Annotated in this window: 64 protein-coding genes (2 of these 64 running past the window's edge); 26 read left to right on the forward strand and 38 right to left on the reverse strand. The window is 70.8% G+C overall.

The annotated features are described in order from the left end of the window. Both BLV96_RS23270 and hypF read left to right on the forward strand, forming a co-directional pair. Window positions 1-720, forward strand: partial view of a LysR family transcriptional regulator gene (locus tag BLV96_RS23270; RefSeq protein WP_086684763.1) — the 3' portion only. Its footprint begins 198 nt before the window's first position; 720 of the gene's 918 nt are visible here — the last part of the coding sequence; its start codon lies off the left edge, out of view; the stop codon is at window positions 718-720. 4 nt (window positions 721-724) lie between these two features. Beyond that, complete coding sequence (hypF, locus tag BLV96_RS23275; protein ID WP_086684760.1) at window positions 725-2866, forward strand: carbamoyltransferase HypF; 2142 nt, start codon at window positions 725-727, stop codon at window positions 2864-2866. Here the strand turns inward: hypF and hypB are convergent. The 17 genes from hypB to BLV96_RS51265 all read right to left on the reverse strand — a co-directional run bounded on the left by hypB (window position 2823) and on the right by BLV96_RS51265 (window position 15310). Further along, window positions 2823-3518, reverse strand: coding sequence for a hydrogenase nickel incorporation protein HypB (gene hypB, locus BLV96_RS23280; RefSeq protein ID WP_086684756.1), 696 nt, complete (start codon window positions 3516-3518; stop codon window positions 2823-2825). The genes hypF and hypB overlap by 44 nt on opposite strands. Continuing rightward, complete coding sequence (locus BLV96_RS23285) at window positions 3511-3846, reverse strand: hydrogenase maturation nickel metallochaperone HypA/HybF (RefSeq protein ID WP_086684753.1); 336 nt, start codon at window positions 3844-3846, stop codon at window positions 3511-3513. Before BLV96_RS23285 ends, hypB begins: the two co-directional genes overlap by 8 nt. Further along, window positions 3846-4922, reverse strand: coding sequence for a hydrogenase expression/formation protein HypE (hypE, locus tag BLV96_RS23290; RefSeq protein ID WP_086684750.1), 1077 nt, complete (start codon window positions 4920-4922; stop codon window positions 3846-3848). Before hypE ends, BLV96_RS23285 begins: the two co-directional genes overlap by 1 nt. Beyond that, entirely contained in the window at window positions 4919-6046 is a 1128-nt protein-coding gene (hypD, locus tag BLV96_RS23295; protein WP_086684747.1) for a hydrogenase formation protein HypD, read from the reverse strand. The genes hypE and hypD overlap by 4 nt, the downstream gene beginning before the upstream one ends. Before the next feature lie 8 nt (window positions 6047-6054). Beyond that, complete coding sequence (locus BLV96_RS23300) at window positions 6055-6327, reverse strand: HypC/HybG/HupF family hydrogenase formation chaperone (protein WP_086684780.1); 273 nt, start codon at window positions 6325-6327, stop codon at window positions 6055-6057. Window positions 6328-6332: 5 nt separating this feature from the next. Beyond that, window positions 6333-6437, reverse strand: coding sequence for a DUF6893 family small protein (locus tag BLV96_RS51555; protein WP_425266193.1), 105 nt, complete (start codon window positions 6435-6437; stop codon window positions 6333-6335). A gap of 1 nt (window position 6438) precedes the next feature. Further along, a complete protein-coding gene (locus BLV96_RS23305) occupies window positions 6439-6936 on the reverse strand; it encodes a hydrogenase maturation protease (protein WP_086684744.1) in 498 nt (165 codons plus the stop codon). Beyond that, window positions 6933-8066, reverse strand: coding sequence for a hypothetical protein (locus BLV96_RS23310; RefSeq protein ID WP_086684742.1), 1134 nt, complete (start codon window positions 8064-8066; stop codon window positions 6933-6935). The genes BLV96_RS23305 and BLV96_RS23310 overlap by 4 nt, the downstream gene beginning before the upstream one ends. Next, the gene (locus BLV96_RS23315) at window positions 8063-8692 is read right to left on the reverse strand and encodes a DUF6084 family protein (protein ID WP_086684739.1); all 630 of its coding nucleotides are present in this window, start codon (window positions 8690-8692) and stop codon (window positions 8063-8065) included. The genes BLV96_RS23310 and BLV96_RS23315 overlap by 4 nt, the downstream gene beginning before the upstream one ends. Then, complete coding sequence (locus BLV96_RS23320; protein ID WP_167379705.1) at window positions 8685-9290, reverse strand: DUF5947 family protein; 606 nt, start codon at window positions 9288-9290, stop codon at window positions 8685-8687. The genes BLV96_RS23315 and BLV96_RS23320 overlap by 8 nt, the downstream gene beginning before the upstream one ends. Further along, window positions 9287-9802 carry a NifU family protein gene (locus BLV96_RS23325; RefSeq protein WP_086684736.1) on the reverse strand — a complete coding sequence of 172 codons (516 nt, stop codon included), beginning with the start codon at window positions 9800-9802 and terminating at the stop codon, window positions 9287-9289. The genes BLV96_RS23320 and BLV96_RS23325 overlap by 4 nt, the downstream gene beginning before the upstream one ends. Beyond that, window positions 9802-11574, reverse strand: coding sequence for a nickel-dependent hydrogenase large subunit (locus BLV96_RS23330; RefSeq protein ID WP_091389477.1), 1773 nt, complete (start codon window positions 11572-11574; stop codon window positions 9802-9804). Before BLV96_RS23330 ends, BLV96_RS23325 begins: the two co-directional genes overlap by 1 nt. Beyond that, on the reverse strand, window positions 11571-12626 hold the full coding sequence (locus BLV96_RS23335) for an NADH-quinone oxidoreductase subunit B family protein (RefSeq protein WP_086673530.1): 1056 nt from the start codon (window positions 12624-12626) through the stop codon (window positions 11571-11573). Before BLV96_RS23335 ends, BLV96_RS23330 begins: the two co-directional genes overlap by 4 nt. Beyond that, window positions 12623-13309 (reverse strand): D-sedoheptulose-7-phosphate isomerase, encoded by a 687-nt coding sequence (locus tag BLV96_RS23340; protein WP_086673532.1) that lies wholly within the window; start codon window positions 13307-13309, stop codon window positions 12623-12625. The genes BLV96_RS23335 and BLV96_RS23340 overlap by 4 nt, the downstream gene beginning before the upstream one ends. Window positions 13310-13325: 16 nt before the next feature. Beyond that, complete coding sequence (locus BLV96_RS23345) at window positions 13326-13511, reverse strand: HypC/HybG/HupF family hydrogenase formation chaperone (protein ID WP_086673634.1); 186 nt, start codon at window positions 13509-13511, stop codon at window positions 13326-13328. Between the two features lie 47 nt (window positions 13512-13558). Next, the gene (locus tag BLV96_RS23350; protein ID WP_086673533.1) at window positions 13559-14179 is read right to left on the reverse strand and encodes a D-sedoheptulose-7-phosphate isomerase; all 621 of its coding nucleotides are present in this window, start codon (window positions 14177-14179) and stop codon (window positions 13559-13561) included. Window positions 14180-14266: 87 nt separating this feature from the next. Continuing rightward, a complete protein-coding gene (locus BLV96_RS51265) occupies window positions 14267-15310 on the reverse strand; it encodes an SEL1-like repeat protein (protein ID WP_086673534.1) in 1044 nt (347 codons plus the stop codon). 178 nt (window positions 15311-15488) lie between these two features. On the opposite strand from BLV96_RS51265, the gene BLV96_RS23360 reads away from it, so the two are divergent. The 4 genes from BLV96_RS23360 (at window position 15489) to BLV96_RS23375 (ending at window position 19041) form a co-directional block, all read left to right on the forward strand. After that, complete coding sequence (locus BLV96_RS23360) at window positions 15489-16169, forward strand: HNH endonuclease family protein (RefSeq protein WP_086673637.1); 681 nt, start codon at window positions 15489-15491, stop codon at window positions 16167-16169. Window positions 16170-16179: 10 nt separating this feature from the next. Continuing rightward, window positions 16180-16821: an alpha/beta fold hydrolase gene (locus BLV96_RS23365; RefSeq protein ID WP_086673536.1), complete on the forward strand. Its 642-nt coding sequence runs from the start codon at window positions 16180-16182 to the stop codon at window positions 16819-16821. 143 nt (window positions 16822-16964) lie between these two features. Beyond that, a complete protein-coding gene (locus tag BLV96_RS23370; RefSeq protein WP_086673538.1) occupies window positions 16965-17708 on the forward strand; it encodes a 3D domain-containing protein in 744 nt (247 codons plus the stop codon). 10 nt (window positions 17709-17718) lie between these two features. Next, window positions 17719-19041: a cellulose binding domain-containing protein gene (locus tag BLV96_RS23375; protein ID WP_086673540.1), complete on the forward strand. Its 1323-nt coding sequence runs from the start codon at window positions 17719-17721 to the stop codon at window positions 19039-19041. Between the two features lie 79 nt (window positions 19042-19120). Here BLV96_RS23375 and BLV96_RS23380 read toward each other — a convergent pair whose 3' ends face one another. Together BLV96_RS23380 and BLV96_RS23385 are read right to left on the reverse strand one after the other, a co-directional pair. Further along, entirely contained in the window at window positions 19121-19759 is a 639-nt protein-coding gene (locus tag BLV96_RS23380; RefSeq protein WP_086673542.1) for a nitroreductase family protein, read from the reverse strand. Between the two features lie 18 nt (window positions 19760-19777). Next, the gene (locus BLV96_RS23385; protein ID WP_086673544.1) at window positions 19778-20755 is read right to left on the reverse strand and encodes an aldo/keto reductase; all 978 of its coding nucleotides are present in this window, start codon (window positions 20753-20755) and stop codon (window positions 19778-19780) included. A gap of 33 nt (window positions 20756-20788) precedes the next feature. On the opposite strand from BLV96_RS23385, the gene BLV96_RS23390 reads away from it, so the two are divergent. Further along, window positions 20789-21280 (forward strand): MarR family winged helix-turn-helix transcriptional regulator, encoded by a 492-nt coding sequence (locus BLV96_RS23390; protein ID WP_086673546.1) that lies wholly within the window; start codon window positions 20789-20791, stop codon window positions 21278-21280. On the opposite strand, the gene BLV96_RS23395 is transcribed toward BLV96_RS23390, so the two are convergent. The 3 genes from BLV96_RS23395 to BLV96_RS23405 form a co-directional block, all read right to left on the reverse strand. Further along, the gene (locus BLV96_RS23395) at window positions 21281-21700 is read right to left on the reverse strand and encodes an ATP-binding protein (protein ID WP_086673548.1); all 420 of its coding nucleotides are present in this window, start codon (window positions 21698-21700) and stop codon (window positions 21281-21283) included. Window positions 21701-21762: 62 nt separating this feature from the next. Beyond that, on the reverse strand, window positions 21763-22536 hold the full coding sequence (locus BLV96_RS23400) for a SigB/SigF/SigG family RNA polymerase sigma factor (protein WP_086673550.1): 774 nt from the start codon (window positions 22534-22536) through the stop codon (window positions 21763-21765). After that, window positions 22533-22949: an ATP-binding protein gene (locus BLV96_RS23405; RefSeq protein WP_086673552.1), complete on the reverse strand. Its 417-nt coding sequence runs from the start codon at window positions 22947-22949 to the stop codon at window positions 22533-22535. Before BLV96_RS23405 ends, BLV96_RS23400 begins: the two co-directional genes overlap by 4 nt. Window positions 22950-23112: 163 nt before the next feature. Here BLV96_RS23405 and BLV96_RS23410 point away from each other — a divergent pair, with 163 nt between their 5' ends. The 3 genes from BLV96_RS23410 to BLV96_RS23420 all read left to right on the forward strand — a co-directional run bounded on the left by BLV96_RS23410 (window position 23113) and on the right by BLV96_RS23420 (window position 24829). Further along, complete coding sequence (locus BLV96_RS23410; RefSeq protein ID WP_086673553.1) at window positions 23113-23421, forward strand: WhiB family transcriptional regulator; 309 nt, start codon at window positions 23113-23115, stop codon at window positions 23419-23421. A 206-nt stretch (window positions 23422-23627) separates the two neighbouring features. Then, a complete protein-coding gene (locus BLV96_RS23415) occupies window positions 23628-23981 on the forward strand; it encodes an STAS domain-containing protein (protein WP_086673555.1) in 354 nt (117 codons plus the stop codon). 59 nt (window positions 23982-24040) lie between these two features. Further along, window positions 24041-24829: a metal-dependent hydrolase gene (locus BLV96_RS23420; protein WP_086673639.1), complete on the forward strand. Its 789-nt coding sequence runs from the start codon at window positions 24041-24043 to the stop codon at window positions 24827-24829. On the opposite strand, the gene BLV96_RS23425 is transcribed toward BLV96_RS23420, so the two are convergent. Continuing rightward, window positions 24792-25562 carry a nuclear transport factor 2 family protein gene (locus tag BLV96_RS23425; protein ID WP_086673557.1) on the reverse strand — a complete coding sequence of 257 codons (771 nt, stop codon included), beginning with the start codon at window positions 25560-25562 and terminating at the stop codon, window positions 24792-24794. The two genes, BLV96_RS23420 and BLV96_RS23425, sit on opposite strands and share 38 nt — an antisense overlap. Before the next feature lie 96 nt (window positions 25563-25658). Between BLV96_RS23425 and BLV96_RS23430 the strand changes: the two genes are divergently transcribed. Next, window positions 25659-26213, forward strand: a complete 555-nt coding sequence (locus BLV96_RS23430) for a TetR/AcrR family transcriptional regulator (RefSeq protein WP_086673560.1) — start codon at window positions 25659-25661, stop codon at window positions 26211-26213. On the opposite strand, the gene BLV96_RS23435 is transcribed toward BLV96_RS23430, so the two are convergent. Further along, window positions 26184-27407, reverse strand: a complete 1224-nt coding sequence (locus BLV96_RS23435; RefSeq protein WP_086673562.1) for an MFS transporter — start codon at window positions 27405-27407, stop codon at window positions 26184-26186. The genes BLV96_RS23430 and BLV96_RS23435 overlap by 30 nt on opposite strands. Before the next feature lie 121 nt (window positions 27408-27528). Between BLV96_RS23435 and BLV96_RS50330 the strand changes: the two genes are divergently transcribed. Both BLV96_RS50330 and BLV96_RS23445 read left to right on the forward strand, forming a co-directional pair. Continuing rightward, window positions 27529-27855 carry a hypothetical protein gene (locus tag BLV96_RS50330; RefSeq protein WP_208608303.1) on the forward strand — a complete coding sequence of 109 codons (327 nt, stop codon included), beginning with the start codon at window positions 27529-27531 and terminating at the stop codon, window positions 27853-27855. Between the two features lie 39 nt (window positions 27856-27894). Beyond that, window positions 27895-28368 (forward strand): hypothetical protein, encoded by a 474-nt coding sequence (locus BLV96_RS23445; RefSeq protein ID WP_086673566.1) that lies wholly within the window; start codon window positions 27895-27897, stop codon window positions 28366-28368. Here the strand turns inward: BLV96_RS23445 and BLV96_RS23450 are convergent. Both BLV96_RS23450 and BLV96_RS23455 read right to left on the reverse strand, forming a co-directional pair. Next, complete coding sequence (locus BLV96_RS23450; protein ID WP_086673568.1) at window positions 28365-30002, reverse strand: ABC transporter permease; 1638 nt, start codon at window positions 30000-30002, stop codon at window positions 28365-28367. The genes BLV96_RS23445 and BLV96_RS23450 overlap by 4 nt on opposite strands. Further along, window positions 29999-30895, reverse strand: a complete 897-nt coding sequence (locus BLV96_RS23455) for an ABC transporter ATP-binding protein (RefSeq protein WP_086673570.1) — start codon at window positions 30893-30895, stop codon at window positions 29999-30001. Before BLV96_RS23455 ends, BLV96_RS23450 begins: the two co-directional genes overlap by 4 nt. Window positions 30896-30988: 93 nt before the next feature. Here BLV96_RS23455 and BLV96_RS23460 point away from each other — a divergent pair, with 93 nt between their 5' ends. Further along, on the forward strand, window positions 30989-31477 hold the full coding sequence (locus tag BLV96_RS23460; protein ID WP_086673571.1) for a GbsR/MarR family transcriptional regulator: 489 nt from the start codon (window positions 30989-30991) through the stop codon (window positions 31475-31477). Here BLV96_RS23460 and BLV96_RS23465 read toward each other — a convergent pair. Beyond that, window positions 31474-32037 carry a TetR/AcrR family transcriptional regulator gene (locus tag BLV96_RS23465; protein ID WP_086673573.1) on the reverse strand — a complete coding sequence of 188 codons (564 nt, stop codon included), beginning with the start codon at window positions 32035-32037 and terminating at the stop codon, window positions 31474-31476. The genes BLV96_RS23460 and BLV96_RS23465 overlap by 4 nt on opposite strands. Before the next feature lie 83 nt (window positions 32038-32120). On the opposite strand from BLV96_RS23465, the gene BLV96_RS23470 reads away from it, so the two are divergent. The 4 genes from BLV96_RS23470 (at window position 32121) to BLV96_RS23485 (ending at window position 34968) form a co-directional block, all read left to right on the forward strand. Continuing rightward, window positions 32121-32729 carry an NAD(P)-dependent oxidoreductase gene (locus BLV96_RS23470; protein WP_086673575.1) on the forward strand — a complete coding sequence of 203 codons (609 nt, stop codon included), beginning with the start codon at window positions 32121-32123 and terminating at the stop codon, window positions 32727-32729. A 10-nt stretch (window positions 32730-32739) separates the two neighbouring features. After that, window positions 32740-33423 carry an SGNH/GDSL hydrolase family protein gene (locus BLV96_RS23475; RefSeq protein WP_086673577.1) on the forward strand — a complete coding sequence of 228 codons (684 nt, stop codon included), beginning with the start codon at window positions 32740-32742 and terminating at the stop codon, window positions 33421-33423. Between the two features lie 469 nt (window positions 33424-33892). Beyond that, a complete protein-coding gene (locus tag BLV96_RS23480; RefSeq protein WP_086673579.1) occupies window positions 33893-34498 on the forward strand; it encodes an RNA polymerase sigma factor in 606 nt (201 codons plus the stop codon). After that, a complete protein-coding gene (locus BLV96_RS23485; RefSeq protein WP_086673580.1) occupies window positions 34495-34968 on the forward strand; it encodes a hypothetical protein in 474 nt (157 codons plus the stop codon). Before BLV96_RS23480 ends, BLV96_RS23485 begins: the two co-directional genes overlap by 4 nt. Here BLV96_RS23485 and BLV96_RS23490 read toward each other — a convergent pair. Both BLV96_RS23490 and BLV96_RS23495 read right to left on the reverse strand, forming a co-directional pair. Continuing rightward, entirely contained in the window at window positions 34965-35729 is a 765-nt protein-coding gene (locus tag BLV96_RS23490) for a polysaccharide deacetylase family protein (protein WP_244180417.1), read from the reverse strand. The genes BLV96_RS23485 and BLV96_RS23490 overlap by 4 nt on opposite strands. A 105-nt stretch (window positions 35730-35834) precedes the next feature. Then, the gene (locus BLV96_RS23495; protein ID WP_086673582.1) at window positions 35835-36272 is read right to left on the reverse strand and encodes an SRPBCC family protein; all 438 of its coding nucleotides are present in this window, start codon (window positions 36270-36272) and stop codon (window positions 35835-35837) included. Between the two features lie 68 nt (window positions 36273-36340). Here BLV96_RS23495 and BLV96_RS23500 point away from each other — a divergent pair, with 68 nt between their 5' ends. Together BLV96_RS23500 and BLV96_RS23505 are read left to right on the forward strand one after the other, a co-directional pair. Next, window positions 36341-38308 (forward strand): FUSC family protein, encoded by a 1968-nt coding sequence (locus tag BLV96_RS23500; protein ID WP_086673584.1) that lies wholly within the window; start codon window positions 36341-36343, stop codon window positions 38306-38308. Between the two features lie 24 nt (window positions 38309-38332). Continuing rightward, a complete protein-coding gene (locus tag BLV96_RS23505) occupies window positions 38333-38542 on the forward strand; it encodes an antitoxin (protein WP_086673586.1) in 210 nt (69 codons plus the stop codon). On the opposite strand, the gene BLV96_RS23510 is transcribed toward BLV96_RS23505, so the two are convergent. Genes BLV96_RS23510 through BLV96_RS23520 form a run of 3 tightly spaced genes read right to left on the reverse strand, consistent with a single transcriptional unit; the run spans window position 38543 to window position 42098 of the window. After that, window positions 38543-39496, reverse strand: coding sequence for a prephenate dehydrogenase (locus BLV96_RS23510; RefSeq protein ID WP_086673588.1), 954 nt, complete (start codon window positions 39494-39496; stop codon window positions 38543-38545). 50 nt (window positions 39497-39546) lie between these two features. Then, window positions 39547-41556, reverse strand: a complete 2010-nt coding sequence (locus BLV96_RS23515) for an NADPH-dependent 2,4-dienoyl-CoA reductase (RefSeq protein ID WP_086673590.1) — start codon at window positions 41554-41556, stop codon at window positions 39547-39549. Then, window positions 41556-42098: a PadR family transcriptional regulator gene (locus BLV96_RS23520; RefSeq protein ID WP_086673592.1), complete on the reverse strand. Its 543-nt coding sequence runs from the start codon at window positions 42096-42098 to the stop codon at window positions 41556-41558. The genes BLV96_RS23515 and BLV96_RS23520 overlap by 1 nt, the downstream gene beginning before the upstream one ends. Before the next feature lie 104 nt (window positions 42099-42202). On the opposite strand from BLV96_RS23520, the gene BLV96_RS23525 reads away from it, so the two are divergent. Then, window positions 42203-43141: a patatin-like phospholipase family protein gene (locus tag BLV96_RS23525; RefSeq protein ID WP_244180419.1), complete on the forward strand. Its 939-nt coding sequence runs from the start codon at window positions 42203-42205 to the stop codon at window positions 43139-43141. Here BLV96_RS23525 and BLV96_RS23530 read toward each other — a convergent pair. Both BLV96_RS23530 and BLV96_RS23535 read right to left on the reverse strand, forming a co-directional pair. Next, complete coding sequence (locus BLV96_RS23530; RefSeq protein WP_086673596.1) at window positions 43138-43980, reverse strand: SAM-dependent methyltransferase; 843 nt, start codon at window positions 43978-43980, stop codon at window positions 43138-43140. The two genes, BLV96_RS23525 and BLV96_RS23530, sit on opposite strands and share 4 nt — an antisense overlap. Further along, entirely contained in the window at window positions 43977-44426 is a 450-nt protein-coding gene (locus BLV96_RS23535; RefSeq protein ID WP_086673598.1) for a MarR family winged helix-turn-helix transcriptional regulator, read from the reverse strand. Before BLV96_RS23535 ends, BLV96_RS23530 begins: the two co-directional genes overlap by 4 nt. A 150-nt stretch (window positions 44427-44576) precedes the next feature. Between BLV96_RS23535 and BLV96_RS23540 the strand changes: the two genes are divergently transcribed. Continuing rightward, window positions 44577-45539, forward strand: a complete 963-nt coding sequence (locus BLV96_RS23540) for an alpha/beta hydrolase (RefSeq protein WP_086673600.1) — start codon at window positions 44577-44579, stop codon at window positions 45537-45539. A gap of 146 nt (window positions 45540-45685) precedes the next feature. Continuing rightward, on the forward strand, window positions 45686-46894 hold the full coding sequence (locus BLV96_RS23545) for an alpha/beta hydrolase (RefSeq protein ID WP_086673602.1): 1209 nt from the start codon (window positions 45686-45688) through the stop codon (window positions 46892-46894). A 43-nt stretch (window positions 46895-46937) separates the two neighbouring features. On the opposite strand, the gene BLV96_RS23550 is transcribed toward BLV96_RS23545, so the two are convergent. Continuing rightward, the gene (locus tag BLV96_RS23550; protein WP_086673604.1) at window positions 46938-47828 is read right to left on the reverse strand and encodes a serine hydrolase; all 891 of its coding nucleotides are present in this window, start codon (window positions 47826-47828) and stop codon (window positions 46938-46940) included. Window positions 47829-48018: 190 nt separating this feature from the next. Between BLV96_RS23550 and BLV96_RS23555 the strand changes: the two genes are divergently transcribed. Then, window positions 48019-48687, forward strand: coding sequence for a DUF4383 domain-containing protein (locus tag BLV96_RS23555; RefSeq protein ID WP_086673606.1), 669 nt, complete (start codon window positions 48019-48021; stop codon window positions 48685-48687). An 11-nt stretch (window positions 48688-48698) separates the two neighbouring features. On the opposite strand, the gene BLV96_RS23560 is transcribed toward BLV96_RS23555, so the two are convergent. Both BLV96_RS23560 and BLV96_RS23565 read right to left on the reverse strand, forming a co-directional pair. Next, window positions 48699-49691: an SCO0930 family lipoprotein gene (locus tag BLV96_RS23560; RefSeq protein ID WP_086673609.1), complete on the reverse strand. Its 993-nt coding sequence runs from the start codon at window positions 49689-49691 to the stop codon at window positions 48699-48701. Window positions 49692-49809: 118 nt separating this feature from the next. Further along, a complete protein-coding gene (locus BLV96_RS23565) occupies window positions 49810-51228 on the reverse strand; it encodes a nitrosuccinate lyase (protein WP_167379706.1) in 1419 nt (472 codons plus the stop codon). Window positions 51229-51296: 68 nt separating this feature from the next. On the opposite strand from BLV96_RS23565, the gene BLV96_RS23570 reads away from it, so the two are divergent. Beyond that, the gene (locus BLV96_RS23570; protein ID WP_086673613.1) at window positions 51297-51947 is read left to right on the forward strand and encodes a TMEM175 family protein; all 651 of its coding nucleotides are present in this window, start codon (window positions 51297-51299) and stop codon (window positions 51945-51947) included. Between the two features lie 4 nt (window positions 51948-51951). Here BLV96_RS23570 and BLV96_RS23575 read toward each other — a convergent pair whose 3' ends face one another. Beyond that, window positions 51952-52494 (reverse strand): DinB family protein, encoded by a 543-nt coding sequence (locus BLV96_RS23575; protein ID WP_086673615.1) that lies wholly within the window; start codon window positions 52492-52494, stop codon window positions 51952-51954. A gap of 214 nt (window positions 52495-52708) precedes the next feature. On the opposite strand from BLV96_RS23575, the gene BLV96_RS23580 reads away from it, so the two are divergent. Next, window positions 52709-53468, forward strand: partial view of a COG1361 family protein gene (locus BLV96_RS23580; RefSeq protein WP_208608304.1) — the 5' portion only. It continues 86 nt past the right edge of the window; 760 of the gene's 846 nt are visible here — the first part of the coding sequence; the start codon lies at window positions 52709-52711; the stop codon falls past the right edge of the window.

Genomic DNA, 53468 nt, shown 5'->3' on the forward strand with positions numbered 1-53468 from the left:
CGGCGCGCGCGGGCGATCCTCGACCACATGGACACGGTCGAGGCGGAGCTGCGCGGCCTCGGCGAAGAGCCGGTCGGCCTGGTCAGGTTGGGTGCGTTCCAGAGCGCGATCCACACGATGGCGGTCCCGGCGGTGACGCGGCTGGCCGGCGCGTACCCGCACCTGGAGGTCGAGCTGCTGGAGCTGGAGCCGCACGAGAGCATCCCGGCCCTGCGCGGCGGCGACGCGGACGTGATCATCACGACGACCGACTTCGTCCAGCTGCCCTTGGGCCCGGACCTGGACATCGTCCCGCTGGCGACGGACCCGATCGTGCTGGTGACGTCTTCGGAAGGTGCCCGCGGCCCAGCGGACCTGTCGGCGTACGCGGACTCGCCGTGGGCGCTGGACGTGCCGCAGTCGTACATGGCGGAGCTGACGCTGCGGCTGTGCCGCGAGTCGGGCTTCGAGCCGCGGGTGGCGTGCCGGTTCAGCAACTACTTGATGACGTTGCAGCACGTGGAGGCGGGGTTGTCGATCGCGTTGCTGCCCCTGCTGGCGGTGGACCGCCGCTACCGGGTGACGACACGCGAGCTGGCGACACCGGTGACGCGCACGATCGCGGCGGTGGTGCGGAGAGGATCGCCGTTGCGCGCGGCGGTGAACGTGGTCCTCGAAGCGCTGCGGCAGCAGCCTGACCTGCCGGCACTGGCCGAATGGACCGACGGCGGCGCAGACTGATCCCGTGCGGGTGGCGATCAGGGTCGCCGGGGTGGTGCAGGGCGTCGGGTTCCGGCCCTTCGTCCATCGGCTCGCGCGGGGGCTCGGGGGGTTCGTCGGGAACGACTCGCACGGCGTGTTCATCGAGGTCGAGGGCACGCGCGCCCAGGTCGCCGCCTTCGTCGACGCGCTGCGGAAACCTCCGCCGCTGGCGGTGCTCGACGAGGTCCGCGTGCGCGAGATTCCCGAGCGGGGGGAGACCGGGTTCCGGATCGTCGAAAGCCCGCGGGACGGCGCCGCCGACACGCTCGTCTCCGCCGACTCGGCCACCTGTGACGACTGCCTTCGCGAACTGCGCGACCCCCGGGACCGGCGGTTCCGGTACCCCTTCGTCAACTGCACCGACTGCGGGCCGCGGTTCACGATCGTCACCGGCGTCCCGTACGACCGGCCGTTCACCACCATGGCCGGCTTCGCGATGTGCGCCGAGTGCGAGCAGGAGTACGAAGACCCGGCCGACCGGCGGTTCCACGCCCAGCCCGTCTGCTGCCCGGCCTGCGGGCCCACTCTGCGGTTCGAACCCGGCGGCGGGCCGGCGATCGAGAACGCCGCCGAAGCGCTGCGAAACGGTGCCGTGGTGGCCGTCAAAGGCCTCGGTGGCTATCACCTCGCCGTCGGCGCGCGGCACGAGGAAGCCGCACGGAAGCTGCGGGCGCGGAAACACCGGGAGGACAAGCCTTTCGCCGTGATGGTGGCCGATTTGAGCCAGGCGAGGGAGCTGGCCGAGGTCGACGCGGAGGCCGCAGACGTGCTCAGCGGCCGACGGCGGCCCATCGTGTTGCTGCCTTCCCGGAAGAACCTCGCCGACGCCGTCGCGCCCGGGAACCGGCGGATCGGGCTCATGCTGCCCTACACCCCGCTGCACCATCTGCTGCTCGAACAGACCGGCCCCATCGTGCTGACCAGTGCGAACGTCTCCGACGAGCCCATCGTCCACCGCGACGAAGACCTGCACAGGCTCGAGAACATCGCCGACGCCTTCCTCACCCACGACCGGCCGATCCACGTCCGGACCGACGACTCCGTCGTGCGGATCACCCGCGGAAAGCCCCAGCTGCAGCGACGTTCCAGGGGTTACGCACCCGAGCCCGTCCGGCTCGAAACGCACAGGCACCTCCTCGGCTGCGGTGCCGAACTCAAGAACACCTTCTGCCTCGCCAAAGGCCACCACGCCTTCGTCTCGCACCACATCGGCGACCTCGAAAACTACGAGACCTTCAAGGCCTTCACCGAGGGCATCGAGCACTTCAAACGCCTCTTCGACGTCGACCCCGTGCTGATCGCACACGACCTGCACCCCGAGTACCTCTCCACGAAATACGCCCTCGACCAGGACGTCGAGCTGCTGGGGGTGCAGCACCACCACGCCCACATCGCCGCCTGCCTGGCCGACAACGACCACCGCGAACCGGTGCTCGGCGTCGCCTTCGACGGCGCCGGTTTCGGCCCCGACGGCACCATCTGGGGCGGCGAGCTCCTCCTCGCCGACCTGACGGGCTACCGGCGCCTCAGCCACCTGCGCACCATCGCCATGCCCGGTGGCGCACAGGCCATCCGGCAGCCGTGGCGGATGGCCGCGTCCTATGTGGACGAACTCGGTGGTCCGGCGCGCGAAGACGTCGTCAAGCTCAAGCGCAGCGGCCTCAACTCGCCGTTGACGTCCAGTGCCGGCCGGCTCTTCGACGCGGCTGCCGCGCTCCTCGGCGTCCGGGACACCATCACCTACGAGGGCCAGGCCGCCATCGAGCTGGAACAGCTGGCCGATCCGGCCGAAACGACCGCCTACCCCGCGCGGATCGACGACGTGATCCACGGCGAGGACCTCATCGCCGCGCTGCTGGACGACCGGAGCGCGAAGCCGATCAGGGCCGCGAGGTTCCACAACGGCGTGGCCGACGCGATCGTGCGGGCCTGCGACCGCTGGCGGGACCACAGCGACACCGTCGCGCTCTCCGGCGGCGTGTTCCAGAACGTCCTGCTGCTCGACCGGACCGTCGAAGGCCTCGAAAGCGAAGGGTTCCGCGTCCTGACCCACCGGATGGTGCCGACGAACGACGGCGGGATCAGCTTCGGCCAGGTCGCCGTAGCCAGTCGTACCACTCGCTGAGCCCGTCCCCGCGAGTGGCGCTGATCCGGAGGACGGCAGCCGTGGGGTTCACGCGCCGGACGTCCCGCTCGAACTCGGCGACGTCGAAGTCCACGTACGGCAGCAGGTCGACCTTGTTCAGCAGCACCAGGTCCGTCGCGGCGAACATGTGCGGGTACTTCACCGGCTTCCCGGGCCCCTCGGTCACCGAGAGGATCACCACGCGCGCCGCCTCGCCGAGGTCGAACAACGCCGGGCACACCAGGTTTCCGACGTTCTCGATGAACAACGTCGAACCCCGGGCCGGCGCGAGTGAATGCAGGGCCCGGTGCAGCATCGACGCGTCCAGGTGACAACCCGCGCCGGTGTTGATCTGGACCACCGGCGCGCCCGTCGCCTTGATGCGCTCGGCGTCGAGCAGCGTTTCCTGGTCACCCTCGACCACCGCGCACGGCGTCTCGAGGACGCGGATCGTGCGCTCCAGCAACGTCGTCTTGCCCGCGCCCGGCGAACTCATCAGGTTGATCGCGAAGACGTCGGAAGACCGCAGGTGCGACCGGTTGTGCGACGCCAGTTCGTCGTTCTTCGCCAGGATGTCCTGCTCCAGGACCACCGTGTGCGTGTGGTCGGTGATCCGGACTTCCGCGTCCGAGCAGCCGCAGGTGTCACACATGACTGACCTCCACCGAGGCGATCCGCAGTTCCCGCCCCGCCAGCACCGCCGCGTTGGCGCTGCCGCAGGGGCACAGCACGATGAAGTCGTCGAGGCCGAACTCCGCGCCGCAGTCGTGGCAGCGGGCCCGGCCCGCCGGCTCGGCGATGTCCAGCCGCGCGCCTTCCAGGGACGTCCCCGTGCACAGGACGTCGAAGCAGAACCGGACGCTGTCCGGCACCACCCCCGACAACCGCCCGATCTCGAGCCGGACGCACGACACCGCCGCGTCGCCGAGGCGCGCGACGATCGCGTCGACGACCGACTGCGTGATCGCCATTTCGTGCACTAGCAGATCCTCGGCAGCGGGTCCCCGACCAGCAGGTCGACGATCCGGGTGCCGCCGAACGCGGTGTTCAGCAGCACGATCCCCGGCGGGTCGTCGGCGACGCGGCCGATCACCGCGGCGTCCGCGCCGAGCGGGTGCGCGCGCAACGCGGCCAGCGCGTCGGAGGCCTGAGCACCGTCCACGACGACCACGATCCGGCCTTCGCAGGCCACGTACAGCGGGTCGATGCCCAGCAGCTCGGACGCGCCGCGGACCTCGTCGCGGACCGGGACGGCGTTTTCGTCGACGACCACCGCGACCTCAGCGGCCTTCGCGATTTCGTTGAGGATCGTCGCGACGCCGCCGCGGGTCGCGTCCCGCATCGCGCGCACGCCGGGCACCGCGGCCAGCAGCCCGGCCACGAGGTCGTGCACCGGCGCGGTGTCGGACGCGAGGTCGGCGTCGATGTCCAGCTCGCCGCGGGCCAGCATGATCGTGACGCCGTGGTCACCGATCGGCCCGGAAACGAGGACGGCGTCTCCGGGCTTCACGGTGGCCACGCCGAGGCCCGTGCGGATGAGCACCCCGACCCCGGCCGTGTTGACGTACACGCCGTCGGCTTTGCCGCGCTGGACGACTTTCGTGTCCCCGGTGACGATCTGGACGCCGGCTTCGAGAGCGGCCGTCTTCATCGAATCGACGATCTTCAGCAGGTCCTCGACCGGAAAACCTTCTTCGAGGATGAACCCCGCGGTCAGGTACAGCGGCCGGGCACCGGCGACGGCGAGGTCGTTGACCGTGCCGTTGACCGCGAGGTCGCCGATGTTCCCGCCGGGGAAGAACAGCGGCGAGACGACGTAGGAGTCCGTGGTCAACGCCAGCCGCGCGTCGCCGATCGTCAAGGACGCCGCGTCTTCGAGGGGTTCGAGCAGCGGGTTGCGGAACGCGTCGAGGAACACGGCCTCGATCAACGTGTGCGTCGACTTGCCACCGGCGCCGTGCGACAGCGTGATGCGCTCCTCGCGCACCTTCGCGCGCCGGCGCCTCGCCCGTTCGATGCGGTCGAGGACCTGCTGCTCGCGTTCGGTGGTCGTCATGCGCGGCTCGCCTCCCGGACGCGCTGCCTGCTGAAGCGGCCGAAGTTGTAGTACGCCGCGCAGGCGCCTTCCGGCGAGACCATGCACGTCCCGATCGGCGTCTCCGGCGTGCACGCGGTGCCGAACACCTTGCACTCCCACGGCTTCAGCACGCCCTTGAGCACCTCACCGCACTGGCACGCCTTCGGGTCGGCGACGCGCAGTCCGGGGATCTCGAAGATGCGTTCGGCGTCGAACTTCGCATACTTCGCGCGGATCGCCATGGCCGAGTGCGTGATGAACCCGAGGCCACGCCACTCGAAGTACGGCCGCAGCTCCATGACCTCGTTGATGGCCTTCAACGCGACGATGTTCCCGTTCCACGGCACGACCCGGGAGTACTGGTTCTCGACTTCCGAGCGCCCCGAAGACAGCTGCAGCATCAACATGTAGATCGACTGCAGGATGTCCAGGGGCTCGAACCCGGCCACGACGACGGGCTTGCCGTAGTCGCGCGCGATGAACTCGTACGGCCGGCAGCCGATCACCGTCGACACGTGACCCGGGCCGATGAAGCCGTCGAGCCGCAGGTCGGGGGAGTCGAGGATGGCCTTGATCGCCGGGATGATCGTGACGTGGTTGCCGAACACGGAGAAGTTCTCGATGCCCTCGGCGGCCGCGCGCAGCAGCGTCATCGCGGTGGACGGCGTCGTCGTCTCGAACCCGATGGCCATGAACACGACCCGCAGGTCCGGGTTCTGCCGCGCGATCTTCAGCGAGTCCAGCGGCGAGTAGACCATCCGGATGTTCGTGCCCTCGGCGTTGGAGTCGAAGAAGTTCCCGCCGGAGCCGGGCACGCGCATCATGTCGCCGAACGACGTCATGAGCACGCCGGGCTGCCGGGCGATGTGGATGGCGTCGTCGATGCGGCCCATCGGGATCACGCACACCGGACAGCCCGGCCCGTGCACCAACGTGATGCTTTCGGGCAGGTAGTCCTCGAGGCCGTGCTTGTAGATGGTGTGCGTGTGCCCGCCGCAGACCTCCATGAACTTGTAGTGGCGGCCCGGCTCGCACAACGACGTGATCTTCGCGGACAGTGCCCGCGCCTTCTCGGCGTCGCGGAACTCGTCGACGAAACGCATGACGACTCCTATTCGATCCGGGATTCCAGTAACGCGGCCATTTCGTCCTCGTACGCCTTGCCGATGCTCTCGAGGAAGTCCAGGGCGGCCGCGGCCTCCTGCTCGTCTATTTTGGACAGTGCGAAGCCGACGTGGATGAGAACCCACTCGCCTGGCGCCGGCGGGTCGTCTTCGAGCAGGCCGATGTTGATGGTCCGCTTGACGCCGCTGACCGAGACTTTCGCGAGGTCCGGGCGCTCCTCGCTGATTTCGATGACCTCACCCGGGATGCCGAGGCACACGGCCGTCACATCCGGCTCATCTCGAGGTACCGCCGGATGTCGGGTTCGACCTGCTTCACCAGCCAGGTCACCCCGCCGAACAGCACGGCCAGGAACAGCAGGCGCTTCATCTCAGACCTCCGTCTTTTCCTTGAGCGGCAGCTGCGGGCTGGTGCCCCAGGCGAGTTCGGTGACGGCGCGCACCGCCGCCGGGATGGCGGCTTCGACCTCGGGGGACAACCCGATCCCTTCGTCGAGGCAGGCCGGTTCGCAGCCGACGAGCAGGACGCGCCCGGCGTCGCCGCCGAGCAACCCGAGCAGCCGGAACACCGCGTCCGGCCGCATGCCGTGCGCGTCGATCGAGGACTCCGTCGCGAGGTCCTCGGTGTCGGCCTCGATCAGCGAGAGGGTCCCGGCCGGCCGGCCGTGCGGGGTGGCGTCGAGCAGGATCGTCGTGTCGTAGCCGCCCAGCAGGTCGTAGGCGAGGTGCATCCCGGCGATGCCGTAGTCGGCGATCTGCACCCAGGGCGGCAGGTCGGCCTGCTCCAGCTCCTTGATGACCTCCACGCCGAAGCCGTCGTCGCTCAGGAAGATGTTCCCGATGCCGGCGACCAGGACTCGTGGCCTCATTCCGCCACCTCCAGGGGTTCGATCTCGTCGGGGGAGAAGTACCGGTACCGGCCGTGCTCGTGCTGCAGGTCCGCGGCCGGGTCTTCGTCGAGCGTCACCGCCAGGTACGTGACACCGTCCACATCGGACAGCACGACCCGCACGGTGGCCGTCTTGCCGACGAGGAACATGTCCTGGGCGTCGGTCCCGCGCAGGTTCGGCCGCAGCCGGACCCGCGACCCTTCGGCGACGCGGACCCCGGCGACGACCACCGAGGGCTCGACCGGCCGGACGGACCGGACCGCGCCGTGCAGCCGTTCCAGCAGCTCGGGCGGCATCGCGTCGACGCGGTCGACGATGGCCGCCGCGCGCGGGTCGGTGGCCCGGGCCTCGCGCTTCTCCTCGTCGGTCAGCGTCATCGTGCGCAGGGTCAGGATTTCGTCGATCTCGGTGCCGTCGAAGAGGTCGCCCGGGCTTTCCGGCGCGATCGCCGGGTCGTCGTAGAGGATGATCGGCGACGCGAGCACCACCGTGCTGCGCGAGGTGTCGCCGATCAGCACCGGCCAGAGCCGTTCCTGCTTGCACGTCTCGACGGCCGGCTTCGCCCACTCCGGCGGGTCGAGCATGGACAGGAAGTGCCCGGTGTCGACGCTGAGCACCAGGTGGGCGGCGAGCAGCGCGTGCCGCAGGGCGTGCTCGCGGACGCCGTCGGAGGGCCACGACGTCGTGTTGTGCACCTCGACGCGCAGCCGGGCGCCGCCGAACGGGCCGTCGAGCGGGTCGACGCGGGCGGTGAGGACGCCGGCCAGTTCGTGCACGCGGAACGGCTCCTCGGCCGGGAGTTCCGACAGCGGCAGCTCGAAGTCGACCTCGTGCTCGACGCCTTCGTCCCACTCGGTGCCGGGCCGCGTCCGCGCACCCAGGAACCGCAGCTTGACGCGCAGGATCGTGCGTTCGAGGGGTTCGAGGACGCACTCGACGCGCGCGGAGGCGTGCTCGCCGATCTCGGCGGAGGCGTACGACGGCGGCACCAGCACGCCCCACTGCCAGCGCACGCGGTTCTTCCGCGCCGACGCCCGGTACGGGTAGAGCAGGTAGCCCTCGTAGAGCACGGCGTCACCGACCGCGCGGGCCTGGTCGAGTACGTTCACGGCCCACCCGCCAGCAGCCGCTCGACCGCCGCTTCCCAGGTGGGGATCGCGTGCTGCGCCTTGTACTTGAGCAGCGCGTCGACCGACTCGCGCGGCAGCTTGATCCACGCGACGTCCGGGAAGTAGCGGGCCATCAGCTCGTCCCAGACCGCCACCGGCATCCGGCACTCGGCCTGGGTGTGCCACGGCACCTGCTCGACCCAGAACCCCGGCCCGCCCTTGCCGAACACGGTCCCGCTGAACAGCAGCACCATCGGCACGACCCCCTCGGCGAGGGCGTGGAAGTACTTGCCCGCCGCAACTTCGAGGTCGTAGGTGCACGGCACCTCGGCGTCGACCTCGGTGGCGCCGGCGAACCCCGGCACGGTCACCGCCACCGTCGTGAACTGGAACGGCTTGAGCGTCTCGCCCCACCGGGCCCGCTCGCCGAAGAGGTGGGTGAGCAGCTCCGACTCGGCGTCGCTGTACCGGCGCCGCTGCGGCTCGATGCGGATCTGGACGCGCAGCACCATCGCGTGCACGGGCTGCCCGGACAGCTCGGAGATCCGCAGCTTGAACGCCAGCGTCGGGGACGCGGCGTACTTCAGCGGCCGGACGTCGATGCAGTCGAAGGTCAGCTCAGCCATCGGCCACGACCTCGCTGCGCTCCCGCAGGCGCGCGAAGAACCCGTCGATGGCCTCGTGCGCCTCGGTGCCGCCGTCGAAGCCGCGCCAGGTCGACCGGACGAGCCCGACCAGCTCGTAGCAGACGTCGATCGGCACCAGGAAGCACTCGAAACCGAGGTCGAGCTTGTTCAGCAGCAGCGCTTCGACGTCGTCGGCGGCGCCGGCGGCGGAGAGCAGGTCGTCGCCCGTGCCCAGCGGGAGCAGGGACTCCGTCGCGCCCGCCGGGCTCGGGTAGAACGCGACCGCGCGGTCCTGCACCGAGTTCCGGAACAGGAACGCCGTTTTGACCGGGATCCCGGCGGACTCCCACAGTTCCGGGCCCGGGCCGAAGCGCGGCATGTGCCGGAAGCGGTCCGGCACCGCGCGGTGCCGCTTCCCGCCCGCGCCGGCGTGGGTGAAGAGCAGGTAGCAGCCCCGGCAGGTGCACAGGATCGTCCGGGATTCGAGGTCGATGACGTGCCCGTGCTCGGCACCGATCGGCTCCGCGCACATCTCGCACCGCTCGCCGGGTGCGGCGCGCGGTGCGGGAGTGCGGAACCGGCGCAGACCGCCCGTCACGGGACCTCCACGGGACACGGGACCAGAGGGAGCAGCGGCCGGCCGCCCGGGCCGGCGTCTTCGGCCACGCCCTCGACGACGACGTCCGAGATCTCCGGCGCCACCTCCCGGACCACCCGCTCGATGGCGTACTTCGCGGTGACGGTCGAGGACGGGCAGCCGTCGCAGCTGCCCTGGAGCCGCAGCCGCACGACCCCGTCGTCGATCCCGACGAACTCGACGTCGCCGGCGTGCGAACCCAGGTACGGCCGGACCTTGTCGAGCGCCTCGGCGACCCGCTCGTGCGTCGACCGCGGGTGCAGGTCGTGCAGCACGAGCAGGCCGCGGACGTGGTCGTCCTCGACGAGCCGGTCCAGCAGTGGCCGGTCGATGGCTTCGACGATCCGGGCCAGGCCGGCGCCGTAGAACTCGAGCAGCGTGTGGACGAGCTCCTCGGCGAGTTCGGCGTCCGCGCCGGAGAACTCGCCCAGCAGCCGCTCGATGCGCTCGCCGACGCGGTCGACTTCCGTCATCAGCCGAGCTCCCCGCCGAACGCGTGCGGGGTGTGCAGCCGTTCCAGGACCTTGCCCTTGCCGGTGTACATGTGGACGCCGCAGGGCAGGCACGGGTCGAAGCTGCGGACCGCGCGCATGATGTCGATGCCCTTGAAGTTCTCCTGGCTGTTCTCCTCGAAGATCGGCGTGTTCTGCACGGCGTCCTCGTACGGCCCCGGCGTGCCGAAGCTGTCGCGGACGCTGCCGTTCCACGGCGTCGGCGGGTACGGGTGGTAGTTCGCGATCTTGCCGCCCTTGATCACCATGTGGTGCGAGAGCACACCGCGCACCGCTTCGGTGAAGCCGCAGCTCACGCCCTCGTCCGGGACCTTGAACGGCTCCCACGTCTTGGTGTTGCCCTGGCGGACCTCACCGAGGGCCTGGTCGGCGAAGTGCAGCGCCAACGCGGCCGAGTACGCCTGGAAGTACGTCCGCGCGCGGTTGCGCTCGAGCGCGTTGCTCCAGCGCGGGATCTTCCACTCGAACTCGACCTCGGGCTTGGTCGCCGTGCGCGGCAGCGTGATCTTGACGCTGTGGCCGGTCGACTTCAGGTACGGCGTGTCGACGAGCCCGGCCAGCGCCGTCACCCACAGGCGCGCGATCGGGCCGCCGCCGGTGTCGAGCGCGAGGTGGTCCTTGCCGTCGAACCAGCGCGGCGACATCGTCCACGAGTACTTGCTGTCGAAGTCGCGCTTCGCCGGGCGCGGGATGGTGTGCTGGTTCCACGGGTGGCGCTGGTCGACCGGGTTGCCCAGCGGGTCGTGGGTGACGAACATGGGCTGGTCGGCCCAGTCTTCGTAGAACGAGCTGCCGAGCAGGATCCGGATGCCGAGGTTGATGTCGAGCAGGCTGGTCGTGACGAGCTCGCCGTCGACGACGACACCCGGCGTCACGAACATCTTGCGGCCCCAGGCCTCCATGTTCTCGTAGGTGAAGTCGCAGTGCTCGGGGTCGTTGAGGCTGCCCCAGCAGCCGAGCAGGATCCGGCGGCGCCCGACCTCTTCGTAGCCGGGGATGGCTTCGTAGAAGAAGTCGAAGAGGTCGTCGTGCATCGGCAGGCAGCGCTTCATGAACTCGACGTAGCGCATCAGCCGGGTCAGGTAGTCGGTGAACAGCTGCACGGTCGCGACCGTGCCGACGCCGCCGGGGTACAACGTGGACGGGTGGACGTGCCGGCCTTCCATCAGGCAGAACATCTCGCGCGTGCTGCGGGAGACCTGCAGGGCCTCGCGGTAGAACTCGCCTTCGAGCGGGTTCAGCGAGCGCATGATGTCGCCGATGGTGCGGTAGCCGTGGTCGCGCGCGTGCGGTGCTTCGGTCCGGTTGGCCTGCTCCAGGACGCCGGGGTTGGTCTCGGCGACCATCTTCTCGCAGTAGTCGACCCCGACCAGGTTCTCCTGGAAGATGTTGTGGTCGAACATGTACTCGGCGGCCTCGCCGAGGTTGATGATCCACTCGCCGAGGTGCGGCGGGCGGACGCCGTAGGCCATGTTCTGGTTGTAGACCGAGCAGGTCGCGTGGTTGTCGCCGCAGATGCCGCAGATCCGGCTGGTGATGAAGTGCGCGTCGCGCGGGTCCTTGCCCTTCATGAAGATGCTGTAGCCGCGGAAGACCGACGACGTGCTGTGGCACTCGACGACCTTCTTCTGCGCCCAGTCGATCTTCGTGTAGATGCCGAGGCTGCCGACGATCCGGGTGATCGGGTCCCACGCCATCTCGACGAGGTCGGTCTTTTCCTTCATCTCGGTCATGACCGCGCCCCTGACTGGTAGCCGGTGTCGAGCTTGCTGCCCTTGTGCCGCCACTTCGGTTCGGTGTCGGCCTTGCGCTCGGTGATCTTCCGCAGCCGGCGGATCACCGACCCGTACGCGCCGCTGGCCAGCGACGAGACCTGCGCGCCGGGCGGTTCGTCCATGAACGGCATGAACTTGTCCGGGAAGCCCGGCATGGTGCAGCCGATGCAGATCCCGCCGACGTTCGGGCAGCCGCCGACGCCGTTGATCCAGCCCCGCTTGGGCACGTTGCACTTCACGACCGGGCCCCAGCAGCCCAGCTTGACCAGGCACTTCGGGGAGCCGTACTCGCTCGCGAACTCGCCCTGCTCGTAGTAGCCGCCGCGGTCGCAGCCCTCGTGCACGGTCGCGCCGAAGAGCCACTGCGGCCGCAGGTGGTCGTCGAGCGGGATCATCGGCGCCTGCCCGGCGGCCTGGTAGAGCAGGTAGGTGATGGTCTCGGACAGGTTGTCCGGGTGGGTCGGGCAGCCGGGCACGCAGACGATCGGGATGCCGGCGCCGGACTTCCAGTCCCAGCCGAGGTAGTCGGGCACGCCCATGGCGCCGGTCGGGTTGCCCTCCATCGCGTGGATGCCGCCGTAGGTGGCGCAGGTGCCGACGGCCAGGACCGCGAGTGCCTTGGGCGTCAGGCGGTCGAGCCATTCGCTGGTCGTCATCGGCTGGCCGGTCTCGGGGTTGTTGCCGAACCCGCACCAGTAGCCCTCGTCCTTGATCGCCTCGTTCGGGATCGAGCCCTCGACGACCAGCACGAACGGCTCCAGCTCACCGCGGTCGGCTTTGTAGAACCACTCGATGAACGTGTCGGCCCCCTTGTCGGGGCCGCATTCGAAGTCGATCAGCGGCCAGTGGACCGCGATCTTGGGCAGGCCGGGCAGAGCCCCGAGGACGATCTCCTCGATGCTCGGCTGGGTGGCGGCGGTCAGTGCGACGGAGTCGCCGTCGCAGGACAGGCCGGCGTTGATCCAGAGGATGTGGATGGGCTGCTCTTCGGTCTCTTCAGCGTGCGTCACGGCTGATCACCCTTGGCGAGGTCGTCGAGCGCGCCGAGGGTCAGCTCCCACAGCGCGTGGTAGAGGGTCGTCTGGGCTTCCTGGATGCGGTGCACGGACGGGGAGGGGACGACGAAGAGGTGGTCGATGCTGTCGAGCTCGGCCATCTTCCCGCCGTCGTAGCCGGCGATGCCGACGGTCACCACGCCGCGCCGGGCGGCTTCGTCGAAGGCGCGCAGCAGGTTCGCGGAGTTCCCGCTGGTGGACAGGCCCACGGCGATGTCGCCGGGACGTCCGAACGCGCCGATCTGGCGGGCGAACACGACGTCGAACCCGATGTCGTTGGACAGGGCGGTGACCACCGCGATGTCGTTCGTCAACCCGAAGGCGGGCAACGGTTTCGCGTCGCCCGCCGGGCTGAGGAACAGGCTGGCGAGGTCCTGGGCGTCGGTCGAGCTGCCGCCGTTGCCGAAGGCGAGCAGCCGGCCGCCACCGCGGAACGCGCGCGCCATGTCCTGCGCGCACGCGAACAAGCGGTCGCGGTCGGCTGCGAGGACGTCGCCGCGCAGGGCGACGATCTCGCGCACCTTGTCCACTGTGGACTGTTCGACCTGGCGGAGGACGGCGTCGACGTCGCTTTCACCCGAGTACAGGAACGGGTACAGCGCTTCGAGACCGTCGGCGACGGGGTGTTCCCGCGTCATTCCGGATCTCCCGCGGCTAGGAGTTCTCCAAGCGTGCGATGGCTTCCCCGGCGTGCACCAGGATGCGGTCGCCGACGCCGGCCTCGACCAGCGCCACACTGACCTCTTCCCGGGTGGATCCGGTGTCCACGACAGCGAGCTCGTCTGCGAGGAGCTCGACCACGGTCACCTCGACCGCGGTGTCGGAGCAGGTGATGCACACCCCGTCGTGACAGGCGGGGCCGGCCGCTCTGTCGGCGCCATCGGCGTTCACGACGCCACCTCCGGGGTCAGCACGCCGGGTTGCTCGAAGAAGACGTGCACCAGCTCCCACAGCACGTGGTAGGTGGTCACGTGGACCTCCTTGACGACCCGCGGGTCGGTCGAGCGGGCGATGAGGACGTGGTCGAGGCCGGGTGTCCGGGCGATCGCGCCGCCGTCGCCGCCGGTCAGCGCGACGGTGAGCATCCCGAGGTCCCGGGCCGTTTCGAGGGCGCGGCGGACGTTCGCGCAGTCGCCGTCGGTGGAGATGCCCAGCGCGATGTCGGCCGGGTCGCCGATGATCCGCAGCTGGTGGGCGAAGACGTCCTCGAGGCCGGCGCGGTTGGCGACGCCGGTGACCGTCGCGACGTCGGCGGTCAGCGAGAGCGCCGGCAGCGCGCGCTTGCCGACGATCACCGGGTGGACGAACTCGACCGCCACGTGCTGGGCGTCGGTGCTGGGACCGCCGTTGCCGAAGACGACGAGCTTGCCGCCGCGGTGGAAGCGCCGCGCCATGCCGTGGCACGCCTCGGCCACCGTCCTGGCGTCGTCGGCCAGGGCGAGCACAGGGGCCTTGCGGCGCTCGAAGAGCGCGTCGACGGAGTCCGGCTGATTCGGTGACCACGACATCGCGGCACTTCCTCGGGGCAGCTGCTCGGCGGTGGGAGCGCACCCCAGGTTAGAACTGTGAGTTGGATCACACAATAGATCGATCGGTCAGAAGTGGTGCTCTCGGTCGTCCTGGAGGTGCTCCGCACGGGCGAGCCACTGCTCCGCCTCATGGGCGGCTCCGCGCGACCGCAGCATCCGGGCCAGGCTGAGCATGCCCTGGACGTCGCCGGTGTCGGCGGCCCGGCGGAACCACCGCTCGGCCTCGGCGAGGTCGTCCCGGTGCTCGGCGAGGTGCCCGAGGTTGGTAAGCGCGGGGACGCTGCCGTGCTCGGCGGCCTTGCGGTACCAGGCCGCGGCCTCGCCCTCGTCGCCGCGGTTGCGGGCCAGCACGCCGAGGTTGGTCATCGCGGCCGGGTCGCCGCGCTCGGCCGCGTCGAGGTACCAGTTCTCGGCTTCTTCGAGGTCACCGCGGCGGTGCAGCAGCAGCCCGAGCCGGACGATCGCCTCGACGTGCCCGCCGGCGGCGCCCTGGCGGTACCACGACTCGGCGTCGCCGGGGCGGCCGAGCCGTTCGGCCTGCCGGCCCAGCTGGCAGGTGGCGGCGAGGTCGCCGGCCAGCACGGCCGAGCGCCACCAGCGGGAAGCTTCGGCGGCCTGCCCGCGGTCGCGCAGCACGACGCCCAGGTCGATCATCGCGCTCGTGACCCCGGCGTCGGCGGCCTGCCGCAGCCACGTCTCGGCCTCGTCGGTCCGCCCCTGCTCACGCAGCAGGTGCCCGAGCGCGGCGATCGAGGTCAGGTCGCCGGTACGGGCTGCCTCGCCGTACCAGTGCTGGGCGTCTTCGCGCTTGCCGCGCCGCTCGTAGGAGCGGGCGAGGTTCAGCATCCCGTGCGGCTCGCCGGCCAGGGCGGCCTCGTGGTACCAGCGCTCGGCCTCCTCCTGCGCGCCGCGGTCGGCGAGCAGGTGCGCGAGCGACGTCATCGAGACGCGGTCGCCGCCCATCGCGGCCTTGCGGAACCACGACTCGGCCTCGGCCAGGTTCCCCTGCTCGCGCATGGCGGAGCCCATCCTGGCCATGGCGACCACGTTGCCGCCTTCCGCGGCTTTGCGCTGGAAGAACTCGTCGAACTTCTTGAGCCGGCCGGGCATCGGCTGCTCCCTCCGGATGGGTCCTGCTCCGGTAGTCGCAGATGATCGGCTCGGTGTGACACCCCTGCCGTGGGTGGGCGAGGTCACATTCGCGCCAGGTCGTCGTGTCGGCGCGGTTTTCCCAGGCCGGCAGGGGTGAGACTACGCCGCGCTCAGGTGAATTCGAGAGGAGAAAATGGTGGCGGCCCGCGGCTTTCGGCTCAGCGTGACCCAACGATCTCTGCTGGTAGTCGCGATCCTGGCGGTCGCCTTCTTCGGGTACTGGGCGACGAGAAGCTCCGGCGCGACCCCGCCGCCTTCGTCGTCCTCCTCGGCACCGGTTCCGGTCGGCGCGGCCGACGCGCAGAAGCAGCTCGGCGAGCTGACCATCGCCGCGCGGACGTCCATGGACGGCTACTCGCGTGAGAAGTTCCCGCACTGGGACAGCCAGGGGTCAGGCTGTGACACCCGCGAAGTCGTCCTGAAGCGCGCGGGCAAGGACGTCAAGACCGACAAGGACTGCAAGGCGACGTCCGGGACGTGGACGAGCGTCTACGACGACGAGACGTGGACCAAGGCGACCGACCTCGACATCGACCACATGGTCCCGCTCGGGCAGGCGTGGGCCAGCGGCGCGAAGACGTGGACGACGGAGAAGCGCGAGCAGTTCGCGAACGACCTCACGCGGCCGCAGCTGTTCGCCGTCACCGACAACCTCAACCAGCAGAAGAGCGACAAGGCGCCGGACCAGTGGAAGCCGCCGCTCGTGGCGTTCTGGTGCACCTACGCGACCGACTGGATCGTGGTGAAGCACTACTACGGCCTGACGATCACCGAAGGCGAGAAAACCGCCTTGACGGACATGCTGCGGCGCTGCTGAGCTGACCGGCATGACGACCTTCGCGCTGATCCACGGGGGCGGCGGCAGCGGGTGGGACTTCCACCTGCTCGGCCCGGAACTGGAGGCGCGCGGCCACGGCTTCGTCGCGCCGGACCTGCCGATCACGGACCCGTCGGCGGGGCTGTCGTCGTTCGTGGACACGGTCTTGGCGGCCTTGGGCGACGCTTCGGACGTCGCCGTCGTCGGACACTCGTACGGCGGGTTCACGGCGCCGCTGGTCGCGTCGAAGGTGCGGGCGCGGCTGCTGGTCTACCTGGCCGGGATGATCCCGGCGCCGGGGGAGCCGCCGGGCCAGTGGTGGTCCAACACGGATTTTTCCGCGCCCTCGGGGCTCACGGAGATCGAGACGTTCTTCAACGGCGTCGACCCGGCGCTCGCCGCGGAAGGCATGGCGCACGGGCGCGAGCAGGTGAGCCGCGAGGGCGAGGACTCGTGGCCGCTGCCGGCCCACCCGGACGTCCCGACGCGGGTGCTCCTGTGCCGCGACGACCGGTTCTTCACGCCGGACTTCCAGCGCCGGGTGGCCCGGGAGCGCTTGGGTCTGACGCCGGACGAGGTCGACGGCCCGCACTGCGCCCCGCTGAGTCACCCCACGCAGATCGCCGACCGCCTGGTGAGCTACCTCGGCTGAGCCGATCGGGGTACCGGAAAACTTAAAGGTCTAGACCTATTGACTGGGTGGTCCAGGCCACTTAACGTCAGTTCCGCGGCGAACCCGCACCTCCCCACCTGCGTCACCTCCACCCCGGTCCCCACCATGGAGGTCTCCTCGTCATGCGCTTCGCCAGGGTCCTCGCGCTGGCGGCCTTCGCCGCCGGCAGCGTGCTCGTCGCTCCCGCCGCGTCCGCGGCCACCCTTCCCGCCTGTCAGCACTTCTACCCAGGCACCATTCCGGACCGCCCGGTCACCGGCGGCCACGGCCCCGGCACGCTCGTCGGCGCCGTCGACGTCACCAACCGCCTGCCCGCGCCCGGCTCGGTCAGCGGCGGCCTCGGCAGCGACGGCAAGGTCACCTTCACCTTCGCCCGCGTCTCCGGCGCGAAGGCCTACCGCGCGTTCCGCAACGGCCAGGCCCTGCAGTGGATCAGCGACTGGGGCCAGCCGACGCTCACCGTCACCGACGCGAGCCCGTGCCAGAACGCGAACTACCAGCTCTACGCGATGACGGCGGAGGACAACTCGCCCGGCTCGCTCGGCCAGATCTCGACGGCGTACCGCCTCGACGGCGCCAACCACCTCGCCACCTACCGGATCCCGGCCGGCACCACGCTGAACTACCGCGTCACGTCCTACAACGACGTCGCCCAGACGGCGCTGGGCTACAGCGCCGGGCCGGGCTTCTGCGCGGTCGACGCCCGGAACATCCCGTGGGGCACCCGGTTCTCCGTCCCGGGCTACGGCGAGTGCTACGCGGCCGACATCGGCAGCTGGATCAAGGACGACATCGTCGACGTCTGGCTGCCCGGCTCGCAGGCCGACGCCTGGGGCATCCAGCGGCTCACCCTGACCGTGCGCTGAGGGAGACGTCATGAAAGCCAAGCTCGCGCTCGCCGCGACGATCCTCTCGGTGGCGACGGTCTTCGTCGTCGCCCCGGCGGACGCCGCCACCGCACCCTCGGCGGCGTTCGCCAAGGACTCCGACTGGGGCTCCGGCTACCAGGCGAAGTACACGATCAGCGCGGGCACGTCCGCGCTGACGAGCTGGAAGCTGGAGTTCGACCTGCCGGCCGGCACGTCGCTCGGGTCCTATTGGGACGCGCTCGACACACCGAGCGGGCCCCACCACTCGTTCGCCAACCGCGAGTACAACGGCTCGGTCGCCGCCGGCGCGTCGACGAGCTTCGGGTTCCTGGTCAGCGGCAGCGGCTTGCCCGCGAACTGCAAGCTGAACGGCCAGCCGTGCGCGGGCGGCACCACACCCACGACCACTCCGACGACGCCGCCCACGACCACCACTACGACCACCACGCCTCCCACCGGCGGGAGCGCGCGGGTGTCGCCGTACATCGACATCACGATGGCGACGCCGTCGCTGGTGTCGGTGGCGAACGCGACGGGCCAGAAGAACTTCACGCTCGCCTTCGCACTGGGCAGCAGCCTCGGCTGCGACCCGCAGTGGGGCGGCACGGTCCCGCTGCTGGACTCCCGGATCATCAACGACGTCACCGCGTTGCGCTCGCTCGGCGGCGGTGTGACGGTGGCTTCCGGTGGGGCGCTGGGCCCGTACCTGGAGAACGTCTGCGGCTCGGTGGACGCGCTGTACAACGCGTACGTGAAGACGCTGGACGCGGTGGGCAGCAACAGCCTGGACGTCGACGTCGAGGCGTCGATCCCGACGGCGATGGTCAACCAGGCGCTCCTGCGGTTGCAGCAGCAGCGCGGCACGCACGTCAGCTACACGATGCGGATCCAGGGCCAGGACTACGGGATGGACCCGTTCTCGGTGTCGATCCTGCAGGACGCGGCTTCGCGCGGGCTGAACGTGGTGGTCAACCCGATGCTGATGGACTTCGGCTACAGCGGCTCGTGGGGCGACGCGCTGGTGTCGGCGGCCAACGCGACGCTGGGTCAGATGAAGACGATCTGGCCGTCGAAGTCCGACGCGCAGATCAAGGCGTCGCTGGGCTTGACCCCGATGATCGGCCGCAACGACACGGGCTCGGTGACGGACCAGGCGGCGGCGCGTCAGCTACTGGCGTACGCGCAGGCGAACCACGTGGCGAGCATCGGCTTCTGGTCCGCGGGCCGCGACAACGGAGGCTGCCCGGGCGGCGGAGCGGTGGCGACGTGCTCGGGGATTTCGCAGTCGCTGTACGAGTTCACGAACATCTTCAAGGCGTACACGGGCTGAGCCCCCAGACGGCCGCAAGGCCGTGCCGGCCTCCTTGCCGACGTCCCCAAACGCCCCGGCAAGGAGGCCTTCACGGGTGTCACCAGCGGTCGAGGTGCAGGACCTCTTCCAGCGGCTGCCGCGCGGCCGGCTTGAACGTCTCGCCCGTGTAGAACGCCGTCGGGATCAGTGCCGCCTGGTGGACGTTCTTCGGCAGCCCCAAAACCTCCGCCGCTTCCTGCTCGTACGCCAGGTGCAGCGTCGTCCACGCCGTCCCCAGCGTCACCGACCGCGCCGCCAGCATGTAGCTCCACACCGCCGGCAGCAGCGAGGCCCACAGCCCCGCCTGGTTGCCCGCGGGCAGCTCCGACGACGGCGTCTCCAGGCACGGCACCACCAGCACCGGCACGTCACCCATCCGGTCGGCCAGGTACTCGACGCTGCTGCCGACCCGCTGCTGGACCGCGGCCCGCGAAGGGTCGTCCGCGAACAGCTTCCCGGCCGCGCGGTCCGAAGACAGGTACTCGCGGCACGCCCGGCCGTAGATGTCCCCGAGCGCCGCCCGCTGGCCGGCGTCCGTGACCACCAGCCACTGCCAGCGCTGGGTGTTCGAGCCGCTCGGCGCCTGCAGGGCCACCTGCACGCAGTGTTTCACCAGGTCGAGCGGCACGGGCCGGTCGAAGTCGAGCCGCTTGCGGACGGTCCTGGTGGTCGTCAGGAGCTCTTCGGGCGTCATCATCGGCCCATCATGCCGGGACTACCAGCGATCGTGCACGAGCGGACGCACCAGCTCGTCGTACGTCTCGCGCACGCCCGCGAGCGCCTCCGAAGACAACGCCGGAAGTGCGGCCGCCGCGGTGTTCGCCGTGGCCTGTGAAGCGTTGCGCGCGCCCGGGATCACCGTGCTGACGCCGGGCTGGTCGATGATCCAGCGCAGCGCGAACTGCGCCAGCGTCTGCCCCTCGGGCACCAGCCCGCGCAGCCGCTCGACCGCCTCCAGCCCGACCTCGTAGGGCACGCCCGAGAACGTCTCGCCGACGTCGAACGCCTCGCCGTGGCGGTTGAAGTTGCGGTGGTCGTCCTTGCCGAACGTCGTCGAAGCCGTGTAGCGCCCGGACAGCAGCCCGGACGCCAGCGGCACCCGCGCGATGATCCCCGCACCCGCCTCGGCCGCCGCCGGCAGCACGCGCTCCAGCGGCTTCAACCGCAGGCAGTTCAGGATGATCTGCACCGAAGCGACGTTCGGCCGCGCCAGCGCCGTCAACGCCTCTTCGCACGTCTCGACGCTCACGCCGTACGCCTTGATCCGGCCCTCGGAAACCATCTCGTCCAGGGCGTCGTACACCGCGTCCGACGAGTACACCGCGGTCGGCGGGCAGTGCAGCTGGACCAGGTCGAGCGTGTCGACGCCGAGGTTGCGGCGCGACCGGTCGTTCCACTCGCGGAAGTTCTCGGCGACGTAGTTCTCCGGCACCTGCTCGACCCGGCGGCCCATCTTCGTCGCGACGAAGACGCCGTCACGCGAATTGGCGAACTGGCCGACCAGCCGCTCGCTGCGCCCGTCGCCGTAGACGTCCGCGGTGTCGAAGAACGTGACGCCGGCGTCGGCCGCCGCGTGCAGCACCGCCAGTGCGTCCTTTTCGTCGACTTCGCCCCAGTCCGCGCCGAGCTGCCAGCAGCCGAGCCCGACGACGGACACCTCACGGCCCAGCCGGGCGATCTTCCGGTTCTCCATGCCGCGATCCAAGCACACCTAAGATCGGCGGTCATGGCCATGACATCGGGTCCGGACGGGCTCGGGACCCGGATGCGGCACGTCCTCGAGGTCCTCGAGGGCGACGTCGCGAAGTTCCTCACCGACATCGGCCTCGGCGACTACCGCCCGCGGTACTCGGGAGTGGTGCGGGCGCTGCTCGCGCGCGGCCCGCTGGCCATCCGCGACCTCGCCGCCGAGATGGGCGTGACGCACTCGGCGGCCAGCCAGACCGTCGCGCAGATGAACCGCGCCGGCCTGGTCGGCCTGGAACCGGGCGCGGACGCCCGGCAGCGGATCGTGTCGCTCACCGAGAAGACGCGCGGCCTGCTGCCGCTGATCGAAGCGGAGTGGACGGCGACGACCGAGGCGTCGGAGGCCCTGGAAGCCGAGCTGCCCTACCCGTTGCGCGGGGTGCTCGCCGCGATCGTCGAGGCGCTGGAGCGCAAGCCGTTCCGGCAGCGGATCGCGGAGACCGCCGCCGCCCGGGAGCTCCTGGAGCCCTGATCAGCCGCCGGTGATTCGGAAGACGGCCCAGACGAACTTGCCGCCGGGGCAGCGTTCGAAGCCCCAGTCCTCCGACAACGCCTGGACCAGCACGAGCCCGCGGCTGCGCGCCTCGGCGGGCGACGGCGCCCGCAGCTCCGGCAGCAGCGGCCCGGCGTCGTGCACCCGCAGCGTCAGCCGCCCGTCGGCGTAGGCCAGCTCGAGCCGCCGCGGGCGTTCACCGTGCTCGAAGGCGTTGGTGACCAGCTCGGACGTGGCCAGCAGGACGTCGTCCAGCTGCGCCTCGCACAGCCCGGCCGCGAGCAGCGTCGAGCGGACCTCGTGGCGCGCCCGCGCCGGGGCCGTCACGTCGTCCGGGAGGGAAACCGTCAGCGGCGCGGCTTGAACAGCCGTGCGCGGCGGCATCTTCGACATCGTCATCGGTCCCCCTCCCAGTGAGTTCCGGTACCGTCCGCTTGGTACCCAAGCGGCTGAGCCGCTAATCAGGTGCCGTCGGCGAGCTCGGATTCGTCCAGGCCCGAACGCAGCTTCTTCAACGTCGCCGCGAGCAACCGCGACACCTGCATCTGGGAGACCCCGACGCGGCGCGCGATGTCCGATTGGCTCATCCCGGACCCGAACCGCAGCGCGACGATCTTGCGCTCCCGTTCGGGCAGGCTGTCCAGCATCGGTCGCAGTGCCTCGCGCAGCTCGGCCTGGCCGAGCTCGGCGTCCGGCGCCCCGAACCGCGTGTGCGCGGCGTTCTCCAGCAGGTGGTCCAGCGAAGCGCCGTACCGGCCTTGACCGGCGCGAAGGCCCTCGTAGACGTCCTCGATCGGCACGCCGAGCCGCGCGGCGATCTCACTGGGCTTCGGCGCGCGCGAAAGCTGCACCGTGAGCTCTTCGCGCGCGGCGGAGATGTTCGCGTTCAGCTCCTTGAGCCGCCGCGGCACCCGCACCGACCAGCTGTTGTCGCGGAAGTGGTGGCGCAGCTCCCCGGAGATCGTGGGGACGGCGAAGGCCAGGAAGTCCGTCCCCTGCTCGGGGTCGAACCGGTCGACGGCGTGGATCAGCCCGACCGTGGCGATCTGGACCAGGTCCTCCATCGCCTCGTCGCGGTTGCGGAACTTCCGGGCCAGGTTGCGCGCGAGCTCCAGGTGCGTGCGCACCAGCGTGTCGCGGATGCGCTCCCGCTCCGGGGAGTCCGCCGGCAGCCCGGCGAGTTGGGTGAACAGCGCGGCGACGTCGACCCCGCTGCCCCCGGCGGGGTCGGTCACGAGTCCGCCGCCTGGCTCTCCCGGACGAGGTCGACCCGGGACAGGTAGCGCCCGTCCTCGGGGGTCACCGTGCGCTCGGCCGACGTCGCGAGCGCGGTCAGCAGCTGCCACGACAGACCGCTGTCGTCTTCGTGGTCGGGTGTGTCCGAAAGCACCGAGACCGAGACCTCGATGCGCGGCCCGCTCCACGAGAAGACGCAGGTCAGCCGGCCGTCCGAAGCGGCGGGGAGAAGCAGTGAGCAGGCCTCGTCCACCGCCATCCGGAGGTCCTCGACGGCGTCGAGGTCGAAGTCCTGGCGCATGGCGATGTCCGCCACGATGGTGCGCAGCGTCGGCACGACGTGCGGGATGGCAGCCGTCCGCACCTCGATGACCTGCGCGCCTTCCGGGACGAGCGGGGCGTTGTCCTCCACGTTTGTTCCTTTCTCCGCACTCGCGCTCCAACGGGTCGCGGTGTCCTCTTCACGCCCGGTCGCGAGATGCCCGTGGGGTGAGCAAACCAAACCCGCGTTTGATCCGCTCCACCGGCGGGCATGTAGCGGTCGACATGCTCATCCTGGGAAAGGCAGGGACGACATGGCTGACGTCAGCCGGCTGCCCAACGTGGTTGCTGAAGAGTGGGAATGGCAGCTGAACGGCTCGTGCCGAGGTGCGGACAGCAGCCTGTTCTTCCACACGGACAACGAGCGGGGTTCGGCGCGCGAGCGGCGCGAGTCCCGGGCCAAGGCCATCTGCCAGACCTGCCCGGTCCTGGCCCAGTGCCGCCAGCACGCGATGACCGTGCAGGAGCCGTACGGCATCTGGGGCGGCCTCGGCGAGATCGAGCGGCGGCAGCTGTTCCTGCGTCAGCGCAGGGCGGCGCGCAAGGCCGTCAGCGCCCACTGACCAGGCAAGATCCGATCACACGTGCACAGTGCGAGCGAAAGGGCGGCGGCCGTGGCGGGCTCGGTCGCATCCTGGGTTAGGGTTGGCCCCGGAGTTGCCTTTGACCGTGCCGGCGCGAGCTTCAGGAAGGCACGGTGACACGGTTGCCGCTTGAGACAGCAGGCGCGTACCCGGCGCAGGAGCAGCGCCTGACGAGGAGAAACTGCATGCCCGCAGCCGACCAGAACGCCACCCCGCCCGGGTTCGGCATCACGCTGGACACCGACGCGACGGAGCCCCGGGTGGTGGTCACCGGCGAGCTCGATCTGCTCACCAGCCCGCAGTTGCAGGAGGCCCTGGCGGGGCTGATCGCGGACAAGCGCGCGCAGCGGGTCGTGGCCGATCTGACCGGGGTGACCTTCTTCGATTCCTCCGCGCTGAACGTGGTGCTCCGCGCACAACGCCAGGCCGGCGAGCAGGAAGTCGAACTCGAGGTCGTCCCGAGTCCCGCCGTGAGCCGCGTGATCGAGCTCACCGGCGTGGCCGAACACCTGAGCGTGTCGGAGGACCCCCAAGCCTGACCGCCCGCTACGGTTCCGCGAGCTGATTTTCGTACGCGGACCTGGGGGACGGCACGATGATGGGGCGGACGCACGCCCTGACCGGCTGGTGCGCGGGCTTGGCCCTGGCGCCCGCGGTCGGGGCCGGTTCGGTGCACCAGGCGGTGGTCTTCGCGGCCACCACGGCGGGGTTCGCCCTGCTGCCCGACCTCGACCACCCCGGCGCGAGCGCGTCCCGCCTGCTCGGCTGGCTGACGGGCTCGTTGTCGTGGCTGCTGCGCCGCGTGTCGGCGGCGTTCTACGCGCTGACGAAAGGCCCTCGCGACGAGAAGGTGACCGGCCAGCACCGCCACCTCTCCCACACGGTCCTGTTCGCGGCCGGCCTGGGCCTGCTGACGTCCTGGGGGACCGAAACCGGCGGGCCGTGGGCCGTCGTCGGCGTGGTGGTCTTCGGCCTGATGCTGGCGGAAGGCGCGCTGGGCGACTGGCTGCTGCCGGTGAGCGGCGCCGCGGTGGCCTGGTGGTTCTTCACGGCGCCGCCCGACCGGGCCGGCGAACTCGAGTCCATCACCGGCTGGCTGGGCATCGCGGTGGCCGCGGGCTGCCTGACCCACTGCCTCGGCGACGCGCTGACCGAGTCCGGCTGCCCGTTCCTCTTCCCGATCCCGATCGCCGGCGAGACCTGGTACGAGATCGGGCCGCCGAAGGCGCTCCGGTTCAAGACGGGCAAGAAGGTCGAGAAGCGGCTGGTCTTCCCGGTGTTCGTGGTGCTGGGGGTGCTGCTGGTGCCCGGGGTGTGGGACTGGTCGGTGAGCACGGTCGAGCGGCTGTTCATCCCGCCGGCGAGTCAGCAGGCGACGACTCCCTGAACCGCTTGATCCGCTCCGCCGAGGCGGCGGTGTCCGCGTAGTCGCGGGTGTGGGTGATCAGGCCGTTCTCGATGGTCATGACCATGACGTAGGAGGCCACGAAGGTCTCGCCGCCGAGTTCCTGGTGGAGGTCGAACTCCGCGACCAGCACCGACGGGTCGTTCGTCCCGTGGACGACGACGTTGGCGGCGCCCGTGACCCGCCGGACCCCGGCGGCCGCGTGGAACCGGCGGCGGAGTTCTTCGCGGCCGTGGGTCAGCCGGGGCACGCCGGCCGGCGTGAACGGCATTTCGACGGTGACGTCCTCGGCGTAGAGGTCGGCGAGGTCGTCCCAGCGGTTCTCGACCGAGGCGGCGAGGAACCGGTCGAACACCTCGCGGGTGCGCAGCGAGGCGAGGGCCAGGTTCGGGTAGTCGCGGTACGCCGTGATCTCGCCGCCGGCCACCGTGACCACCCCGACCGACGACGGGTGCCCGGCCACCGCGAGTTCCAGGACGAACCCGGTCTCGGTGGTCGTGACGTCGACCTGGGCGTTCGTCACGCCGATTCCGCGAGCGCGCTCGCCGCCCGCGTTCAGCATCGCGACGATCGCCTCCCGGCCTTCGGTGCGCTGCCCGAGGAAGGGCAGCTCGTAAACGGCATCGGCGGCGAAGAGATCCGCGAACGGCGCGGTGTCCAGCTTGGCCATCCCCTCCCGGACGCGGGCGGCGATTTCGGGCACGGTGCGTGGCATCGGAATTCTCCTGGAAGACTGGGCGTTGAATCGGAACGGTGCACCCGCTTACGACGATACGGAGCCTGCGTTCCGGTTGTCAACGAGGAGACGAACATGGAGAAGATGCGCGCGGACGCGCGGCGCAACCGGGCCAAGGTCCTGGCTGCCGCCGAAGAGGCGTTCGCCGCTGACGGGCTCGCCGTGCCGCTCGACGACATCGCGCGGCTGGCCGGCGTGGGCGCCGGCACCGTCTACCGGCACTTCCCCAGCAAGGAGGCGCTCTTCCAGGCCGTCGTCCTCGAGCGGATCGAGCAGTTCGCCGAAGAGGCGCGCGGGCTAGCCACCGCCGACGAGCCGGGTGAGGTCTTCCTCGACTACTTCGTCCGCGTGATCAAGCAGGCGTCGCTCAACCGGGCCATCTGCGACGCCCTCGCCCAGTCCGGCGGCCACGCTTTCAAGGCGGGTGCGGGCGACGACTTCCGCTCCGCGCTCGCCGAACTGCTGAAGAGGGCCCAGGAAGCCGGCACGGTCCGCCCCGACATCGACGGCGACGACCTGCGGGCGCTCATCGTCGGGTGCCTCGCCGTGGAGCGGTACTCGCCGGGCAGCCGGCACCTCGTCCGGATAGTGGTCGACGGGCTACGAGCCGGCGGCGGTCAGGTCGCGTAGCTTCCGCAACGGCGACCGGAGCAGGATCGCGGCCGACGCCAGCACGCCGGCCGCCGCGATGTGCAGCGTCACCCGCATCCCGAACGCGCCGGCCAAGGCGCCGCCGAGGAGGCTGCCGAGCGGAACGGCGCCGAAGACCAGTGTGTGGGTGATCGAGTTGACCCGGCCGAGCAGCTCCGGCGGCGCGACGGCCTGCTGAAAGCTCATCCCGAAGACGTTCAGCACGATGACGCCGAAGCTCGCGAAGAACCCGGCGACGACGTAGCAGGTGAGCGCCCAGCCCGGTCCGGTGAACGGGTAGAGCTGGTACGCCAGGCCGTACAGCACCGCCGCACCGCAGAGCGCCCGCGCGCCGCCGATCCGCTCGCCGATCCGCCGGGCGACGAGCCCCGCGGTGAGGGCGCCGGTCAGCGTCGCGGTGCCGAGCAGCCCGATCGCCCACGGCGAAAGGCCGACGTCGCGAGCCAGGAACACGATGACGATGGCCAGGTGCACTGACTGGAAGAAGCTCGACACGGCGCCGTGCACGCTGATCGCCAGCAGGATCCGGTCGCCGCGGACGACGCGGAGGCCGTCGCCGATCTCGCGCAACAGCCGCCGCGGCCGGGGTTCGGGCCGCACGTCGTGCGCCTCGATCCGGTGCAGCCACAGCGCCGACCCGAGGTAGCTGACGGCGTCGACGCCCAAGGCCGCGGCGTTGCCGAGGGCCTGCACGACCACCCCGGCCAGCCCGGGACCCGCGACCGCGGCCATCGACAGGTTCGTCTGAAGCCGGGAGTTCGCGTCCGGCAGCTGTTCCCGGGTGACCAGCCGCGGGACGTAGGTCTGGTGCGCGATGTCGAAGAACACGCCCAGCAGTCCGACCCCGAACACGACGACCAGCAGGTGGGCGAGCCCGAGCACGCCGAACAGCGCGGCGACCGGGATCGACGCGATCAGCACCGCGCGTCCCACGTCGGCGGCGATCAGCGCCGGGCGGTGGCGCATCCGGTCGCACCACGCGCCGACCTGCAGGCCGAGCAGCAGGTACGGCAGGCTCTCCGCCGTCCGCAGGAGCGAAACTTCGAAGACCGACGCGCCGAGCGCGGTGACCGCGAGCAGTGGCACCGCCAGCACGTCGACGCGGCTCCCGAGCTGGCTCACCAGATCGGCGAGCCAAAGCCGGCGGAAGTCGCGGTTCGCCAGTGCCCCCATGAGTCCAACCTAGCAACAAAGTTGAGTCAAACAGACTCAAGGTGCACGTTGTGTAACAAGAGCTAAGATCGACGCGAGTTAGTCCTCGTACCTGCGCTGCGCGTGGCGAGGGGGTGCCCGGATGAACGGCCGACCTACCTGGGGCTCCGCCGCGGTCACCGGGCTGGCGGGTTTCTCCGCCGGCCTGCTCGTCGCCGCCCTGCTCATCGCCGGGCGGGCCGCTCCGAAGCCCGCCGATCTCACCCCCGCTCCGCCGCCCAGCACCGTCTCCGCCGTGCCGGTCACCGTCACCGCGTCCGTGCCGCCGTCCACCGTCACCTCGGTGGAGACGTCGCCGCCGAGCACCACCACCAGCGTCGTCGAAGTGACCGTCACCCCCTCGACCACAGCCACTTCCGCACCGGAAACCTCGCCCGCTCTTCCACTGACCAGCGGGTGGCGTGACTGACCCGTGCAACCCGCGCGCCCGGAACTCCGTCCTGACCGCATGCGAAGGATTCCGTGGATCGCGGTGCTGCTCGTCGCCGGCTGCGGCCAGGCCGGCAGCGGCGGCGGGGTGGCCTGCCCGGACATCGGTACCCGGGTCGGCATCGGGCTCACCGTGCCGGACCCCGCCGGCGTCACCCGCGCGACGCTCGACGCCTGCTGGGGCGACCAGTGCGTCACGCGCCCCGTCGACCTCCAGCCGGAGACCGCCGCCGGCGCCACGTCCTGCACCGGGACCGGTCCGGACGCCGCCTGCGGGGCCTCGATGGTCCCGACCGGCGGACTCCAGGGCTTCGCCGACATCCCCGGCCTGGCCGCCGAGCCGGTGCAGGTCACCGTCCGGTTCGACGACGGCCGTCCGCACACCGTCACCGTCACACCCGGCTTCCTGCACCCCGGCGGACCCTCCTGCGCGGCGGGCGGCCCGCAGGCCCAGCTCGTGGCCGGTCAAGACCACGAGCTGAAACCGCGTTAGCCGACGTCGCGGCGGCGCCAGCCGACCAGGCCGGCCACCAGTGCGACCACCGCGACCACCGTCAGCCAGACCAGCGGCGTCGCGACGAGCTCCTGGCCGGGGATCTTCGGCGGGTGTTGGAACGGCGAGACGTCGAGCACCGCCTGCGGCAGGTTGACGACCGGGCCGAACAGGCTCAGCAGCAGCGCCAGCGCGCCGACCGCCCACGCGGCGGCCGAGAACCGCGGCACCAGCCCGAAGATCGTCACCGCCAGCGCGACGACCACCCAGGCCGCCGGCAGCTGGACGAGCATCCCGGCGAGCGCGTCGCCGACCGAGCCGCCGACGTCGCCGGTGCGCAACCCGTTGGCCAGCCCCATGAACAGCCCGCCGGCGAGCAGCAGCAGCGCCGTCCCGAGGAACGCGAACACCAGGTGCCCGGCCGCCCAGCGCAGCTTGCCGACGCTCGTGGCCAGCACCGGCTCGAGCCGGATCGCCGTCTCCTCGCCGCGCATCCGCAGCACCGCCTGGACCCCGTACAGCGACGCGACCATGGCGAACATCCCGGCCATCGCGGCCAGGAACGCCTGCGTCAGCGCGTGGCTGCCGCCGAGCCGTTCGAAGATCTGCTGCGCCTGCGGGCTCGACCCGACGAGGTCGCCGATGCCGCTGGCGATCGAGCCGAACACCGCGCCGACGACCGCGGTCCCGATGGTCCAGCCCAGTAGCGGGCCGCGGTGCAGCCGCCAGGCCAGCGCCAGCGGCGACCGCAGGCTCGCCGCCGCCCGGGCCGGTCCCGGCCGCGGCGGCAGGATGCCGACGCCGACGTCGCGGCGGGGGAGCAGCCAGTACCCGGCCGCGCCGACCACCAGCGCGAACACGACCGGCAGCAGGAGCACCCACCAGCGTTCGCCGGCGAACGCGCGGACCTGCTGCACCCAGCCGATCGGCGACAGCCACGACAGCCAGCGAGCGTCCACAGTGGAATCACCCGCGCCGCGGACCAGGAATGCCGCGCCCACGACGGCGGTACCGATCCCGTTGGCCGTGCGGGAGTACTCCGCGAGCTGGACGGCGACCGCCGCGACGGCCGTGAACCCCAGTCCCGCCAAGGCTTCCGACGCGCCGAACGCGACCGATCCGGCGGCGGGCAGGCCGGCACCGATCAGGCTGACCGCCTGGACGAGCCCGATCAGCACGCTCGCGCCGCCCGCCACCAGCAGCGCCGACGTCAGCGCCGCGTACCGGCCGACGACCGCGGACCCGAGCAGCTCCGCGCGGCCCGTGTCCTCCTCGGCGCGGGTGTGCCGGGTGACCGTGAAGACCACCATCAACCCGGTGAGCAGCGCGAGGAACCCGCACATGCGCCAGGCGATGAACCCGCCGGCGGTGGTCAGGTCGAACGGCGGCCCGTAGAGCAGCGCGTACGACGGGTTGGTGTTCGCGCCGGCCTGCAGCGCCAGCCGGTCGGCGACCGTCGGGTAGAACTGCGTGAACGTGTTGACCGTGCTCGCCGGGACGATGCTCAGCAGCACGATCCAGATCGGCAGCACGACGCGGTCGCGGCGCAGCGCGAGCCGGGTGAGGTGCCAGGTGCCCGCGAGTTCGTGGGCGGGTGCGACCTCGGCGTCGGCACGGGAGAGCGTCGCGGTCATTTCGCGCTCGCCTCGGTCGTGTAGTGCCGCAGGAACAGCTCTTCCAGCGTCGGCGGCTGGCTGACCAGGCTCCGGACGCCGACTTCGGTGAGCCGGCGCAGGGCTTCGTCCAGCGAGCGCGTCTCGACGTCGAAGCGGACGCGGTTGCCCTCGACCTTCAGGTCGTGGATGTTGGCCAGCTTCGTCAGCCCGTTCGGCGGGCCGGCCAGCTCGGCGGTGATCGACGTCCGGGTCAGGTGCCGCAGTTCGGCAAGGGTGCCGGACTCGACCGTCTTGCCGTTGCGGATGATGCTGACCTTGTCGCACAGGGCCTCGACCTCGGCGAGGATGTGGCTGGAGAGCAGCACGGTCCGGCCCTGCTCGCGTTCCTCCTGGATGGCGTACTGGAACGTCGCCTCCATCAGCGGGTCGAGGCCGGACGTCGGCTCGTCGAGGATCAGCAGGTCGACCCGCGACGCGAGGGCCGCGACGATGGCGACCTTCTGCCGGTTGCCCTTCGAGTACGTCCGCCCCTTCTTCTTCGGGTCGAGGTCGAACCGCTCGATCAGGTCGGCGCGGCGCTTCTCGTCGAGCCCGCCGCGCAGGCGGCCGAGCAGGTCGATCACCTCGCCGCCGGAGAGGTTGGGCCAGAGGTTGACGTCGCCGGGCACGTACGCCAGGCGGCGGTGCAGGCTCGCGGCGTCCTTCCAGGGGTCGCCGCCGAGCAGGCGGACGTCCCCGGAGTCGGCGTGGAGCAGCCCGAGCAGGACCCGGACGGTGGTCGACTTCCCGGCGCCGTTCGGGCCGAGGAACCCGTGTACTTCCCCAGTAGGTACCTGCAGATCAAGGCCGTCCAAGGCCTTAGTCCGGCCGAACGACTTGTGGAGGCCGGAGATCGCGATGGCGTTTTCCATGCTTCGGAAGCTACACTGGTTTCACAAAGTTGTGAAGTTAAGAAAATGTCTAGATGGAGTGATCTTGCTGGGGCAGTGCGGAAGGATGGGCCGATGACGACGCCTGACACGAAAAGAGATGAAGACGCCGTCCGCCGGTACGTCGAGAGCCTCGCGCTCGTGCTTTCGCAGATCGGGATGCAGCGCATGGCCGCGCGGGTGTTCGCGGCGCTGATGACCACCGACGAAGGCCGCCTGACCGCCGCCGACCTGGCTTCGCAGCTGTCGGTCAGCCCGGCCGCGATCTCGGGGGCCGTTCGCTTCCTCGAGCAGATCGGCCTGGTGGCGAAGGAGCGCGAACCCGGCGAGCGCCGCGACCACTACCGCCTCTACGACGACCTCTGGTACGCCACGTTCCTCAAGCGCGACCGCATGATCATCATGTGGCGCGACGCGGCCGAGAACGGCATCGACGCGCTCGGCGAGGACTCGCCGGCGGGACAGCGGCTCGCCGAGATGCGGGACTTCCTGTCGTTCATGCTGGTCGAGCTGAACAACATGTACGAGCGCTGGCACCAGCTCCGCGAAGAGAAGAACGCCTAGAGCGCGGCGAGCAGGGTGTCCGCCAGCCGCTCGGCGATGTCGGCCGGCTCGCGCTCTTCGAACGTCGTCAGGAACGCCTGCTGGAAGCACGCCCCGAGGAGCAGTGCGGCGACCGCCTCGACGTCCGTGTCCGCCTTGAGCCGGCCCAGTGCCACCTCGGCGCGCAGGTAGTCCTCGACGCCCTTCAGCGGGATGCGCGGCCCGGCGCCGCCGACACGGTCACGGTGCGAACGCAGCAGCTCCCGGGACGAGAACATCGAGATGGCGATCGGGAAGCTGTCGGCGTAGAACGCCAGGCCGAGCCGGGCGACGCGGACGAGGTTGTCCCGCAGCGGCGCCCGTCCGGGGTCGGCGGTCAGCTCGGCCAGGGTGGCGCCCAGTGCGGGCAGCTCGTCGGAGAGCACGCTGAGGAACAGGTCGGTCTTGTCGCGGAAGTGCTTGTAGAGCATCGCCTCCGAGTAGCCCGCGGTCCGCGCGATGACCTTGGTGGTCGCGTGGGCGTAGCCCTGCTCGCGCATCACCTTCGCGGCCGCGGCGACGATCTCCTCACGGCTTCCCATGGCGGCTCCTGAGTGCGTTCTCAGCGTGGTTAGTGAACACTCACCCTACCTGGTGAGTGTTCACTAACCACGAAGGAGACACCATGAGGATCACCGTGCTGGGGGCGACCGGCGGCGTCGGCGGCGAGGTCGTCAAGCAGGCCCTCGAACGCGGGTGGGACGTCACGGCCGTCGTCCGCGACCCCGCGAAACTCCGGTTGCCGGCCCACGTCGTCATCGCCGGCCTGCGCGACCACGACAAGCTGGCGGCCGCGATCGAGGGCCGCGACGCGGTCATCTCGGCGGTCGGCTCCCGCGACCGCGGGCCGACGACGGTCTGCGCGGACGGCGCCCGCGCGGCGCTCGACGCCGGCGCCAAGCGCCTGCTGGTGGTCAGCGCCAGCGGCATGCACACCGAGGGCGACGGCTTCTTCACCCGCACGCTCGTGAAACCGCTGCTCAACACGTTCCTCAAGCACGGCTGGGCCGACATGCTCGCGATGGAGGACGTCGTGACGGCGTCCGGCGTGGACTGGACGGTGGTCCGCCCGCCGATGCTGCTGAACGGGCCGCGCACGGGCAAGGTCGCGAGCCGGCTCGACGGGAACGTCCGCACGTTCACCATCCGGCGCGCCGATGTCGCCGCGTACCTGCTCGACGCCGTGGCGGACCCCACGCTGATCAGGGCGAAGGTTTCGATCGCCCACGGCTAACTTCGAAAGCATGGTGATCCTGGCGCAAGCCCTGTACGTCAAGCGCAAGACCCCGCGGCTCCCGGGCGCCGCGGGGCCGACCGAGGGGCTCGTGCCGGGCGACGGCGAACCGTTCCGCCTCGCCGTCCTCGGCGAGTCCACTGTGGACGGCGTCGGCGCGGCGACCCACGAGGAAGCGCTCACCGGCTGCCTCGCCCGCGAGCTGGCGCGCGGCGGCCGGGCCGTGCGCTGGCAGGCGGCCGGGCGGACCGGCGCCAACGCCCGGGTCGTCCGCGCCGAGCTGGTCCCGCTGCTGCGCCCGGCCGACCTGGTCGTGGTCGCGCTCGGCGTCAACGACACCATCGAGCTGCGGACGGCGCCCGCGTACCGCCGTGACCTGCTGGAACTGGTCGTCGAAATCAGGCGCCGGCTCGGTCCGGTCGACGTCCTGCTGGCCGGCGTGCCGCCGATGTCCCGCTTCCCGGCGCTGCCGCGGCCGCTGCGGGACGTCCTCGCCGCCCGCTCGACCGCCCTCGACAAGGCGGCCGCCACGCTCGCGAAGCTCCCCGGCGTCCGGCACGTGCCGATGGACCCCGCCCTGCTCGACCCGGCCGCCTTCGCGTCCGACAACTTCCACCCGGGACCCGCCGGATACGCGCGCTGGGCCCGACATCTTTCGGGGGTCCGGGTGGCGGAGCCCCCGGCCGGGCCGTAGGCCCGCGTGTCGCAGCAATCTGGCACTCCCCGTGATCAGTTAGCGGCGCTGCGTCGATCTTCGAAAAAAGTTGGAGATTCCGGTATCTGGCGGTGCCGCCACTGCGTCCTGTGGGGCAGCCAAGCACGGAGATGGGAACGAGGCAGGGGGTGCCGAGTTCGGAAATGCGCGGTGGCCGGGAGCCGAGGGGGCTTCCGGACACCGTCGGCCGGATGGCCTTTCGGGGGAGGGGACATCCGGCGGGGCCCGTTGGGGAGCGGGTCCTTGAGGGAGGGGAGTACCGGTCGGCGCGAGTTCACCCGCTCGGGTCGGCCGGTACCTCCCGCACTGGCCGATTGACCGACAAGCGCGACCGACGAAGTAAGTGACCTTGATGTATCCGAGATCCACCTGCACGCTCCTTCCCCCCGAAGGACCCGCGATACTGCCGTTGCCGACTCGAAGACTTTTCCGAAGAGGGGCAGATACCGTGACCGACGTGCAGACCACCGAGGTAGACCCACCGTGGGAGGGCTTGACCGGCGCCGAGCTGCACGCCGCGTGCATGCGGGCGGCCCGTGACGGCGACCGCCGGGCGATGGATCGCCTGGTCGCCGAGCTGACCCCGCTCGTCTGGCACGTCGCCCGCGCCAACGGCCTCGACCGCTCGGTCGCCGAGGACGTCGTGCAGACCGTGTGGCTGGCCCTGTTCAGCCAGCTCGGCAAGCTGCGCGACCCCAAGGCCCTCGCCGCCTGGCTCATCACGACCACCCGGCGCGAAGCCACTCACCCCTTCGGCCGCCGCATCCAGCCGGTGCCCTTGAGCGACGAAGTCGCCGAGGCCATGCCGAGCACCCAACCGGCACCTGAAGACGAAGCCGTCCGCGCCGACCGCGACCGCCGGGTCTGGCGCGCCTTCGTCCGGCTGCCCCAACGCTGTCAGGAACTGCTCCGGCTGACCGTCCTCGCGGGTCGTGCGGAGTACCAGCTCGTCGCCGAGGCGCTGCGCATGCCACGCGGCAGCGTCGGACCGACCAGGGGGCGCTGCCTCGACCAGATGCGCGATCTCCTCGCCAGTGAAGGGGGAAGCCGATGAACGACCTCGGAGCGCCGGGCGAGGCCTATTCCGATGACCTGATCCTGGCCGGCATCGGCCGCTTCCTGGACGACTTCGACCCGCCACCGGGTGATCTGGTGCAGCGGGTCCAGTTCGCGCTCGCCCTCGAAGACCTCGACGTCGAGGTCGCGCGGTGGGAGCGGCTGGACAACCTGGCCGGCGTGCGCGGCGGCGGCACCGGGACGATCACCTTCACCGTCAGCGACCTGACCGTGATGATCAACCTGACCAAGATGGGCAAGCTGCACCGCATCGACGGCTGGCTGGTGCCCGCCGGCCAGTACGGGGTCGAGGTGCGCGTCGCCGAGCACGGCACGTCGTCCACGACCGCCGACGAAGGCGGCCGGTTCGTGCTGGACAACGTGCCGCGCGGGACCACGCAGATCCTCGTGCACCTCGGTGACGTGACGTGCCGCCGGACGGTCGTGACGCCGACGGTGGTGCTCTAACCGAGGAAGTCGGCCAGGGGGACGGGGGTCAGCCCGTCCTTCTTCGCCTGCTCGACGAACGCCGTGTAGTCCTCTTCGAAGGTCTTGCGGAAGTGCATCAGCACGATGTCGCCGGGCTTGAGCTTGTCGCCGGCCTGGAACTGGACGTGCCCGTCGTTGACCGCGGCCGTCCACAGCACCGCGACGCGCATGCCGCACGCGGCCGCCGCGCGCAGGGTGTTCTGGTCGTAGTTGCCGAACGGCGGCCGGAAGAGCGACGGCCGCACGCCGAGGCCCTTCTGGAAGTCGTCGGCGTCGTCGCAGATCTCCTTGCGCTGGAACTCGAACGGCTTGCCCTTGAGGTTCGGGTGGTCGACCGTGTGGTCGCCAAGCGTCGCGCCGGTCGCGTCGAGGATCTGCTTGAAGTAGGCCTCGTGGCCCTTCACGTACTTCTGGTTCAGGAACAGCACCGGGTGGGTGCCGTTCTGCTGCATCAGCTTCAGTGCGCCCGGGTCCTTGACCGCGCCGTCGTCCATGGTGAGGAAGACGTACGGCTTGTCGGTGGTGATCCGGCGGACCACCGGGACCTGGCCGTTCTCGACGGCCGGTGCCTGCTGCTGGACGGTCCCGAACGGGTACGGCGCGGAAGTCGTCGACCCGGGCCCGCCCCCGGGTGCCGGGTTCGGCTGGCTGGTGCCGAACTCCCGCTGGTCGGGCTCCTTCGCCGAGCACGCCGTCAGCGCCAGTGCCGCCGCGACGACGATCGCCGCCAGTCGTTTCATCTCGCGTCCCCTCCCCGGTGGCCGAAAAGACCACCCGAAAGAGTGACGTGAGAGAGCGGTGTGAAGTTGCGCCGGGCGATCTTGGTGTGGCCCGGCGCACCCAGGTCAGCGCCCGGTTTCGGCCGCCTTGACGAGCTTGCCCGAGAACAGCCGGATCACCGCGCGCAAGCCGGCGGCCAGTGCCGGGCCGCTGCCCTTGACGGGCTCGGTGAACGAACCGGTCCAGCGTAGGTGCGTGCCGCCGTCGGCGGTGGGCGTGAGGAGCACTTCGGCGCGGTAGTCCTTGATCGGGTTGGCGCCGAAGAACGTGTAGACGTGCTTGCGGCCGGGCTCGTACTCGACCGTCTCCTCGCGGATCAGCACCGGCCAGAGGCCGACCTCGCGGACGGCGCCGACGCCGGGTCCGGGCCGCTTCCAGCGGGCCTGGACGATGAGTGGCTTTCCCCACTCCGCCCAGCGCGGGCCCTCGGCCTCGCGCGCGAACAACGCCTCCGGCGGAGCCGTGCTCGTGCGGTTGACCTCGAAGGAGAACTTGCGGCCCACCGGAACCTCCCACGTTGTTGACAGATTGATAATTAAGCGTTCCCGGCAGCGTAGGTCAAGATGGGGGCGTGAGCACGCCGCGCCCCGACATCGCCGCGCCGCACTGGCTGACCCAGCTCCTGCGCAGCAAGCCGGTCCCGGTGCCGTGGAACATGGTCGCCCGCGCGGTCGTCGCGCTGGCCGTGCCGCTCGCGGTCGCCTACGCGGCCGGGGACATCGCCGTGGGCGCGTTGATCTCGACCGGCGCGCTGCCCGCCGTGCTGTCCGAATCGGCCGGCCCCTACCGCTACCGCGCCCGACGCCTGGGCGGCGCGACGCTCGCGGCGACCGCCGGGTACGTCGTCGGCCTGCTCACCGGCGGCACACCCGCGCTGTCCGTGCCGGCGGTGATCCTGGTCGCGGCGGTGTCCGCGCTGATCAGCGCGGCCGGCAGCAACGCCTCGGTCGCCGGGCTGCAGATGTTCGTGTTCGCCGTGCTCGGCACCGGCCAGCACGCGACCGGCGTGCGCGTCGAGGTCCTGCTCGGCTTCTTCTGCCTCGGTGCCGTGTGGAGCCTGGCGGTGGCGCTCGCGAGCTGGACCTTCCGGGCGACCAGCCCCGAACGCACCGCCGTCGCGCACGTCTACGTCGAGCTGGCCGCGATGCTCTCGGCGACCGACGAAGCCGTCTCGCGCGTCGCCCGCCACCGGCTGACCACGGCCATGAACACCGCCTACGACCAGCTGCTCACCGCGCGCTCGTGGCTGTCCGGCCGCGACGCCGCCTACCGGCACCTGCTCAACCTGCTTTCCGCGACGACGCCCGCGGTCGAGGCGTCGGTGGCGATGGTCAACGCCGGCCGCCGCCCGCCCCAGGACGTCATCGACCACTTCGTCGCGCTCTCGGCGGCGGTGCTGGCCAGCCAGCCGCTGCCGGAAGCGCCGCCGATGCCGGCCGACGAAGGCGATCCGCTGCTCGCCGCGCTGTACGCCGGCTTGGTCCGGATCGGCAAGGGCGACGACCGCAAGCGCCGCGAGCCGACGCCCTGGTACCGGCGGCTGCGGACGTGGGCGGGCTCGCTCGCCTCCGGTCCGCTGACCTGGATCGCCGCGCTGCGGCTGACGTTGTGCGTCGCGATCGCCGAGGTCGTCGGGCTGCTCGTGCCGTTCGAGCGGTCCTACTGGATCACCCTGACCGTCGGGATCGTGCTCAAGCCGGACTTCGGCTCGGTCTTCGGCCGCGCGGTGCTGCGCGGGATCGGCACGGTCGTCGGCGTCGGCGTGGGGGCCATCGTGCTCGGCGTCGGCGGGCACGGCTGGCTGCTGGTCGCGCTGATCACGGTCTTCGCCGGCGGGGTCGCGGTCGGGAAGGTGCGCAACTACGGCATCCTCAGCGCGTTCGTGACGCCGTTGATCATCCTGCAGATGGACCTGGCGAACACCGGCAGCTGGAACGTCGTGGTCGCGCGGCTGGTCGACACGGTCCTGGGCTGCGTGATCGTGCTCGTCTTCGGCTACCTGCTCTGGCCGGGCAGCCGCCGCCCGCAGGTCGGCGGCCGGCTGGCCGACGGGCTGGACGCGGTCGCGAAGTACGTCTCGTGCGCGCTGGTCGAGGCTTCCTCCGGCGACGCCCGGCTGGCGCGGTCACGGGCCCGGCGCGGGGCCTACCGGGCGCTGGCCGACCTGCGGACGGCGTTCCAGCAGGTCGTCGTCGAGCCGTCGGCGAACGGCCGCCAGGCGGTGGCGTGGTGGCCGGTCATCGCCGCGCAGGAGCGCGTCGCGGACGCCGTCACCGAAGTCGGCGTGACGATCGGCCGGGGCGTCACCCCGCCGGAGCCCGGCGACGTCGAGCTGCTCACCGCGGCTCTGGACGAACTGGCGTCGGCGATCCGCGAGCAGCGCGAGCCGCGGTCGATGCCGTTGCCGGACGGCCCGCAGCTGGCCGGGGTGGTCGACCAGCTGGAGTCGGCGTTCGACGCCGTCCGCGGCCCCGACCTGGTGGAACGCACGCCGTTGCGGCTGGTCCGGCGGTTCCTGCCCTACCACCGGCGTACGTGAGGTCCGTGCTGTTCAATTGCCGTCATGGGAATCGACTTCGACGCGTTGAAGGGCAAGGCCGAAGAGGCCCTGCGCGAGCACAACGACCAGATCGAGCAGGGCCTGGACAAGGCGGCGGACTTCGCGAAGTCCAAGTTCTCCGGCCACGACTCGCAGATCGACAGCGGGATCGAGAAGGCCAAGGACTTCCTCAACAAGTTCGACGACACGCCGGACAACCCGCCCGCCCGGTAGTCACTGGACTTCGCCGGTCGCGATCCCGTCCGCGAGGCCGGTGATCCGGCCGCCGCGCTCGCCGAGCGCGATGAGGCCCTGCCGCGCGTCCGGCGCCGAAAGGCTGATCCGGACGCCGGCGCGGTCGACGTCGAGGCTGGCGGCGAGTGCCTGCGCGCCTTCGTACCCCGCGTTGATCGTGGCCGCCAGCCCGCCGGTCGAGGCGAGCGAGCCGCGCGCGGCGCCGAGCCGGCCGAGGGCTTCGTCGACGATCGGCAGCAGCGCGTCCCGGTTGCCTTCGGTCATCGCGCGCACGAGGTGCGGGTTCGAACCCGCGACCCGCGTGCCGTCGCGGTACGAGCCGGCGGCCAGCGACATGGCGAGCGGCCCGCCCTCGGCGCCGATGGTGGCGAGGATCGCCGCGAACAGGTGCGGCAGGTGCGAGATCCGGGCGACCGCTTCGTCGTGCGACTCGGCGGGCAGCGGGACGACGTGCGCGCCGACGTCCAGCACGAACCCCGCGACCTCGGCCCAGGCTTCGAGGTCGGTGTCCTCCTCGACGGCGACGACCCAGGCCGCGCCCTGGAACAGCGCGGCCTCCCCGGCCAGCCAGCCCGAGCTCGACGTCCCGGCCATCGGGTGCCCGCCGACGTACCGCGTGTACGGCACGCGGCGGCGGACGGCGTCCAGGACCGGCGCTTTCACGCTGGTCACGTCGGTGAGCAGGCAGTGCGACGCGTGCTGGGAGACCAGGCGCAGCAGGTCTTCGACGGCGGGCAGCGGCACGGCCAGCACGACCATCGCGTCGTCGGCGGCGGCCCGGTGCAGCGCGGCTTCGACGTCGGTCGTGACGTCGTAACCCGCTCTGCTGGCCGCGTCGGCGTCCACTTCGGAGACCGCGGCGCCGAACGCCGTGCGGCCGCTGGCGGCCGCCGCGCGCAGCAGCGACCCGCCGATCAGCCCGAGCCCGATCACGCATACGTCTCGCACGGGGCCCATCCTGCCAGTGCCGGACGCATTCGGTGCTACAGCGCGGCGGCGAGCCTCGTTCCCTGGTCGATCGCGCGTTTCGCGTCGAGTTCCGCGGCGACGTCGGCCCCGCCGATCAGGTGCACCGGCAGGTCCGCGGGCAGCGCGTCGGCGAGGTCGCGCACGGGTTCCTGACCGGCGCAGACGACGACCGTGTCGACTTCCAGCAGCCGCGGGGCGCCGTCGACGGTGAGGTGCAGGCCGGCGTCGTCGATCTTCTCGTAGGTCACGCCGGTGATCTGCTCGACCCGCTTGGCCTTGAGCGCGGCCCGGTGCACCCAGCCCGAGGTCTTGCCGAGCCCGGAACCGATCCCGGACTTCTTCCGCTGCAGCAGGTACACCCGCCGCGGCGACGGCTCGGGCTTCGGCGTCCCGAGTCCGCCGGCCGCGTGTTCCGGGTCGGTGACACCCCACTCGGTCATCCACGCGTCGAGGTCGAGTGCCGGCGAGTCCGCGTGCGTGAGGAATTCGCTGACGTCGACGCCGATCCCGCCCGCCCCGATGACGGCGACCCGCTCACCGACCGGCTTGCCGTGCTTCACGACGTCGACGTACGAGAGGACCTTGGGGTGGTCGATCCCGGGCAGCGCCGGCACGCGCGGCGCGACGCCGGTGGCCAGCACGACCTCGTCGAACCCGGTGAGCTCGGCCGCGGACACGCGCTTTCCGAGGTGCAGCTTCACGCCGGTGACTTCGAGGCGCCGCCGGTAGTAGCGGATCGTCTCGGCGAACTCCTCCTTGCCGGGGATCTTGCGCGCGATGCCGAACTGGCCGCCGATCTCGTCGTCGGCTTCGAACAGCTCGACGCTGTGGCCGCGTTCGGCGAGCGCGGTCGCCGCGGCCAACCCGGCGGGCCCCGCGCCGACGACGGCGACGTGCTTCGACCGCCGCGTGGGGAGGAGCGTCAGCTTGGTTTCGTGGCCGGCGCGCGGGTTCACCATGCAGGACACGAGCTTGCGCTTGAACGCGTGGTCGAGGCAGGCCTGGTTGCAGGCGATGCAGGTGTTGATCTCGTCCTCGCGGCCGGTCTCGGCCTTGCGGATCCACTCGGGGTCGGCGAGGAACGGCCGCGCCATCGACACGAGGTCGGCGTCGCCGCTGCTCAGGGCTTCCTCGGCGACCTGCGGCATGTTGATCCGGTTCGAGGTGACGACCGGGATGGTGACGTGCGGCTTGAGCTTCCCGGTGACCCAGGTGAACGCGGCGCGCGGCACCGACGTCACGATCGTCGGCACGCGGGCCTCGTGCCAGCCGATACCGGTGTTGATGATCGTCGCGCCGGCCGCCTCGACTTCTCGGGCGAGCGCGACGACGTCGTCCCAGCTCTGCCCGCCCGGCACGAGGTCGAGCATCGAGAGCCGGTAGACGATGATGAAGTCGTCGCCGACCTTTTGCCTGGTGCGCTTGACGATTTCGACGGCGAACCTTCGTCGCTTCTCCGGCGTGCCGCCCCAGGCGTCGGTGCGCCTGTTGGTGCGCTCGGCCAGGAACTGGTTGATCAGGTAGCCCTCGGAGCCCATGATCTCGACGCCGTCGTAGCCCGCTTCGCGCGCGAGAGCCGCGCAGTTCGCGAAAGCGTTGATCTGCTGCTTGACGCCGTACCCGGTGAGGCCACGCGGGCGGAAGGGGTTGATCGGCGCCTTGATGCTCGACGCGGACACGCTCAGCGGGTGGTAGGCGTACCTCCCCGCGTGCAGGACCTGCAGTGCGATCTTGCCGCCGGCGTCGTGGACGGGCGCGGTGAGCTGCCGGTGCTGCTTCGCTTCGGCCGACGTCGTCAGCTTGGACGCGAGCGGCAGCAGCCAGCCGGTCTTGTTCGGCGCGAAACCGCCGGTGACGATCAGGCCGACACCGCCGCGAGCGCGTTCCGCGTAGTACTCGGCGAGCTCGGGGAAGTGCGCGGCCTTGTCCTCGAGGCCGGTGTGCATCGACCCCATCAGGACGCGGTTGCGCAGCGTCGTGAAGCCGAGGTCGAGCGGGGACAGCAGGTTCGGGTACGGGGTCATCAGGCGTCCTTGGGGTGGTGGAGGGCGGCGAGGACTTCGTCGAACCACTCGACCTGGCCCTCTTCGACGCGGATGCCGCCGCGCAGGACCAGGTACTGGTGCAGGTGCCGGCCGTGCAGGCCCGCGGGCGACGGGAAGTCGCGCTTTTCGATCTGGCGGTAGACGTCGAGGCGTTCGGCGTGCGCGGCCCGGTGCCGGACGATCTCTTCGGCGACCATCGCGGGGTCGCCGAAGGTGGCGCCGCGGATCTTCACGGCGAGTTCCACGGGCCCGGCACTCGGATCGGGCTCGGCCAGCCAGCGGACGAGTTCGGCCTGGCCGGCGTCGCTGACCGTGTAGACCTTCTTGTCCGGCCGCCCCGACTGCGCGACGACGTCCACGGCGACCCAGCCGGCCTCTTCCATCCGCTTCAGAACGCGGTAGATCTGCTGGTGGGTGGCGCTCCAGAAGAGCCCGATCGACTTCTCGAACCGGCGCGTGAGCTCGTAGCCCGAGCCGGCCCGCTCGGACAGCGAGACGAGGATCGCGTGCTCCAGTGCCATGCTCGCACTGTCCTATGCAACTAGTTGCAGTGCAACGAGGCGCGCATCACTTCACCCCCTCGGGTGGGGCAAATCGGGTCGACTGCGCGCGGGAAATGACCAGGATGGGAAGGGTGCACCCGGTACTCGAACTGATCTCCGAACGGATGGCGGCGGGCAGTGTCCCGGGAGAACGCACCGACGGCCGGCGCCTCGCGCTCGCCATCGAAGGCGGCAGCAGCCGCGGCACGTACTCCAGCGGCATGGTCCTGGCGCTCGACGAACTCGGCGTCACCCCCGCGTTCGACGCGGTCTACGGCTCCTCGGCCGGCGCGCTGAACGGCGCGTGGCTGCTCTGCGGCCGCTCCTCGACCGGCGTCCGCACCTGGTGGAACCCGGTCGTCATGCGCCGGATCATCAACCCCCTGCACACCCTGCGCGGCCGCGCGGTGATCGACCTCGAATACCTCGTCCACCAGGTCTATTCGGTGCTGGAACCGATGGACTTCCCGGCGATCCTGGCCAACCCGGTGACCTTCCACCCCCTCGCCACCGACGCCGACACGGGCGAGTCGACCGACCTGCACCCCTTTCTGGACGACGTCGCCGCGATCAAGATCGCGCTCGCGGCGTCGTCGTGCATGCCGGTACTGGCCGGCCCCCCGATCCCCCTATCCGGCCGCCGGTTCGTCGACGCGGGCGTCGCCGAGCCGATCCCGTACCGGACCGCGCTGGCCCAGGACGCGACCGACGTCCTCGTGCTGCGCACCCGCCGCGCCGACGAACTGCCGCTGCCGCCGCCGCGCGCCTACGACGTCGTCGTCCCGCGGTTCCTTCGCCGCCAGGCCCCAGGCGCGATCCCGGCGTGGCGCGACACCTACCGCCGAGACGTCGAAGACGAGGAGATCCTGGCGTCGGACCCGCGGATCCTGAGCGTCCGGCCGCCCGACGGGGCACCGGACGTGGCAGTGCTGGAGCGCGACCCCGAGGTGCTGCGCAAGGCCGTCGACCTGGGCAAGAGCGCGGTCCTCGACGTGCTGGAAGGCCTGCGCGAAGCCTCCTAGGGCTTGCGCGCGACGCCGCCGATGACCCGCGACTCCGACGGCGACCCGGCGAACACGGTCTGCTCGTCCGGGTGCCACGCCGGCGCGTAGACCAGCCCCGGTTCGAGCATCGGCCAGCCGCCGAAGAAGCGTTCGAACTCGCTCAACGTCCGCAGGAAACCCGGGTTCGTCGTGGTCTCGTAGTACTCGAGCAGGTCGACCAGGGCCTGCCGCTCGTCGTCGTTGACCGGGTTCTCGTTCGTCATCTGCGACAGCACCAGCAGCGAGCCCGACGGCAGCCGGTCGCGGTAGTAGGCCAGCAGCTCGTCCGGGTGCTGCTCGTCCTTGATGAAGTGCATGACGGCGTTGATCACCAGCGCGACCGGCTCGCGCACGTCGATGACGTCGGAAGCCGTGACGCGGTCCCAGAGGTCTTCGGGCTGCAGGAAGTCCGCGGCGATGGCGTGGTGGCGCTCGGGATCGGCGGTGTCGGCGAGCAGCAGCGTCGAGTGCGCGAGCGCGATGGGCTCGTTGTCGATGTAGAGCACGCGCGTGTCGAGCTCGTCGCGCTCTTCGTCGGCGATCTCGTGGACGTTGCCGGCGGTCGGCAGGCCGGAGCCGATGTCGACGAACTGCCGGATGCCTTCACGGACGCATTGCCGCACCGCGCGGCCGAGAAACTGCCGGCTCGTCTTGCAGTACTCGCCCATGAGCGGCAGCCGGTCGCGGACCTTCTCGGCGAACTCGCGGTCGATCGCGTAGTGGGTGTTCCCGCCGATGAAGTAGTCGTAGATCCGCGCCGCGGACGGCCGGTCGAGGCTGCTCTCGACGGCCTTCAGCGCGTCGTCGTGGTTGATCATGCCGGTGCCGTGGCCTCTCGGTAGGCGTTCACCGACTCTGTCAGGCGGTCGAGTTCGGCGCGCAGCCGGGCCACCCCGGCGTCGTCGAGGCTCATCGCCGTCCCGATCACGTCGGGGATGCCTTCCGCCTTCTCGCGCAACGCTTTCCCGGTGTCGCTCAGGCTGACGCGGACCGAGCGTTCGTCGTCGGCCTGGCGGTTGCGGAGCACCAGGCCCGCGGTCTGCAGCCGCTTCAGCAGCGGCGAGAGCGTGCCCGAGTCGAGGTTCAGCTCGGCGCCGAGCTCCTTCACCAGGCGGTGGTCCCGCTCCCAAAGCGCGAGCATGACCAGGTACTGGGGGTAGGTCAGGTCGAGGTCTTCCAGGACGACCCGGTACAGCGACGTCACCGCGCGCGACGCCGAGTACAGCCCGAAGCAGAGCTGGTCGTCCAGCCGCAGCGATGCCATGGCGTCCTCCTCTCTCGTAACACTCCATGGTTCCCGACATCGTGCTGCGTGGCAACTTAAGTGCCCTGTATCTCATTGAGCGTCATTCAGTTGTGCACAACTGAGTTGCGAGCTACTTTGGTGACACCAGTTCGAACCGAGGAGGACGACATGACCGCCAACCCGCACAACCTGGCCCTCGAACCGGCCGCGCAGGCGTTCGCCGAGGCCACCGACCAGCCGCCGTACCTGTTCCAGCTGGAGCCGGCCGAGGGACGCAAGGCCGTCGGCGGCGTCCAGGACGGCGACGTCGCCATGGCCGACGCGTCGATCGAGGTGCTGCGGGTCCCGGGCGGGCCGACCGGCGAGGTCGAGACGCGGATCGTGCGTCCGGCCGGCGTTTCCGGACCCCTGCCGGTGATCCTCTACATCCACGGCGCCGGCTGGGTCTTCGGCGACTTCCACACCCACGAGCGGCTCGTGCGCGAACTCGCCGCCGGCGTCGGCGCGGCCGTCGTCTTCCCCGAGTACGACCGCTCGCCGGAGGCGCGCTACCCGGTCGCCATCGAGCAGAGCTACGCCGTCGCGAAGTGGGTCGCTTCGGAGGGCGCTTCGCAGGGTCTGGACGCTTCGCGCATCGCGATCGCCGGCGACTCGGTCGGCGGGAACATGACCGCGGCGCTGACCATCCTGGCCAAGCAGCGCGGCGACGTCACCTTCAAGCAGCAGGTGCTCTTCTACCCGGTCACCGACGCGAACTTCGACACCGAGTCGTACCTGAAGTTCGCCGAGGGCTACTTCCTCGGCCGCGAAGGCATGAAGTGGTTCTGGGACCAGTACACGACCGACCCCGCCCAGCGTGCGGAGATCACGGCGTCGCCGCTGCGCGCGTCGCTCGAGGAGCTGGCCGGGTTGCCGCCGGCGCTGGTGATCACCGGCGAGGCCGACGTGCTTCGCGACGAAGGTGAGGCGTACGCGGCGAAGCTGCGTCAGGCCGGAGTGCCCGTCACGGCCGTGCGGTACCAGGGGATCATCCACGACTTCGTGATGGTCAACGCGCTTCGCGAGACCCACGCCGCCGAGGCCGCGATCACGCAGGCCATCACCGTGCTGACCCGCGCTTTGGCTAAATAACTGAGAAATCGCTGAGTACGCCGCACGTTGCGGCCCTATGACGCAACTCACAGGGCCGCAACGTGCATGCCCGGTCAAACGTGATATATACGCGAGTCCGGGGGGTTCCGGGTGCGCATTCACCGCCCGCCCGGAAGGACCGTCCCATGAACTTGAGCAGCATCCGGCTCGATTCGCCGGTCAACATGATCGTGGTGGTCGTGCTGACGCTGCTCGCGATCATCGCGGTCCCGTGGTTCTGGGACCGCTGGAAGCGCAAGCGGTTGTGGCGCAGCGCCACGATCCTGCTCGCGGTCGTGCTGCTGGTCCTGACGACCGGCATGGCGGGCAACCTGATCGGCGGGTTCTTCCCGACGGTCGGCTCGCTGCTCGGCACCGGCGCGTACGCCGGCCAGGGCACCGACGCGGAGGCGTCGCAGAACGGCGAAGACCTCGAAAAGCTGCGCGACACGGGGGTCGCGCACGCGAAGGAGGGCAAGGGCACGGTCGTCCACATGAAGGTGACGGGCCGGCGCACCAAGCTGACCCGCGACGTCACGGTGTACCTGCCCCCGCAGTACTTCGACGCGGCGTACAAGGAACTGCGCTTCCCGTCGATCGAGTGGATCCCGAACTACCCGTCCGGCCCCGAGGTCTTCACCAGCGGCTACCACATGCCGGAGCAGCTCGACACGGCGATCGCCCGGCACGTCTTGCCGCCGACCGTGGTGATCGTCCCGGACCCGACGGGTGTCCCGAAGGTCGGCCACGACACGGAATGCGTCGACGAGGTCGGCGGAACGGCCAACGACACGTACCTGACGGCGGACCTGCGCGACTGGGCCCTGCAGAAGCTGGGCGTGTCGGCGAACCGCCGCGCGTGGACGATCGCGGGCTGGTCCTCGGGCGGCTACTGCGCGATGAACCTCGTGACGCGCCACCCCCAGTGGTACGGCCAGGCGGTCAGCGTCAGCGGCTACGACAAGGCCCAGGTCGACGCGGAGACCGAAGACCTGTTCCACGGCCGTCAGGACATCAACGACGCCAACAACGTCCGCGTGAACGTCCGCCTCCACCCGTCGCCGGTGGAAATCCTGGCGATTTCGGGGGACAAGGAGAAGTACGAGAGCTTCGCGATCGACCAGATCCGCGCGGCGGCCAAGCCCCCGGTGCAGTTTTCGTCGTGGCGGGTGACGGACGCGGGGCACAACATGAACACGTTCAAGTCGCAGATCCCGGACGTCCTGGCGTGGATCGGGGCGCACGCGTCATCGCCGGCCCCGGCCGGGCGACAGGTCGAGACCACCGGCGGGGTGCTGCCGTGGCCGCTGCCGAAGTCCGGTGCGCACGGGGCGCTGGCGGACACGGACCAGTAGCGGTGGGGCGGGCCGCACGCCGAGCCGCTGCCCATGCCGCCGCTCAGCCCAGCAGGGCCGAAACCACCGCCGTCACGCGCTTCGAAGCCGTCGCGTAGTCCGTCGAAGCCGGGTGCTCGCTCAGCACCACCACGATGTACCGGCTGTCGTCGCCGACCACCCCGGACGTGTGCAGCATCCGCGTCGGCATGCAACACGACCAGCCCTGCTTCACCGCCCACGGCCGGCCGTGGGCCGCGTCCGGAATGCCGAAGTACTGCCGGAAGCCGTCCGAACCCCGCTCGGTCGCGGCGCGCAACGCGGCCATGATCGAGCCGGGCGCGTGCGCCAGCACGTACTGGTAGATCTTCACGACGTCCTTCGCGGTGATCCGCGTGTCGCCCCACCGCCCCGGATCCGCGGGCGCCCGGGTGCCGGTGAGGCCGATCTTCTTGGCCCAGCCCGTCACGATCGCCGGCCCGCCGTAGGCGGACCAGAACCGGCTCGCGAGGTCGTCGTCGCTGCGGGACAGCATCCGCTGCACGTCCGCCACGGGGCCGCCGCGGTCCAGCACCGCCAACGCGATCAGCAGCTTCACCAGCGACGCCGAGGTGTACGCGCGATCGGCGTGCACCGAGACGATCGCCGCGCCGCGCTGCCGGTCGAACACGACGGCGCTGACCTCGCCGCTGCCCACCAGCCGGTCCAGCTCGGCGGCGTCCACCTTGGACGGTGGCTCGTCCTTCGGCGTCTCCTTGGGTGTTTCCTTGGGCGTCGTCGACGGCGTCGGCGTCGGTTCGGGAGTCGCGCTCGCCGATTCCGACATCGTTGTCAGCGCTTCTGTGACCGCGATCGCTTTGGGCGGCTGAGCCGGCCCGTGACCGATCGTGATCGCGACCGCGCCGATCGCCCCCACGCACAGTCCCACCAGGAAGATGCCGCTCAGCTTGCGCATGTTCCGGATTGCCGGGAGCGAGCTCCGGCGTTCCCCGGATCGGGTGACTTTGTGGGATAGGTCTCGAACCGGCCCGGATCCGGGAACGCCCCGGGGGCCTGCGGGCAAGCACCGTCGTTTCGCTGCCCGTGTTCGCGGGGTACCTGTGTGCGGTGACGATCGTCACCACACTCTGGGAAGGACTGGAGTCATGACTCACGCGAAAGGCGCACGCATCCGGGTTCGCGGCCTGCAGCCGGCGCAGGTGCTGGCCGGGTTGGCCGGGATCGCGTTCCTCGTCGTCGGCATCATCGGGTTCACCAGGACCGGGGTCGGGAACTTCGCCGGCCACCACGACGCCGGGTTCTGGCGGTTCTCCGGCAACCCGCTCATGAGCCTGGTCCGCGTCGTGACCGGCGTCGTCGGCCTGCTGCTGGCGTTCGGTTCGGGCCGCGCCCGGACGTTCGGCTGGCTGCTCTTCCTCTTCTACGGCGCCCTGTTCGTGTGGGGCCTGATGATCGACGGCACCATTTCGACCAACCCGTTCGCCAACGCCGGCAACCCGATGGACATGGGCCGCGCCGACACCTGGCTGCACCTCGGCGTCGCCGCGCTCGGTCTGCTGATCGCCGTCCTGCCGGCCCGCCGCGTCATCCACGTCCCCGAGGACGAGGTCGTCGACGAGCCGACGGTCGTCGAGCAGCGCACCGACCGCGCTGTCGACGCCGACCGCGTCGCCGCCACGGACCGCACCGCGGACACCGACCGCGTCGTGACTTCCGACGAGCGTCCGCGCCGCCGGTCGTTCCTGCGTCGTGACCACAACGAGCGAGGCCCGGAGGTCGCTCGTGAAGAGCGTCCGCCGGGCCTCGCCCACTAGATCGTGCCGGTTCAGTAGGTCGTACCACCGGAGCCGGAGTTGTTGCTGCTCCCAGCGCCACTGTCAGCCGCCGGAGCCTGGTTGGCGGTGGAGCTGGGGGTGGTACCGACCTTGCAGCCGTTGGGCTCGATGACGAACCAGGTGCCGTTGACGCCCATGCCGTTCGCGTCGCCCGGCTTCAGGTCCTTCGAGAAGGTGTAGACCGGCCAGCCGCCGATGGTGACCTGCTCGGTGCCGTCGGAACGCTTGATGCTGCCGAGGAGCTTCGAGTCGATGCCCTGCAGCTCGACCTTGCCGTTGGAGAGGACCGGCGGCCAGGTCTTGGCGCAGTCGCCGTTGCAGGCGGACGTCTTGGCCTTCTTGGTGTCCTTCTGGAACAGGTAGAGGGTCATGCCGTTCTGGTCGACGATCGCCTCGCCGAGCCCGTCGATGTTGCTGGCGCTCAGCTTCACGACGCCGGCTTCGCTCGCGGCCTGCCCGGCCTTGCCGCCCTTGGCGTTGGCGGCGTACCAGGCGCCGCCGACGCCCTGGCCGGTCGCGTCACCGGCCTTGGTGTCCTTGGCGTAGCGGTAGAGCGCCCACCCGCCGACGGTGACCTGCTCGGTGCCGTCGGAGCGCGTCACCTTCCCGACGAGGTTCCGGTCGATGCCCTGCACCTGAACGTCCCCGGTGGCCAGCACCGGCGGCCAGGTCTTGGCGCAGTCACCGTCGCAATTGGACTTCGGCGGCTTGGCCGTGTCCTTGTCGAACCGGTAGAGGGTCATGCCGTTCTGGTCGGTGATCACCTGTCCGACGCTCGCGACGTCCGCGACGACGAGTTTCGACTCGTTCGACGCCGGGGCGGCGTTCCCGACCTGTCCGTTGGCGATCTGGCCGCCGCCGGTGCCACCCGCCGCTGCGGGGGCGATGACCGGCTGAGCAGTTTCGGCACCCGAGCAAGCGGTGAGCACTGCCAGCCCGGCTGCCGCCGCGGCGACGGAGACGGCGATGCGCGTGCGAAGCATGGAAGTTCTCCTTGTGTCCGTTGGGGTTTCCCGCCGCTCGGTGCGGCTGCCTGATACCCACTACACGGACCCCCGCCGGGGGCGGTTCAAAGAATTTTCGCCGCGGGTTCGCCCCAGGTCAGAAGGTGTCGCCCAACGCCCGGTCGACGAGCGCCCCCGCGGCCCCGGTGTAGCCGGCGGGGTCCAGGAGCGCGTCCAGTGCCGCCGGCGTGAGGACATCGGTGATGGCGGGCAGCTCGTCGAGCACGTTCCGCAGCGGCCGGTCCTCGCGGACAGCGCGTTGCGACGCCTCGCCGAGCAGCTCCTTGGCCTTCGCCTTGCCGAGCAGCGGCGCGAGCACGGCGGAGAGCCGTTCGGAGACGATCAGCCCGTGCGTCGAAGCGACGTTCGCCCGCATCCGCCCGGGCTGAGCGGTGAGCCCACGCGCGAGTTCGACGGCGGTGTGCGCGGCACCGCCGGTCAACCGGAGGCACTCGCGGACGAGCTGCCATTCGGCGTGCCAGACACCGGCCGAGCGTTCGTCTTCGGTCAGCATCGACTGCGTGACGCCCGCGGCCAGCACGGGCACCTGCAGCGCGGCCGACCGGATCAGCGTCGCGAGCACGGGGTTCCGCTTGTGCGGCATGGCCGAGGAACCACCCCGCCCCTCGGCGGCCGGCTCGACAACCTCGCCGAGCTCAGTCCGGGTGAGCGTCGCGACGTCGACGGCCAGCTTCCCCAGGGCACCCGCGGCGAAGGCGAGCGCCCCGGCGAGGTCGGCGACGGGCGTGCGCAGCGAATGCCAAGGAAGGACGGGGGCAGCCAGCCCGGTCTCCTCGGCGAACGCGGCGACGAGCCGTTCGGCGTATGCGGGGTCGCCAGCTCCGGCGCCGTCCCCAGCCCCGGCCTGCCCAGCCTCTGCCAGCCGCGCGTACTCCACGTACGCCGCCAGCGTCCCGGCCGCGCCGCCCAGTGACACCGGCAGCCCGCCGTCCAGCACGCGCCGGACCCGGACCGCCGCGTCCAGCACCAGCTGCCGCCAGCCCGCGGCCTTGAGCCCGAACGTCGTGGGCACCGCGTGCGCCGTCAGCGTCCGGCCGGCCATCGTCGTGTCCCGGTGCTCGCGCGCCAGCCCGGCCAGCGCCTCGGCCGTCGCGTCGAGGTCGGCGACCAGCGGCCGCAGCGTCCGGTCGGCGACCAGCATCATCGCCGTGTCGAAGATGTCCTGGCTGGTCGAGCCGCGGTGCACGTACTCCGCCGCCTCGGGCGCGACCGCGTCGACGGCCGACGTCAGCGCCTTCACCAGCCCGACCACCGGGTTCGCGGTCGCCCGCGACCCCCGCGCCAGCTCGACGACGTCGATCCGCGCGCTGCCCGCGGCCTCCGTGATCGCGTCCGCGGCCCCGGACGGCACCGTTCCGAGCCGTGCCTGCGCCCGGGCGAGCGCCGCCTCGGCGTCGAGCATGGCGCGCAACCAGGCCTCGTCACCGGTCGATGCTTCGGCCGGCGTACCGGCCCGGACCGGGGACAGGAGTCCGGAATCGGGGTCGACGGTCATGGCGTCAGCATCGCACGCACCCGGCGGTGGCTGCCTTTCCGCGGCCGCGTCTGGCAGGCTCACCCGCCATGAGTAGCGCCACGTCCGAGCGAGACACCGAGGACACCGCCGGCTCCGGGACTCGCGCGTTCGCCGCCGAGCGCCTCACCTTCTTCTCCGACGCCGTCATCGCCATCGCGATCACCCTGCTCACGCTCGAGCTACCCCTGCCGGAGGGCGCCACCAGCGCCGAACTGCTGCGATCACTCGGGCACCACCGTTTCGAATACATCTCCTTCCTGATCAGCTTCGCCTTGATCGGCGGGCACTGGCGCGCCCACCACCGTCTGTTCCACCACGTCACCACCGTGCGCGCCGGGCTCCTGCGGCTCACCTTCGGCTGGCTGCCGATGATGGTGCTCATGCCCTTCGCCACGAAGGTGCTCGCCGAAGACGGCGGGTTCGAGTTCCGCTTCGTCCTGTACGCGCTCGTGCAGGTCGTCGCGCTCACGCTGTTCGTCGTGATGACCCGGCAAATCCAGCGTCACGGCCTCTGCCGCGCGGACACCCCGCCGGAGCTCTTCGGCGAGTACTACCGCGGGCTCGGCACGATGATCGCCGCCTTCGCCGTCTCGATCCCGGTGGCCTTCTTCACGCACTGGGCCTACGCGTGCTGGATCGTCGTTCCGCTCGTGGTCAACCTCCTGTTCCGGCTGCGCCGCCCGGCGGCGCGAACCTGAGCCGTCATTCGCCGGTGGCGCCGTCGATCCGTTCGCGGACCAGGTCGGCTTGGCCGATGTGGCGCGCGTACTCGCCGATCATGCGCAACATCAGCCACCGCAACGTGAACGGCTGTCCCGTGCTGATCCGCGTCCCCGTCTGATCCATCGCGCTGGCCGCGACGATCTCCCGGGAACGCGCGCATTCCGCGTGCCACAACGAAAAAGCCTCGCCGACGTCACCGTCGAGCGACGTGAAGTCCTGCTCCGGGTCGTCGTCCGAGTAGTAGAGGTTCGGGAGGTCCTCGCCCGCGAACTGGATCCGGAACCACCACCGTTCGACGCCGGTGAGGTGCCGCAGCAGGCCGTGCAGCGTCAACGTCGACGGTGGTACCGAACGTTCGGACAGCCGGGCCGGGTCCAGGCCTTCGCACTTCATCTCGAAGGTGCGCCGGTAGTAGTCGAGGCTTTCGGTCAGGGCCTGGCGCTCGTCCGCGACCGGCGTCGGGTCGGTGCGGTCGCCGGTGAGGCGGGCCGGGGCGGCCACGGGTGCGGTGTGTTCGGTCATGTGCGGAGCGTGCCACGGGGGTCCGACAATTTTCGGGCCGCCGTCGTGCCCGGTGACCCGGCAACGGCGGGAAACCCCAGTTCAGACACGGTTTCAAGAACCCGGTAACGAAAGTTCGGGTGCGGCGATCTGATCTTCGTCAGCTGCTGCGATCACCCCGTCCCCACCCCGGTCGGAGCGGCACCCCCTCGTCCGGAATCAGGAGATCACGACCATGGAGCGAACCGGTCGAAGAACCGCCGTGCTGGCCGCGTTGACCGCAGCGGCCCTCTTCGCGGCCCCCGCTGTCGCGTCCGCGGCGCCGGCCCCCAGCACGATCGAAGTCAGCGACACCTCGCTGCACGCCGGCGACACCTTCACGGTCACCGAGCAGCTGTACAACCCGACGGACTTCACCGTCACCGGCGCGAAGGCGGCGGTCTACGCCAAGGAAAAGCCGATCGTCGACCTGGTGGACCTGGTCTCCTGCGCCGGCACGATCGGCTGCGACCAGTACCTCAGCAGCTACCGCGGCGGCGTCGGCGACCTGGGCGCGGGCGAGAGCCGCACCGTGACGTTCACCCTCCGCGTGAAGGAGGACGTCACCGCCGGCCAGTTCACGCTGCAGCACCAGTTCGCGGGCGACAACTACGCGTTCGGCGTCGAGGACGGCCCAGCGGTTACGATCACCGCGGCGCCGAAGGCCGACGTCAAGGTCGCGCTGACCGCCACGCCGCGTGCCGGCCTGGTCGCGCGCGTCGACTACGTGATCACGGTGTCGAACACCGGCCCGGCGTCCGCGACGGGCGTCCGCGTGACGGCCAACGCGGGTACGGGCCGCACGATCACGTCGGTGACCGGCTGCACCCGCTCGGGCACGAGCTTGAGCTGCGCGATCGGCACGCTGGCCCCGGGAGCGTCGGCGACGGCGAAGTTCTCGTCGGAGGGCGGCTTCTTCGCGTGGGGCGCGTTCACGGCAACGGCCCAGCGCGCGG

This window comes from Amycolatopsis pretoriensis (assembly GCF_900107925.1).
GTDB classification, from domain to species: Bacteria; Actinomycetota; Actinomycetes; order Mycobacteriales; family Pseudonocardiaceae; genus Amycolatopsis; species Amycolatopsis pretoriensis.

Coding starts and splice junctions, on each gene's coding strand:
- BLV96_RS23505 (WP_086673586.1), top strand. CDS start 38,333: ATGGGAATCGACTTCGACGCGTTGAAGGGCAAGGCCGAAGAGGCCCTG.
- BLV96_RS23560 (WP_086673609.1), bottom strand. CDS start 49,691: ATGCTTCGCACGCGCATCGCCGTCTCCGTCGCCGCGGCGGCAGCCGGG.
- BLV96_RS23490 (WP_244180417.1), bottom strand. CDS start 35,729: ATGAAACGACTGGCGGCGATCGTCGTCGCGGCGGCACTGGCGCTGACG.
- BLV96_RS23365 (WP_086673536.1), top strand. CDS start 16,180: ATGACGACCTTCGCGCTGATCCACGGGGGCGGCGGCAGCGGGTGGGAC.
- hypB (WP_086684756.1), bottom strand. CDS start 3,518: ATGTGTGACACCTGCGGCTGCTCGGACGCGGAAGTCCGGATCACCGAC.
- BLV96_RS23465 (WP_086673573.1), bottom strand. CDS start 32,037: ATGGGAAGCCGTGAGGAGATCGTCGCCGCGGCCGCGAAGGTGATGCGC.
- BLV96_RS23550 (WP_086673604.1), bottom strand. CDS start 47,828: ATGCGCAAGCTGAGCGGCATCTTCCTGGTGGGACTGTGCGTGGGGGCG.
- BLV96_RS23455 (WP_086673570.1), bottom strand. CDS start 30,895: ATGGAAAACGCCATCGCGATCTCCGGCCTCCACAAGTCGTTCGGCCGG.
- BLV96_RS23385 (WP_086673544.1), bottom strand. CDS start 20,755: ATGGAGAACCGGAAGATCGCCCGGCTGGGCCGTGAGGTGTCCGTCGTC.
- BLV96_RS23410 (WP_086673553.1), top strand. CDS start 23,113: ATGGCTGACGTCAGCCGGCTGCCCAACGTGGTTGCTGAAGAGTGGGAA.
- BLV96_RS50330 (WP_208608303.1), top strand. CDS start 27,529: ATGAACGGCCGACCTACCTGGGGCTCCGCCGCGGTCACCGGGCTGGCG.
- BLV96_RS23470 (WP_086673575.1), top strand. CDS start 32,121: ATGAGGATCACCGTGCTGGGGGCGACCGGCGGCGTCGGCGGCGAGGTC.
- BLV96_RS23395 (WP_086673548.1), bottom strand. CDS start 21,700: ATGACGATGTCGAAGATGCCGCCGCGCACGGCTGTTCAAGCCGCGCCG.
- BLV96_RS23540 (WP_086673600.1), top strand. CDS start 44,577: ATGACCGCCAACCCGCACAACCTGGCCCTCGAACCGGCCGCGCAGGCG.
- BLV96_RS23330 (WP_091389477.1), bottom strand. CDS start 11,574: ATGACCGAGATGAAGGAAAAGACCGACCTCGTCGAGATGGCGTGGGAC.
- BLV96_RS23325 (WP_086684736.1), bottom strand. CDS start 9,802: ATGACGGAAGTCGACCGCGTCGGCGAGCGCATCGAGCGGCTGCTGGGC.
- BLV96_RS23390 (WP_086673546.1), top strand. CDS start 20,789: ATGGCCATGACATCGGGTCCGGACGGGCTCGGGACCCGGATGCGGCAC.
- BLV96_RS23570 (WP_086673613.1), top strand. CDS start 51,297: ATGAGTAGCGCCACGTCCGAGCGAGACACCGAGGACACCGCCGGCTCC.
- BLV96_RS23435 (WP_086673562.1), bottom strand. CDS start 27,407: ATGGGGGCACTGGCGAACCGCGACTTCCGCCGGCTTTGGCTCGCCGAT.
- BLV96_RS23430 (WP_086673560.1), top strand. CDS start 25,659: ATGGAGAAGATGCGCGCGGACGCGCGGCGCAACCGGGCCAAGGTCCTG.
- BLV96_RS23525 (WP_244180419.1), top strand. CDS start 42,203: ATGGGAAGGGTGCACCCGGTACTCGAACTGATCTCCGAACGGATGGCG.
- hypD (WP_086684747.1), bottom strand. CDS start 6,046: ATGCGTTTCGTCGACGAGTTCCGCGACGCCGAGAAGGCGCGGGCACTG.
- BLV96_RS23425 (WP_086673557.1), bottom strand. CDS start 25,562: ATGCCACGCACCGTGCCCGAAATCGCCGCCCGCGTCCGGGAGGGGATG.
- BLV96_RS23315 (WP_086684739.1), bottom strand. CDS start 8,692: ATGGCTGAGCTGACCTTCGACTGCATCGACGTCCGGCCGCTGAAGTAC.
- BLV96_RS23475 (WP_086673577.1), top strand. CDS start 32,740: ATGGTGATCCTGGCGCAAGCCCTGTACGTCAAGCGCAAGACCCCGCGG.
- BLV96_RS23420 (WP_086673639.1), top strand. CDS start 24,041: ATGGGGCGGACGCACGCCCTGACCGGCTGGTGCGCGGGCTTGGCCCTG.
- BLV96_RS23350 (WP_086673533.1), bottom strand. CDS start 14,179: ATGTCGTGGTCACCGAATCAGCCGGACTCCGTCGACGCGCTCTTCGAG.
- BLV96_RS23450 (WP_086673568.1), bottom strand. CDS start 30,002: ATGACCGCGACGCTCTCCCGTGCCGACGCCGAGGTCGCACCCGCCCAC.
- BLV96_RS23375 (WP_086673540.1), top strand. CDS start 17,719: ATGAAAGCCAAGCTCGCGCTCGCCGCGACGATCCTCTCGGTGGCGACG.
- hypE (WP_086684750.1), bottom strand. CDS start 4,922: ATGACGACCACCGAACGCGAGCAGCAGGTCCTCGACCGCATCGAACGG.
- BLV96_RS23485 (WP_086673580.1), top strand. CDS start 34,495: ATGAACGACCTCGGAGCGCCGGGCGAGGCCTATTCCGATGACCTGATC.
- BLV96_RS23530 (WP_086673596.1), bottom strand. CDS start 43,980: ATGATCAACCACGACGACGCGCTGAAGGCCGTCGAGAGCAGCCTCGAC.
- BLV96_RS23370 (WP_086673538.1), top strand. CDS start 16,965: ATGCGCTTCGCCAGGGTCCTCGCGCTGGCGGCCTTCGCCGCCGGCAGC.
- BLV96_RS51555 (WP_425266193.1), bottom strand. CDS start 6,437: ATGAAGCGCCTGCTGTTCCTGGCCGTGCTGTTCGGCGGGGTGACCTGG.
- BLV96_RS23575 (WP_086673615.1), bottom strand. CDS start 52,494: ATGACCGAACACACCGCACCCGTGGCCGCCCCGGCCCGCCTCACCGGC.
- BLV96_RS23340 (WP_086673532.1), bottom strand. CDS start 13,309: ATGACGCGGGAACACCCCGTCGCCGACGGTCTCGAAGCGCTGTACCCG.
- BLV96_RS23380 (WP_086673542.1), bottom strand. CDS start 19,759: ATGATGACGCCCGAAGAGCTCCTGACGACCACCAGGACCGTCCGCAAG.
- BLV96_RS23535 (WP_086673598.1), bottom strand. CDS start 44,426: ATGGCATCGCTGCGGCTGGACGACCAGCTCTGCTTCGGGCTGTACTCG.
- BLV96_RS23305 (WP_086684744.1), bottom strand. CDS start 6,936: ATGAGGCCACGAGTCCTGGTCGCCGGCATCGGGAACATCTTCCTGAGC.
- BLV96_RS23515 (WP_086673590.1), bottom strand. CDS start 41,556: ATGACCCCGTACCCGAACCTGCTGTCCCCGCTCGACCTCGGCTTCACG.
- BLV96_RS23565 (WP_167379706.1), bottom strand. CDS start 51,228: ATGACCGTCGACCCCGATTCCGGACTCCTGTCCCCGGTCCGGGCCGGT.
- BLV96_RS23445 (WP_086673566.1), top strand. CDS start 27,895: ATGCGAAGGATTCCGTGGATCGCGGTGCTGCTCGTCGCCGGCTGCGGC.
- BLV96_RS23460 (WP_086673571.1), top strand. CDS start 30,989: ATGACGACGCCTGACACGAAAAGAGATGAAGACGCCGTCCGCCGGTAC.
- BLV96_RS51265 (WP_086673534.1), bottom strand. CDS start 15,310: ATGCCCGGCCGGCTCAAGAAGTTCGACGAGTTCTTCCAGCGCAAAGCC.
- BLV96_RS23415 (WP_086673555.1), top strand. CDS start 23,628: ATGCCCGCAGCCGACCAGAACGCCACCCCGCCCGGGTTCGGCATCACG.
- BLV96_RS23520 (WP_086673592.1), bottom strand. CDS start 42,098: ATGGCACTGGAGCACGCGATCCTCGTCTCGCTGTCCGAGCGGGCCGGC.
- BLV96_RS23545 (WP_086673602.1), top strand. CDS start 45,686: ATGAACTTGAGCAGCATCCGGCTCGATTCGCCGGTCAACATGATCGTG.
- BLV96_RS23555 (WP_086673606.1), top strand. CDS start 48,019: ATGACTCACGCGAAAGGCGCACGCATCCGGGTTCGCGGCCTGCAGCCG.